Consider the following 57,671-nt stretch of genomic DNA (forward strand, 5'->3'; position numbering starts at 1 on the left):
GGAGGCGCAGTCTGTGTGGCATCTAGAAATACTGTACATGTAGTTATTGATATTGTTGGTTATTACGTATAATGTAGCATCTCAATGACTACTGCCCATTCGCTAAATACCCCGAATTATTACGGGGTAACAAGGCTGAGGGGCTTCTAGAGGTGAACCCACGCTGTGTAATCCCACAGCTTTGATATTTAGAGAGGCACATATATGGGGGTTGCATAACCCCCGAAACGTTGGCGCTCTTGTGAGTGTGGTTGTTCTTTGTTCATTACTTGCCTAAACCTTTTTTGCCTTTAGCAGAGGCTCTAACCTTTTTCTTAGAATTCTCGGCGTTAAAAGCGATCCTAAGATATAAACAATTCCAGCAAACTTTTTGATGGGGTTTTTATCTTCTTTTAGCGTTTTTTCCAATCGGTATAATTTTGAAGCTTTAAGATGTTCAATTTCAATTTCTCTAACCCAGACCTCATACTTTTTTTCTTCCCAGAGCGCATACATTTTCTGTTCAAATTCAAGTATGGTTCGCTTTTGTGAATCTATTCCTTTTCCGAGGTATTCTATATGCTCTTCATATAGTATAAGTGTCATGCCTTTTGTTGCAGCTTTGATACCGGGCATTTGCTCTACAGGCGGAAGTGGATATTGCCGATGTACTATTTTGGCTTCTTTGATTAATGCTTCCATTCGATTACCCATCTCTTCTAACCGGAAATGGGCGGCAACCCTCTCTCTACTTGCATTTCCCATTTGCCTACGAAGTTGAGGCTCTTTTATGAGCTTACTCAATATACCAGTATATTTTTCTATTTCGTCAGTCTCATTTCCCCGCTCTATTAAGAACCCGCACTCATCTGTCACGAGTTCACGCTGACCGCCAACGGCTGCTCCTACCGGAACTACCCCTGTTGCCATCGCTTCAAAAAATGCTAACGATATGCCTTCCATAGCCGAAGGTAGAAAGAATATATCTGCTGCATTTAATAGCTCTTTTACACGCTCATTGCTTACCGCGCCTAACAGAATAACTTGTTCTTTCAAATTATGCTTATCAACAAAGGCACGAAGCCATTCTAAGTCAGGACCATCGCCAGCTACCAACGCTTTAAATTCAAGACCGCCTTGAGCTAGTTGTAGCATAGTTTTGGCAAATACTTTAGGTTGCTTTTGTGCAGTAATCCGCCCAGCATACAATAGTACAGGCATTTCACTATCAATTTTAAGTTGTTCTCGGACAGTTATCTTTTTCTCAGGAAGGGGCTTCCACTTCTCTATGTCAATATTAGTATAGCAAACTCTTATTCGCTCTTCCGAGAGACCACGTTTTATCATCCAGCGCTTGAGATGTTCGGAACTAACAACATGCAAATCCAGCAAATCTTCTGCTTCCACCGACCATCCGGCACTACCACCGTTGCGCCAATATTCCTCTTCCATATGGCAATAATCTATTATTGGCAACTCTGGAAAAGAAGCTCTCAAAAAAGGTAGAAGATAGTAACCTAACTCGCTGTTGGAAATGAAAATTGTATCATACTGCCTTGAAGAAATTAAATAAGAAATATATCTTGGAAAATCAAAGGTACTTAGGAAATTTTTCAGGATAAAAATATCTGAAGTAAATCTACTGAATTGCGATAGCCAAGGATTCGTCCCCGCTCTTAAAGTAGTAACTATGCTAACTTCCCAACCTTTATTGGTAAGTTGTTCTAGCAAGTCTAGGCTAAATTTATCTGCACCTCCCATATCCAGCCAAGAAAGTATCATTAATAAACGTGGTTTTGTTTTGTGCAACAGATTTTTGCATGGTATAGCGGTGGGTATAGGCGCATAGAAATCATGTTGTGTGGGTTGAATTTTGGGGAATCCTTCTACCCAAAGTTTAGGGTATTTGCTTTTTAGGTTTCCTTGGAAAGCTTTTCTGTTTGCATCACTGATTTTTTCCCACCTGTCAGAGTGTATAATACGCCTTCGGTACCAATCTAGGTATTCCGGAACTGTTCCTCCCCAAAAACCATAATTACCGCATTTGCACCAAAAGTCCCAATCTTCTAAGCCTCCCCTAATATCTTCATCAAAGCCACCAACCGCTTCATGTACAGCCTTACGAACCATGCTAGTAACATCAACGCTGTTTTCTTCTAGAAAGGTGCTTCCGTCTTCGTAGCCACTTGACCACAAATACTCTTGTCCTTCGAATGCTACATTATATCCAGTTACAAAAGAGTATTCAGGATGGGTCTCTAGGAACCAGTACCACTTTTCAACAGCTGTAATTTCAAGCAAATCATCGCTATCAAGCAATACCACATAAGGCGTAGTTGCTTCTTTAAAGCCGGTATTTCGGGCTGCACTCAGACCTTTGTTTTCCTGATGATTAATAATTCGTATTCTGCTATCTGCTTGAGCAAGGTCGCTAAGCATAGCAATAGACTCCGGATTGGTAGAGCCATCATTAACAATCAGCCATTCCCATTGCTGAAAGGATTGCCCCATAACTGACTGAGCGGTTTCTTGAAAAACTGAACTTGTATTGTAAAAAGGCGTTACAATAGTTACAGCAGGAACTTGGGTTTTATCAGTTGGAGAATAGCTAAGTTTCGCTCTTTTTGTGGAAACAGGCGTATTTGTGAAATCCGGGTTTGAGGCATCAATCATTTTAATCTCTACTTGTATATAATAATTATATCTACAATAGATAAAATATAGTTCTTAAGAGCGTTTCGGAAGTAATCGTACTTTTTGTAATATACGAAACAAACGCTTTGCATGCAGATTAGTAGCAAACGCATCAAGGTCTTTTGCCCATTTGGAAAGTTTTTCCACCTCAATTCTTTGAGAAATTTGCCATTGCTCTGCTTGTTCATGAGCATCATGTAACTGTTGCCGCAATTCTTCGATTACTTCTTGTCGCTTTTCTGCTATTTCCATCCAGTTCTTATATTGGTTGTTAAGCCATATATTTCCTTGCTCGATATGTATCCACTCATATTCTCTAAGAATTTCTTGCGAGGCAAATCTCAGAACCAAGTCGGGCGCAGGAGGTTGCCTGGATTGCTCGCTATTTAGGTTTTTAGCTTCTAAAATTAAAGCCTCTAGCCTTTGAGTCATTAAGTTCAGTTGAAAATGAGTGATAATTCTCTCTCTTGAAGAAATCTTCATTTTCTGAAGTGTATCAGGTGCTTTGATTAGCCGAACTATTTCTTCAGAATAATGTTTTGCCTCTTCTTCTTCAGTAGCAGGTGAAATCAGCGTTCCACATTCTTTAGTAACTAATTCTCGCTGCCCTCCTACATCACTGCTAACCGGTACAACACCCATTGACATTGCTTCAAAAATTGCCAGTGAAATCCCCTCAATTTTTGAGGGTAGAAAATATATATCGGCTGCACAAAGAAGTTCTTTGACTCTACCGCTATTTACGGCACCAAGTAAAGTGATTGTTTCGTTAAGACAATTATGGCTGATAGATTCCTCCAGCCAATTATAATAAGGACCATTCCCTGCAACTAGAACCTTAAAAATTACTCCTGCTTTGGATAACTCCAGAACAGTTTTAGCAAACACTTGCGGCTGTTTCTGATCTACCAGACGTGCTGCGTATAGAATTAGAGGAGTATCCGTTGCAATACCAAGTTCCTGTCTGACCTTGATTCTTATTTCATTATTCGGTTTCCATTCGTCAGGATCGATATTGGTATAACAAGTCTGGACTCTATTCTCCTCTACTCCCTTAGCAACCATCCATTTCTTCAAATGGTTAGAGCTTACAATCTGTAAATCCAAAAAGCCCTTATATTGGATTGATAAATCGGGAAACCCATTTATAGACCAAGGTTCATATTCAATGTGACAATAATCCACTATCGGTAGGTCAGGATAATAAGAGCGAAGTAATGGCAATAAATAATAGCCAATCAGGCTGCACGAGATAAATATTGCATCAATTTGTCGCGATTCGATTAAATATCGTAAGAATCTTAAATAATCCGGCAATCTAAGGTGATTTTGCAGTAGGAAGATATCGGGTGTATATTTCGCAAACGAGGGTAGTAGCGGGTTATCTGTGCCTCTTGGGGTACATACAGCAGTAACTTCCCAATCCTTTTTAGTAAATTCTTTTAGAATATCTATGTTAAATTTTGATGCGCCACCTAAATCAGGGCGATTCAATAGCATTAGCAGCCGGGGTTTCTTTTTTTGCAGCAAATTTTGGCAAGATATTAACTCTGAAAGAGGGGTATAAAGTGGATGGGAGGGTAGCTTTATTTCAGGGAAGCCTTGCTCCCAAAGGCAAGGGTAGCGTTCCTTGAGCTTAGCTTGAAATATGGGTAGCCTATCCTCTTTGAGATTACCCCCATAATTGGTCGCTGGCATCCGGTACCAATCTAAATATTCAGGGATATTACCCCCCCAGTACCCAGCATTAGCGCAACGCAACCAGAACTCCCAATCCTCAAGCCCTTCCCAGCCACTCTCCTCATACCCTCCCACTTCCTCGTGTACCGCTCTACGTACCATACTGGTAGTGGTGAGTTGGTTTCTTTCCAGAAAAGCTTTTTTCGCTTCAAAAGAAGTTTCTTTAAGAAACTCAGAATCGCCAAAGCCTACGGTAAAGCCTTTAACAAAGGCGTACTCCGGGTGTGACTCCAGAAACCAGTACCACTTTTCTATAGCGGTAGGTTCAAGCAAATCATCGCTGTCCAATAGCGCAACATAGGGAGTAGCTGCTTCTCTAAAGCCAATATTTCGGGCTGCCCCCGGTCCCTTATTGCTCTCCAGATGGATAAGTCGTATGCGGGGGTCGGTACTTGCCACCTGCTCCAGCATTGCCAAGGTTTCAAGGTTGGTGGAGCCATCATTAACAATTATCCATTCCCATTGCTGAAAGGATTGGGAAAATACAGAACGCACCGTTTCCAGAAAAACTGCACCTGTGTTGTAAATAGCGGTAAGGATGGTAACAGCAGGAGGCGCAGACTTATCAGACGGTATATAATCAAAGACGGGGCGCAGGGCTGAAACTGGTGTATTGGCATAATTCGGATTAGTAGGGTCTATCAATTCTTGCCTCTTGTAAATTATTTGTAAATGTGAAAAGCCGAAATAAATACACTATCGCTTGAGCCTTTTTAGAGACGATTTGAGAAAATGCCCTAGTCCTGTTTGTAAACGATATAAGGGTCTAGACTTTAAAGCCACTAGGGTATTTTCCATTTCCCTAGCCCATGCTCCCTGTTCTTCTAGTTTCCTTTGTGCAGCTTGCACACGCTTTTCTTGTTTGTCAATCTCTTGCTGAAACGAATTTTTATCTTCAACCAAAATATCTACATAAGATTTCATTTCTAATAGCCAATTTTCCCTATCCAGCGCAAGCTTCATCCAGCTTTTCCATTGCTTCTCCAACCAAGTTTTATCTTTCAGATAATTATCATTAGGTTCATTTTTGCGAATACATTCGATCGCTATAACAACGCTAGCCGCTGCTGTCTTTGGAGTGATTGTCGGAAGAGGATAGAGGGTATGCCATTCAAGCGCTTCTCGTACATAAGCTTCCATTCGATTACCCATCTCTTCTAAACGAAAATGAGTGGCAACTCTCTCCCTACTTGCATTTCCCATTTGCCTACAAAGCGCTGGTTCTTTTATAAGCTTACTCAGTATATCAGTGTATTTTTCTATTTCGTCAGTCTCATTTCCCCGCTGAATTAAGAACCCGCACTCTTCTGTCACGAGTTCACGCTGACCGCCAACGGCTGCTCCTACCGGAACTACCCCTGTTGCCATCGCTTCAAAAAATGCTAACGATATGCCTTCCATAGCCGAAGGTAGAAAGAATATATCTGCTGCATTTAATAGCTCTTTTACACGCTCATTGCTTACCGCGCCTAACAGAATAACTTGTTCTTTCAAATTATGCTTATCAACAAAGGCACGAAGCCATTCTAAGTCAGGACCATCGCCAGCTACCAACGCTTTAAATTCAAGACCGCCTTGAGCTAGTTGTAGCATAGTTTTGGCAAATACTTTAGGTTGCTTTTGTGCAGTAATCCGCCCAGCATACAATAGTACAGGCATTTCACTATCAATTTTAAGTTGTTCTCGGACAGTTATCTTTTTCTCAGGAAGTGGCTTCCATTTCTCTGCATCAATATTGATATAGCAAACTCTAATTCGCTCTTCTGGAAGACCACGTTTTACCATCCAGTTCTTGAGGTGGTGGGAATTGACAATATGCAAATCCAGCAAATCCTCTGATTCCACCGACCACCGGGGATAGCCCCCGTTGTGCCAATACTCCTCTTCAATATGGCAATAGTCAATTATTGGCAATTCTGGAAAAGAAGCTCTCAAAAAAGGTAATAGGTGGTAGCCTAATTCGCTATGGGATAGGATGATTGCGTCCGGTTGCCGAGACGTTATAAGATAGCGCAAAAACCGTGGGTAATCTACAAGTTTCAAAAACAAAGGCAACATAAAAATATCAGGTGTATATTGGGAGAATTCAGATAACCAAGTAGATTTAGCTTCCATTATGGTAGCTACAAGTGTAATTTCCCAGCCTTTATTGACAAACTGCTCTATAAAATCTAGGTTAAATTTGTCTGCGCCACCCATATCAAACCAAGGAAGTAACATTAATAGTCGCGGCTTTTGTTTCTTTAGCAAATTATTGCAGGGTAAATCATTAGGAACAAGAGGATAAGGTTCTAGATTTTGAAGTTTTATTTCAGGGAAGCCTTGCTCCCAAAGGCGAGGGTAGCGTTCCTTGAGCTTGGCTCGGAATATTGGCAATATTTCCTCTTTGAAATTAGACCATCTGTCATAATTGGTCTCTCGCATCCGGTACCAATCTAAATACTCAGGGGTATTACCCCCCCAATATCCAGCATTAGCGCAACGCAACCAAAATTCCCAATCCTCAGCGCCGTCTCTAATTTCTTCATCAAATTCTCCCACTTCCTCGTGAACAGATTTTCTAATCATACTTGTAAAGTTAATCCGATTTCTTTCTAAAAAAACTTCCTTCGCCTCGAAAGAAATGTTTCTAAGAAATTCAGCACCCCCAAATCCTATAAAAAAGCCTTTAACAAAGGCGTACTCCGGGTGTGACTCCAGAAACCAGTACCACTTTTCTATAGCGGTAGGTTCAAGCAAATCATCGCTGTCCAATAGCGCAACATAGGGAGTAGCTGCTTCTCTAAAGCCAATATTTCGGGCTGCCCCCGGTCCCTTATTGCTCTCCAGATGGATAAGTCGTATGCGGGGGTCGGTACTTGCCACCTGCTCCAGCATTGCCAAGGTTTCAAGGTTGGTGGAGCCATCATTAACAATTATCCATTCCCATTGCTGAAAGGATTGGGAAAATACAGAACGCACCGTTTCCAGAAAAACTGCACCTGTGTTGTAAATAGCGGTAAGGATGGTAACAGCAGGAGGCGCAGACTTATCAGACGGTATATAATCAAAGACGGGGCGCAGGGCTGAAACTGGTGTATTGGCATAATTCGGATTAGTAGGGTCTATCAATTCTTGCCTCTTGTAAATTATTTGTAAATGTGAAAAGCCGAAATAAATACACTATCGCTTGAGCCTTTTTAGAGACGATTTGAGAAAATGCCCTAGTCCTGTTTGTAAACGATATAAGGGGCTAGACTTTAAAGCTGTCAAAGTATTTTCCATTTCTCTAGCCCATGCTCCCTGCTCCTGTAGCTGCCTTTGTGATTCTTGCACACGCTTTTGATAAAAAGAGGCATCCCGTTCTAGGTTATTAATTAGAGTGGCGTTCTCCTCTAACTGCTTTCCCCTATCCTCTGCAATTAGCATCCAGTTTTTCCATTGTTCCTCTAACCAAGCTTTGCCCTCCCAAAATTCATTTGAGTGGATGCCATCGGGGCGATGCTCTGAATTTGCATACAAAGTCTGAAAGGTTAGCTTATAATCGGTACGTATCTCCAAATCACCTTCACGTTTCTCCGGCAATAATAAGGCTAGAGCAAAACCGCCTATCATGAAACCATATATATCAGGTCGAGAAGTGAGTGTTCCCGGTACGAAATCCACCTCAACAAAATGAACAAATGGATTACTTGCCCAATCCGCGTCTTTTATACCCTTTCGGCAATCAGGCATAAAACCGTCATGCATTAGAACATAAAGAGGCTTTAATGGTTGTATCTTTAGCAAATTTTCAATATCACGTTTCACGCCATCATAGGAATGGTCGGCATCAATCAAGATAAATTCGGGACTAATACCTTCAGCTTGAAGACGCTCTAATAATAGAGGGAGGGTATTATTAGAGTCACCTGTAATAAATTCTACATTAGAGAATTTCTTGTCATTTGTATCAAATTGACTTGAGTCAAAATCAAGGCTATAGACTTTTTCAGAATATTGGGAAATGGCATATAAACTACCACCGAAAGCAGTACCAACTTCAATTGCACACGAAGGTTTTAAGCTGCTAACTAGGTTTATAAGTGTGCTACGTTCGGCATCATTCATTTGCCAACCAAGAGGATATTCCCCATACAGGGTTTTTTTGATATTTTCGGGAATATACGGATTTGCTTCAACGTATTCTTTAGTTAGTTCTATCATTTGTCCTATTTCTCTCAATTATCTATTTACAAATGCACTTTTGGAATTTTAAGCTGATTTTGAAAGGACTCACTACAATAGATAGTAGTCTGCCATTTCAAAACTATACCAGTAATAGAAAGTGCAACCATAGTGGCTTATACAAAATTTGCTACGCTACAGAAAAGGGTTCTAGAAAAGAGCGACGATTGCCGATATCGTAAACTTTCAAGCTACCGCTAAATAGAGTAGAAAGGTTTACTAATGAGTCGCAAACACCACCGTTATAATGCCATAAAAGCCGAAATGCTGCAATTTTTTGAAAAAGCTCGCCGCGGCAGACAAGCTCAATAGCTTAACGTTTTATTAGCAATTTATTATACGAGGATACCATTAGTTGCTATTTGTATTGTAGCGTAATATACTTTTTCTCTATATGTTTTGGTGTTATTGATTATGCGAGTCTGATTCTTATATAAATATGCGTACCATTGAACTGATTAATTTAAGCTCCAACGCTAACCCTGAACCCGTAACCTCACCGGGGATTATGGCGCAAATCGAAAAAAACCTCAGCCCCAATGATTTTAGACCACGTATCGCCTTCCTTACACTTGGTTGCAAGGTAAATTCTAGCGAGACTGAAGCCCTAGCCGAGAACTTTCAAAAAGCCGGATATGCGCTGGTTGAACCAAATAGGATATGTGAGCCAAATGTATTGGTAATAAACACCTGCACTGTAACGCATATAGCGGATCGCAAATCGCGCCAAACGCTGCGACGCGCCAAACGTGAAAACCCAAAAGCTTTGGTTATCGCCATTGGTTGCTATAGTAATACTAACCCAGAACAGGTAAAAGCGTTACCCGAAGTAGATCTAGTTCTGGGGAAGGCTGAGCAAGAACGCATGGTTGAGATGGTTTCCGAGCGGTTAAACTACGAACTGGATTTTCGACCGGGATTTTCCCGCCCTCTTTTTGATGATGGTGAGATTGGTAACGCTACCGATAATCGAAAGGTTGAAAAAAAACACCACACCCGCGCAATGGTAAAAATACAAGATGGCTGCAATGCGGGTTGCGCTTTTTGTATTGTGCCAACTGCTAGAGGCATACCGAAAAGCGTGGATATTTCGGATGTAATCGAGAGTGTGCGCTACAAACTGGAAGCCGGATACAAGGAAGTTGTGCTTACCGGCGTTCATCTCGGCAAATATCGAGCTTCTAATAGGGAAAATGAAGAACACCCGCTACGTCTTAAAGCCCTACTTGAGACTATCCTTGAAAAACTGGATATTCCACGCTTGCGAATTACTTCGCTAGAACCACAGGACTACGACCCAACCTTGCTTGAGTTGTGGCAACGTGATAAACGGCTGACACGTCATTTTCATCTTGCTTTACAATCGGGTAACGCTGCTACGCTTGCCAGAATGAGGCGTGGCTATACTCTGGAAAAATACCGCCAGATTGTTGAGCAAATTCACCGGGAATTGCCGGACGCTTCTATAACAACAGATATTATCGTGGGTTTTCCCGGTGAAACTGAACAGGAATTTTCCGAGACCTTGGCATTTGCGGCAGAAATGGGGTTTGCCAAAATTCATGTATTTCCCTATTCTCCTCGAATTGGTACGCTTGCTGCCAGTATGCCCGCTCAAATAGCTGACTCGGTTAAAAAGCAAAGAAGTGAACGCCTTCGACTTCTTTCTAACGAACTGAGTCAAAAATGGCGCAGTCGCTTTCTAGGTGAAATTCGAGAGACGCTTTGGGAAGCAAAAGCTCCAAATAGCTTGATACGAAGCGGTTTAACCGATAATTACCTGCGCGTATATATTCAATCAGACGATAACTTGCGTAATCAGATAACATCGGTAAGGCTGGTGCAACTGGTCGGAGATGGTGATGCTGACGGGTTGTCCGGCGAAATTGTGAGGTAATGTAATGAGTACGAACAATATTGAAGAATTGGATGAGGAAACTAGCAGAGAACGCGCCAGAACTTTTTTGTTGTTCCGTTTGCAGTGGCTTTTAAACATAGTAGTAGCAGTTTTATCGGCTATTGCCATCGGGTTGGCATATGCAGGACAACGCACGTTAGCGCAGATTATTTTCCTTTTTATTGCGCTTATTTTTATCGGTTCGGTTATTCTTACCGTTTATCGCTATCGCCGCAACCGTGAGCGTAGGCAGATTATCTTAGATAAACTTGATGCAGCACGCAATACTCGCCTACGAGAAGTATTCGATGAAGTCCGGCGCGAAAAACGTTTGCCTAATGACCGTGACTCAAAAGACGGTTTTGATAACTCTCTACGAGAAATCAGTGAGCTTGCCGAAGCCGAACGCCGCCGCAAAGCCAAACGCAACTCGCCACAAGAAGGCGGGAAAAGTGGCAGATAATCTCACGCCACAAGAAAATAAACTTTTAGAAGCAATCGGTAGCCCACCTACCGTAGAGCCTTTACCAAAGTTGAGTGATAATTTTGTCTGGCGCATAATTGAAAAGATTGGGCAATTTGCGCTATGGGGTGCGGCTTTGAGCGCAGCGATAGTATGGACACTTGGCTTGGTTGTCAATGAAGATTATAACTGGGTTGGTTTCTTTAACCTTATCCCAATAGCATTGATGTTGATTTATATCCCTTACTTGATTCGCCGTAACCGGAAAATAGAAATTGCTCGTATTCAACAGCACCGTCTAATACAGGAAAAGTTGCGAGCTGAAATCATCCATATGGTAATCGAAGAGAGTAAGCGCGATAATAATGCCGATTTCAGATAAGGCAATTTGCTTTTACGAGCAAGGCAAGGGAGGGGCTTTTTCATTCGCTAAAACTTTACGAACTGTTTTATTACCTTGAGGCTGAATCAGTTGTTAGCATTCTTCCAAACTTGTATTCTCGGCAACCACAAGCAGCAGATTATTAGCAAGACTCAGTAATTTATGGCATATTTTCTATGGAAATTACAAAATCCCAATACCTACCGTTAGCATATAACAGCTTACAATAAAAAGTAATATATTGAAAGCAGTTTTGAGAGTGCGATTCTTAAAGATAATTACCATCCGTGCGCCAATTTGAGCGCCGATTAAACCTCCACCCAGTAGAGCAGGTAATAGTTCCAATTGAAGTTGACCTACCCGCCATAGCGCAAATGAGCCAGAAATCGCTGGAGCTAGAACCGCTAATAATGAGGTTCCTACAGCGATTTTTAAGGGTACGCCCAGCACAACCACCATTAGAGGAACCATTATAAATCCGCCACCAACCCCAAACATACCGGATAAAAAGCCTACTGCCCCACCTATAATCAGAGCAATAAGTAGATTAATCCGGTATTTATATTCAAACCCGGCAACGGTTTTGAATCGTAGCAATAATAGCCTGTTACTGCTTTTAGCAAGGTCAATTTTCTGAGGGCTATCGCTTGGTTGAGAGGGTTTTGGGGTTTTTTGTACAGAATAGAAAATTGCTACACTTGCGGTAAGTAATCCAAATAGTAATTTCAACAATGAAGTTGATATGCCAACCGTTACCGCCGTTCCAAGTTGCGCGGTAATAATTGAACTTAAAGAGAGGGTAGCCGCCAGCACAATATCTGCGGTATTTTGCTTGAGATGCTGGAATATGCCTGAAAGGGCTGTACCGATTATATAAACCAAACTTAACGCAATTGCGGTTTTTATCGGAATCCCAGTAATTGTTAAAAGAGGCACGAGTATAAAGCCCCCGCCTACTCCAAATAACCCCGACAGATAGCCGGTAAAAAGTCCTATTATAAACAATTCGAGGAGCATCAGACTTTAGACTTTCTCACAAGTACAGATTACAGAAATTCTTTGAATTATATTTTCCAGCCTTATTATATACTAGGGTAAGCAACAATGACCGCCAAAGCTTGTATAATTCTATCCCGTTGCCGCTAATGTGGGTTGTAGCCCTGTTTAAACTGAGGGAACTTTAACCTATACTTTAACGTCTAATTATTGTGAACAAATAAACTGATTTGAGTCAGACTGATTTCTGCTGGGAATGACCTCTATCTACTCACAAGGGCGTGTTTCAATTCAGCTGAATACATAAAAACAGCAGGGATGCCTTATCCCGGCTATTTAATTTCCAACTTGGGAGGGTTCTCATTGATTGACGTAATTATTTGGTACTCCTTTACTTCTTTAATAGGGTTTCTGACCTTTCCAATTTCATTTAGGCTTTTTTCTTTTTTGCCGGATCGCGGTTACGCTTTTTCCCGACCACTTGGTTTGCTTATATCTGGACTATTAGCGTGGTGGGCAGGCTGCCTAGGTTTGATTCCATTCTTGCCGGGCTGGGTCTGGAGTGCGGTGGGTATTTTAGCGGGTATAAGCGGGTTAATACTGGCGCGTTCTCAGGTGCGTAGAGAAATGGTCACGTGGCTTAAGCAACGATATAACCTTAAATATATAGTTCTAGCTGAATTGGTTTTTCTAACCACTTTCGCTTTTATGTTAAATTTGCGTTCCTTCTTCCCCCAACTGAACCAATCAGAGAAGTTTTTTAATCTGGCTTTTATTAACGCAATCGCTACTTCTCCGGTTTTGCCTCCGGCTGACCCATGGTTTGGTGGGCAAACAATGAACTATTACTACGGTGGTCATTACCTAATAGGGTTTCTTTGCAAATTAACCGAAACTGGGGCGGCTACTGCCAATAATATAGCGCTTGGCTTGGTTTATGGTTTTCTGGCATTGGTAATTTTTGGATTTGTAGCTAATATGGTTGGTTTGGCGCGATATAAAGGTAAGGTTGCGCCCCTAGCAGGCTTGCTGGGTGTATTATTATTGGCGGTTCTGGGAAACTTATATCCCCTCCGGCAACTGCTAACCAGTGGGCTATTACCGCTTGGTGACTCGAATTTCCCTTTAAAAGTGGATTGGCCCGGTAGCGCCCGAATGATTTATGACCCAATGCCAGACGGTAGAAAGCTGGATATTCTGACCGAATACCCAATCTATAGCTATCTTAATGGCGACTTGCATGCACATTTAATGGGCGCACCTTATGTGATTATGGTGTTGGGCTTAATATTGCAACTTTTTGCCACTCCCGGTAAATGGGTTGTGTCGAAGTTATCGTGGCGCACTGTGCCACGCTATCTGGGGTTTGGGCTGCTGTTAGGGGCGCTTTATTTTATCAATCTAGCCGACTTTCCCACCTATCTTATGCTGACGCTGGTATCAATAATTTTTCTGGAATTGCAAGCGAGAGATAAATGGGGGCGCACCCTTCGTCGTATCGGGGTACAAGCAACCGCGTTACTTTCTACTATATATTTGATTTATATTTTTCAGTTTACCACCTTTAGCGGGATGCTCCGCGCAGAACCTATGTCGGATGTGGCTAATATACCGGTGGTCAATTTCTTGAGTCGTTATTTGGGATGGGTTTACTGGCACGGTACAAACTTGAGTGAATTTGTGGAAATGTTCGGACTTTTCCTGCTGCCAATTGCTACTTTCCTGACAATTAAGTATGTTCGGTTGGTACGACAAGAAAAAACTCCATATTACAGGTTGGGAGTAGAACTAATTACCGCTCTAACTTTCTGCATAGCAGGTTGGATGGTTAATTTCGAGTTACTTGGACCGGGGTTAGTTTTAATTTATGTGTCAGCGCGTATATTCCGTTTGGAGTGGAAGCTCCGGGAGAGAGATAATAAACCACTATCGGCACAAATGGATCTGTTGGTGTTACTGTTACTTTTTTCTGCCGGAGTTATAACACTTTTTTGCGAAGTTTTATACATTAGAGATATTTATTCCAATCGCTTTAATACTGTTTTCAAATATTGGTATCAGTTGTGGGTACTTTATGGGTTAACCGGAGCATATAGCATCGGGTGGGCGCTAAATTGGTTCAAAGCTAACTCACGGATGCCGAATATAAATCCCCGTCCTATTCGAGCTAAGGCACAACTTACAGGATTTAGCCGGTTTGCCCTTCGCCAAACAAACCCGCTACAAAGTTTGGTATCTGAAACCTCTTTTCCAGACGAAAAAACCAGCTTATTTTCCAATTTTAGTGATAAAGCTATTGCTTTCCCTGTTGTTCGGCAAAAGCTGAAAACCATTAACCTGACTTCAAGGAATCACTGGATATTTGGCTGGGTTAGCTTACTGATTTTATTAGCAATCTCAGCCTCAGCCGTTCCAATTTTATCTTACTGGCAAACCACTAACGGCTATACAAACCGGATAGGGCTAGATGGGGAAATCTGGTATGCTGAACAATTCCCGTCAGAATATAAAGCGATGGCTTGGTTACGCGATTATACCGCCAACCAAAGTGATAGGCGTGGGGTAGTGCTAGAAGCCAATGGTATGAACTATAGCTGGGCTACTCGAATCAGTACCTATACTGGCTTACCTACGGTTGTGGGCTGGCCGTTCCACGAACTACAGTGGCGGGGTAATCTAGCTGAAAAAGATATTTGGGAAAGTTGGCTGGATATGAACCGGATTTATGAAACTACCGATGTTAACCGGGCAATCGAGTTGTTAAACCAGCATAATGTTAAATATGTCTTTGTTGGGCAAATTGAGAACGGTGACGGCTCTTTCTATCCAGATGGGCATGAGCCTAAATATTATTCTGCCCAAGCATTGGACAAGTTTGGCTCTTTTATGAAAACTATTTATGCCGACCCTGCAAATAAGATATTCATCTATGCCTTTTAAAAATTCAAACCGCATTAGCTAAAAGGCAATGCCGGAAAAAAGGCTTAAAGCTGGAGGTTCTATTAATTTTTCCGGTGAAACAGTAATAAAGTTTTGACATAGCTGAAAGCGAAAGGTATCATGTGATAGATGCCTCTTGCCGCTATTATCCGGTCAAGAGGTTATAACGTGGCTTGTTTGAAACTTTTGTGGAAAGTTGTATCTACTCTTGATAGATAGTGAATTATTGGAACTGGTGCGCTGTCCTCACTGTATCGAAAAGGCGTTGGCGCAAGGAAAAACCGATGACCGCGAAACCGGGCAACTTACATTGCGTCATGGGCGAATTCAATGCCGAGATTGCAGCACAGAATATACTGCCCATAATGACAAACCCCCCTCAACCGACGGCATAGGTTGGGCAAACGCTGCAATTGCGCCGGATGACTTTGATTTTTTGCCGAAACACGGCTACTACTTGGATTTAATGCCCAGAAATAGTTTTGAACAAAATACTCGCTATCTTGAAGAAGAATTTGAGCATGAGATTGACCATGAATATATCAGCTTGCCATGGCTTGGGGCGGCGGTGCGGAACGATTTACTTCGCAAAATGCTCAAACCTTCTGAGGCGGATATTGCGCTGGAAGTAGGTTGCGGCAACGGTAAGTTCTGTTATTGGAATCGCGATAGATTCGGCACTGTGGTAGGTTTAGATGCCGCGCCTTTATTTGCAGAACAAGCATTGGACGACTTACCGCTAATCAGGGGCGATGTGCGTTTGCTGCCGTTTGCGCCGGAAAGCTTTAACAAGATTTTCAGTATTGATTTGCTAGAACATTTGCCCGCCGATGGTATCGCTCCTTACTTCGCCGAGTTGAATCGAGTGCTAAAGCCCGGCGGTCAAGTTTTTATCTTCTCAAATACCCGCGAAATGGGTAAGCTTACTCCGGTAATCAAGTTAGAGAAGAAGGTTGCAAACTATTTTGCTCGCAAGGGAATATTTGATTTCAAGCGCGATGAATTGCGTAAGAGTGACCATATAAAGGCAATCCGCACCTTTGATGAGTTGGAAGCCTCTATTAAAGAGGGCGGCTTCAAGCTCGAACGAACTATATTTTGGAATGGCGTGTTTCAAAGTCTGGTTGATAATGTAATTGTAAAAGCGGGCGAATACTTGTTGCGGAGACGTGTTAAAAGACGGCTTGAACAGCGTACCAAAGCAGCGGAAAATTCCAATAGTAGCCCTGCAACTCGTTTGGTGGCGGGTACAACCGGAATCAGCCCGGATTGGGCAGATGGCGGCAAACCGCGTATTCCGGAAGACAAGTTCATGCAAGATAAAAGTCAGGTGGAGCTTGAAGCTGAGAAAGTTGCCAGCGATACCGAACAGAATGCGGCAATTGACCTAGCTATTCGCAAAAGTTTAAAACGCTCTATGGATAAGCGCACTTCAAATACCTACATGCTGCTATTAAGAATCCTTACTTTTATGATGCGCTTGGATATTTGGCTGTTCGGGAAAATGCGTACTGGACCCTACTTTATTCTTATCCGCAAAGTAGGAACTCCACGTAGCCGATGAAAATCCTGTATGTTGCCAGCGCGATTGTAGCGCCGGGTAGCCATGGTGGGGCAACTCATGTGGTAGAGGTTTCTCGTGAACTGGCAAAGCTTGGTCACGAAATACACGTAATCTGCGCCCGCCCTAACCGTAAAGAACCGGCACGCCTCACCTTGGCGGTAGAAGGCGGTACTCCGATTGAGTTTTATCGCCATTCCCTGCCAAAATTTACGGCAATCGCCCTTTACCCGCTTGTTAAAAAGCTGGCTAAAGCGCTTAAGCCCGACCTTATAATGGAGCGTTACTATAATTTTGCTGGTTCGGGCATGTTATTTGCTTCTCGCCACCATTTACCCTCGTTGTTGGAAGTAAATGCCCTAATCCTCGACCCGCTTTCCAGCCCTAAGCGTCGCCTTGACCGTACCCTACTGTTCAACCGCCTGAAATGGTGGTCGGAGAAACAATGCTGCTGGGCTACACGCATTATCACTCCTTTACATACAACCATACCGGCGGCAATCCCACGCGAAAAAATAATCGAGCTTCCGTGGGGCGCAAATGTTGATATGTTTGACCCGACCCGAATTGAGCCAACCGAGCAAATGCGGCTGAGACAAGAGCTTGGTATTCCAGAAAAGGCAAATGTGCTTGCTTTTGCGGGTAGTTTCCGGCATTGGCATGGGGTGGAAGTGTTGGTAGAAGCGGCGAAACTGGCAATTCCACAAGATAACAACTTATATATTTTGATGCTAGGCGGTGGTCCACTTTTTGAACAGATTCAAAATGAAGTAGTTGATAGCGGTCTTACAGAAAGAGTAATACTAACTGGAGCAATACCCTATCAGAAAATGCCGCTATATTTATCTCTCGCGCATGCCGGAGTAGCCCCTTTTGATACCTCAAAACATGCCCCTTTACGGGAAGCCGGTTTTTACTGGTCGCCTCTTAAAATATTTGAATATATGGCTTTAGCTTTACCCTCAATCGTACCAGATTTCCGCCCACTAAATGAAATCATTCGTCAAGGGCAGGAAGGCTTACTATTTCGAGAGGGTGATGCAAATGACCTCGCTCGCGCTATTCTGGAATTGTTATCCCCTAATAATATAATAGAACGTGAGTGTATGGGCGCATCCGCCAGAATCCGGGTGGTTGAAAGCTTTAGTTGGCGCTCTCACTGTGCATCCCTTGATGCAGTAATGGTAGCCTCAAACCGAGTGTTTTTTGATAATATAGCCGCCTTTTGCTAGGTAATAGGCTGCAATTGTCCCCTCGCCTAACCCCCTTGCTACTACCACTTGCGAATCGCCCGGCAGCAAGTCTAGGAAATTATCGCTCCATTGCACATCAACATCCGCGCTCAAAAGCAAACCTTTTACGGGCTTCTTTACTTCCAGCAACAATGCCTCACCCTCCAGACGGGTTATTTTCAAACGTGGGTCTTGGAGAGCAAGATATTTGAAAGGTTCTTGCCAGAGCGTGGCGCGGCGCACAATTTCGCCGTTGTCGAGCAATGTGGCTACTATTACGAGTGGTTCAACGGCTTCAAATTCCAGTTCATCTAGCTCAGTAGCGCAATTGACAGGTATTATTACTTCGCTCCGGTTGCTTGCTAACTCTTTTCCCTCTAGGGAAATAACCTTTAGCTCTAGCGTGAGATTACGCTCCCGTGAGTCTGTATTTACAGCCCAATAGGTGGCTTTATTCTTGCTTGCCCAATCCAGCCCAATAGTTAGATGATTAAAAGCGCGTTTTAGAGTGTAGAAAGCCGCTTTGGGTTTGCCAAGATAATCGGCTATTGCCCAACTTATGGCAGGATAACAATCGTTTAATTGCCAAACTAAAGCACCGGAGACATATTCTTTCCCCTTGCCCCGCCAACGCCGTTTCCAATCCATAACCGCGTATTTGAGAGCTTCTGCTTGGATAAATTGGGTGGCATAGATGTATTCTTCCAGCTTAGCGGGTGTAGGCAAATTATCACTGAGATACACTGCCAAGCGTCTGTAACCGTCAGGGGCTTTGTTGTGGAACTCGTAAGTGCGGCTCTGCTGATGCAGTTCACAGGGTGGCAAAAAACTTACTAGAGTCTCTAAGGTGGGGCTGCCCTGCATACCAAACTCGGACACGAAACGCCCCTCAAATTTCCGATAATCTTGATATATAGCCATTTGTTTATGCCAAATTTCCCACGTATGGCGGTCTCCCTGCGTGGGGTCGTCTGCATCCGCTCCGGCGTAAGGACTACCGCGCCAATAAGGGCGGGTAGGGTCTAACTGGGCGCAGATTTCGGGCAATAACCGCTCGTAGATTTCTCGCGCCGGGAAAGCTGTGGCGATAAAATCATCCTTGAAATTAGCATCGTAAGCGCCTAGCGATTGGGCAATAGAATAATCCTCGTTATTGCCGTTCCACAGCACAATACAAGGATGATTTCGCAAGCGGCGCAGATTTGCTACTGCCTCTGCTTTCACGCTTTCAAGAAATTCGGGATGTGCCGGATAGATACCGCAAGCAAACATGAAATCTTGCCATACCATAATACCCATTTCATCGCACAAATCGTAAAAAGCGTCTTCTTCATAAATACCGCCGCCCCAGACCCGCAGCATATTCATATTGGCAGCAACCGCCAATTGCACCCAGCTTTCATAATTTTCACGGGTAACGCGGGTTGTGAAAGAATCTGCCGGAATCCAATTTGCGCCCCGACAAAATAGCGGCATGTTGTTTACCTCAAAGGTAAAGCTACTCCCCGCTTCTCCTTCCAGCGGGTTCTGGAGCAAACACAATCGCCGTATTCCGAATTTGCAATCCTTGTGGTCGAGTTCTTTCTCACCGTTCAGCAAACTAGCTTCTACCCTATATTGCGGTTGCGCCCCTAACCTACCGGAAGGCTCCCACAAAAGCGGGTCAATAATTTCAAAAGTGTGTTGTATTTTAGAGTCATCAATAGGAATAGTTGCTTCTGAAGTTGTGATGCCGTAATGGTCAAATAGTACCAGTTTGAGATAGAGGGGCAAAGAGGAGTGATTATCTATTTCTACACTTACCGGAACGATTGCCTTTTTCAAATCCTCGCCGATTTCAGCAGGGCAAAAAATGGTATCAATACGAGCGGTGTATGCTTCCAGACGCACTTCTCGCCAGATTCCGGCTGTTATAAGGGTTGGTCCCCAATCCCAGCCGTAATGATACTGTGCCTTACGCACATACACGCGCGAGGCATCGGTATTCCAAGCAGCGCGTTTTCCATACTGCTTTTCCAATTCCTTGCCTCGTCTTAACGCCGATTCAAACAGGATACGCAACTCGTTGTGACCTGACCTAGCAATGCCCCGAATCGAAACACGATAGGGTACAAACATATTCGCAGCAGTTAAAATTTCTTTCCCGTTTAGCCAGACAGTAGCAAAGGTATCCAAACCATCAAAGCACAAATCTAACGCAGGTCGTTTCTCAAATTCATTAGGTAGGGTGAAGAAATAGCGGTATAGCCAATCGCTTTCTCCGACCCATTGTACTTCCTGTTCATTCATACCATAAAAGGGGTCGGGTATAAGCCCAGCGTCTAACAAATCGGTGTGAATGCAACCCGGTACGATGGTATGGTTCCAACCCTCGAGTAGGTTGAAATTTTCCTCCAACTGTATTGAAGGGTTTCTTTGCTTGAATTGCCAGCCTGCCGACAGCGTTAGGAATTCTTTCATTGCGCCACCACCTTTTCGCTTCATTGACTCAAGGTACTAAATAAAATTTTAGCGCTAAAATCAGCTTTTTCCATAGCAAATAAAAAAACTACCGAAACGATTTTCCGGTAGCCCAATCTTATTTATTTGACTAACGTTGCGGAAAGTGTTTTTTGAGCCAGTTAAGCCCATCTTCGGCTACTTCGCGCCAATTGACTTCGAGCATCATATTGTGAGCAGTGCCATAATATACGCGGCGTTCTGCGCCGTAGAGCTTGGCGAATTTATCATCAGGCATAAATTTTCGCATCGTATCGGTAGCGTTAACCTGAAAAAATAGCGGAACTTGCCTTGCCGAAGCAGCTTTTGGTGGCTTCTCCCAGAGCAGCCCCATAAAGCCAAGCATAGAACCGTCACACATTTGGCTGGTATAGTGCTGCAACTGTTCTTCCGGCAATTGCTGCGAAAAAAACATGCGCCGCACTGTTTCTGTATTTTTAGGAGCAGGCACTTTACGGTTTTTTATGAAAGGATAAGCGGGCTTGCCCAAAATGACTCCGGGAATACGCATGTAAAGCGGAAAAGAAAAGGTGGGCGACACCATTATTGCGCCTTTTATCGGATATTTCTCTATATATTTTAATATCAAAAATGCGCCCAACGAATGTGCAACCATAATTGGAGGTTCTGGCAGTTGCTCTGCTACTTGCCGAATATCTTCCAAATAATCCCGCAGGGTTGTACCCTCAATTTGACCTTCGCTGTTGCCATGTCCGCGAAAGCTCAAAGCGTAAGACGGATAGCCTGCTTGTGCAAAAAAAGGCACGAAATATTCTGACCAGCACCATGCGCCATGCATCGCCCCATGTATAAAGAGGAGCGGCGGACTCTTGGGGTTTTCAGGAATTTGCGAGATAATTTCCAGTTTCATGGCATTTTGTCCTCTGTATAGTATTCATTGCGTAGAATTATATAACATTCTGCCATAGATTACACGAAACTATACCATCTCTTACAGTACAAATCTGCTATAATTAGCCGTGTTTTTGAGTTAATTTAAAGGAAGATATAATTGACTGACCAACGTTTAATCCGAAATTTTTGCATAATTGCCCATATTGATCATGGCAAATCCACGCTGGCAGACCGATTGCTGGAAATAACCGGCACGGTTACGCAACGTGAGATGAAAGAACAATTGCTTGATAGTATGGATCTTGAGCGTGAGAAGGGTATCACCATCAAGGCGCGTGCTGTACAGATGCACTACAAGGCACATGATGGGCAGGAGTTTGAACTGAACCTGATTGATACTCCCGGTCATGTGGACTTTAGCTATGAAGTGAGCCGTAGCCTCAGTGCCTGTGAAGGGGCTTTGTTGGTGGTGGATGCCTCGCAGGGTATTGAGGCTCAAACACTGGCGAACCTGTATCTGGCAGTTGAACATGGGCTTGAAATTATTCCGGTGGTCAACAAAATTGACCTGCCTGCCGCGCAACCTGAAGTAGTAATCGCCGAAATCGAAAAAGTTATCGGCATTCGAGGAGATGAATGTATTCGCGCTTCCGCCAAAACTGGACTCGGCGTGGCTGAAATCCTCGAAGCAATTGTACATCGCATCCCAGCCCCTAAAGGTGAGTTTGATAAGCCTTTACGCGCCCTGATTTTTGATAGCCATTTTGACTCCTATAAAGGGGTGATTGCTTACGTCCGGTTGATGGATGGCGTTTTGAAATCGCGGGACGTTATCAAAATGATGTCGAATGGCAAAACCGCCGAAGTGCTTGAAATCGGGGTTTTCCGCCCGGTGATGACCCCACTGCCTGAAATTACCGCAGGCGAAACCGGGTATATTGCCACCGGTTTGAAAGTAGTGGGAGACTGCCAAGTAGGCGATACCATAACGCTTTACGCAAACCCTGCCGAAAATGCTTTGCCGGGTTATCGCCCTGCCAAGCCGATGGTTTTTGCCGGGATTTATCCTATAAGCTCGGATGATTACACCAACTTGCGAGAAGCTCTGGACAAATTACAACTGAATGATGCTTCGTTGATTTTCCAGCCTGAAACCTCTGCCGCGTTAGGTTTCGGTTTTCGCGTGGGCTTCTTAGGCTTGCTTCATATGGAAATCATTAAAGAACGCTTGGAGCGGGAATATAACCTAGAATTGCTTATCACTGCGCCAAGCGTAGAATACCACGTTAAGAAGAATAACGGTGAAGTGTTGCTGGTGGATAATCCAAGCGATTTCCCCAATGCGGGTGAGATTATGGAAATCGAAGAACCTTGGATGACTATCCACATAATTACGCCAACGCGCTATATCGGGCAGATTATGGAACTAGTTACTAATCGGCGCGGTGAGTACAAAAAGATGGATTATCTGGACGAAACCAGAGTGCTACTGGATTATGATATGCCGTTGGGCGAACTCATCGTGGATTTTTACGACCAACTGAAATCGCGCACTAAAGGTTATGCTTCGCTTGATTACATCTTTGGTACCTACAAGGTGGCTGACCTCGTCAAGTTGGATATTCTGGTAAACGGCACCCCAGTTGATGCACTTTCGCTTATTACCCACCGGGACAAAGCATTCTCACAGGGGCGTGTTCTCACGCAAAAGTTGCGAGGGTTAATTCCACGCCAATTATTTGAAGTGCCGATTCAGGCGGCGATTGGCTCAAAAGTTGTGGCACGCGAAACTATCAGCGCGAATCGTAAGAACGTACTGGCTAAATGCTACGGCGGTGATATAACCCGCAAGCGCAAACTGCTGGAAAAACAAAAAGAAGGTAAAGCCCGCATGAAAATGGTGGGCAATGTAGAAATACCACAGGAAGCTTTTATGGCAGTATTGAGCCTTGAAGATGACGAAAGAAAATAACTAACACAAATTGCCGGAGGATAAAATGGCTGTAATTCGCACTTATACCGCGTATTACCAAATGGATGGCGGGGAGATACCTGCTTTTGTAGCTCGAATAGATGATGAAGAAGCTCGCCCCGGAGTGGTATTGATTCAGGAGTGGTGGGGCATCGAGCCACACATCAAAGACTTGGCGCAAAAGCTGGCAGTAGAAGGCTTTGTTGTGGCTGTACCCGATCTTTATCACGGGCAGGTTGCCACAGAACCTGACGATGCAACCAAACTCATGATGGCGTTGGATGTTGAACGCGCCATTTACGAAATTCAAGCAACTATAAATGGCTTGAAAAACATGCAGGGAGTCGAGCCGAAAAAAGTAGGGGTAATCGGCTTCTGCATGGGTGGCATGCTTACTTTTAAAATGGTGGAACGCAGCCATGATTTGGCGGTTGCAATTCCCTTCTACGGCGTTATGCACGAACCCACTTATGAATCGGTGGCAAATGTGCAAGCTCCGGTGATGGCTTTCTTTGGAGCGTTGGATAATTATACTCCGCCGGAATACATCCAGCGTATTTATGATACTTATACAAATGCTGGAAAAGATTACCAGCAGTATGTTTACCAAAATGCCGGACATGCTTTTTTGAACCCTACGCATGGCGCTGGGGTTGAGGATGCAGCGCGTGATGCTTGGCATAAAGCATTGGATTTCCTGAAAACCAAATTAACAAACAACTAGATTTGTTGGGCAGAAATATTTTGCCCGATTCAAATGTTAAAGTACGCCCCCTCTCCGAATTGGGAGAAGGGAGCAATTAGTGGAGAAAATAAATTCGGTGCAACACAAACTTCGTGAAGACATTCGGAATGTAGCCATTATCGCCCACGTAGATCATGGTAAAACTACCCTAGTGGATGGAATGCTCAAGCAGAGCAATATCTTCCGCAAAAATGAGACGGTGGGCAACCTGATAATGGACTCGAATGAGTTGGAGCGGGAAAAAGGCATTACCATTCTTGCCAAAAATACCGCTATTATCTATAAGAATGTAAAAATTAACATTATTGACACTCCCGGTCACGCCGATTTCGGCGGTGAGGTAGAGCGGGTACTCAATATGGCAGATGGCTGTTTGCTGCTGGTAGATGCGGTTGATGGACCAATGCCCCAGACTCGTTTTGTTTTGAGCAAAGCCTTTGAAATTGGCTTGAAACCAATTGTAGTTATTAACAAGCTCGACCGCCCTAACGCACGCCCTGCCGTAATTCTCGAAATGACTCAAGACCTTTTTCTTGACCTTGCTACCGATGCCGAGCAATTGGACTTCCCGGTGGTTTACGCAATCGCCCGTGAAGGCAAAGCGGCGCTTGACCCTGAAAAAGTAGCAAGTTCCCTAGACATTTCACCCCTCTTCGATACAATATTAAAGTATGTGCCTGCGCCGATGGTTCAGGAAGATGCCCATTTCCAAATGCTTGTAACCAGCCTCGATTACAACAATCACCTTGGTCGCATCGGAGTAGGACGTATTATGCGGGGTCAGGTGAAATCTGGCGAAACTGTCAGCCGTATAGACCGAGAAGGGGTTATTTCACGCGCAAAAATATCCAGTTTGTTCACCTTCCAAGGGTTGGGTAAAATCGAAATAGAGGAAGCCAGCGCCGGAGATTTGATTGCCTTCAGTGGTATCAGCGACATCAGTATTGGTGAAACTATTGCAGATGCCGAAAACCCTGACGCGCTGCCTCCTATCGCGGTAGAAGAACCGACCCTCCAACTAACCTTTGGTGTAAATACTTCGCCCTTTGGTGGGCGCGAAGGAACTTACAGCACCAGTCGTCAGTTGCGTGACCGTCTCTATCGCGAGTTGCAAACCAATATCGCCTTGCGGGTACAGGATACCGATAGCGCGGATGTATTTCTCGTATCGGGTCGTGGTGAATTGCACCTTTCGATTCTGATTGAAATGATGCGCCGCGAGGGTTACGAGTTTCAAGTATCACGTCCCGAAGTAATTTCCAAAGAAATCAACGGACATAAGATGGAACCTGTAGAGCATCTTATCCTCGATGTGGAAGAAGAATACGAAGGACCTGTAATCGAGCAATTGGGGCGAAGACGCGCCCAAATGATGAAATACAATCCTGACGGTAAAGGTCGTGTCAGAATTGAATTTAGTATCCCTACACGCGGTTTGATAGGTTTCCGCAATCTCTTTCTAACCTTGACTCGCGGTGGTGGCGTTATAGCAAGCCTCTTTACCGGTTACGAGCCTTGGTATGGTGACATCGGGCAGGTGCGTAACGGTGTTTTGGTTGCCAGCGAAGATGGCATGGCTACTTCCTACGGATTGGCAAATGCACAAGAACGCGGTCAAACTTTTGTTGAACCGGGTACTCCAGTTTATGAAGGAATGATTATCGGCTTGTATAGTCGCGAGTCGGATTTGCCGGTGAACATAGCAAAAGAGAAGAAGCTAACCAACATTCGTAGTTCAACTTCGGATATTGGGGTAAGGCTGACTCCTCCGATAATACTCAGTTTAGAGCAATCGCTAGACTTCATTGAGAGTGATGAACTGGTGGAAATAACTCCCAAGAATATCCGATTACGCAAACGTGTGTTAAATCATGGTGAGCGTGTCAAGAAATTGAAAAACAACTAGCAAGAGAACTGAGTCACAAGCGGAAGTATTGGTATTGGTCATCAAGGGCGCGACACTACGCCCTGATGACTTACTACCGCCTAAACTGGATTTCCTGACACCTTCGATTATTTCAGTTTCTATCTATCTCAGTCTAGAACTGTTTTCCCACTTTCTGGGTGGAAGTCCTAATAAAATAGCAGCAAGCGTGTTTCCTGTGGCTTTTTTTATTTATTCTTTGCTACCAGCCTCTTCTTCGAGAGCCATCAGCCGGATTATGTCAGAGCGGCTTACTATACCGCTTAGCTCCCCATTTGCGTTAACCACTGGTACTGGGTTTATATCTTTCTTCATCATCAAGGTGGCTAAGTCTTGCACCGTAGCAGTTTCATCAATAGTCAACACATGAGCGGTCATCAACTCACTAGCGTTAGTTGCCAATACACTGGTTAACTCTTTCTCGAATTCTTTTTTCTTGCCGAAATAAAATACCGAGTCAAACAGGCTAAAGACATGCGGTGTGTCTATAATTGCGGTGCGAATGATTAAATCTTCTTCGGTAACAATACCGAGAATTTTACCATTATCTACTACCGGAACACCGCTGATTTTGTACTTATTTAAGAGACTCGCTATATCGGGAACTTGTGTATCTGGAGTAACAAAAATAACATCTTGGGTCATTATATCCTTAACTAAAATCTGTCTTTGCATTTTCGCCCGCTTTCCCCTAAAACCTATTCAAGGCTCTCGCCTTGTTTTATTGCCTCGATTGAGAGTGGGAGGAGAGGTAATAAATCTCCCGCCAGTACCCCCATAGCCCCTTTATCGCGTTTCGCCAGTTCTCCCGCCATTGCATGAAGGTAAACCCCGCAACAAGCAATTTTAAAAGTGTCAAAATCAGCAAACCGGACAGCCTGCGCCAACAACCCGCCGCAGATACCTGCCAGCACATCTCCGCTTCCTGCAGTAGCCAGCGCAGAATTAGCTGCCGGATTCACTGCAATACGACCATCCGGCGCTGCAATTACAGTATATGCCCCTTTTAATACAACCACCTGACCGAATTTTTGCGCTGCCTTCTGTGCCGATTCTAACCTGTTTGCTTCTATTTCGCCAATTGTACTTCCGGTGAGCCTTGATAATTCCGCCGGGTGAGGTGTAAGGATATTGCCTTTGCTCATACTAGCCCACCATTCCGGCGTGTGTGCCAAATAGTTTAAACCGTCCGCATCAATCACCAAAGGAAGTTTCTTGATGGAATCAATTGCCAGCAATTGCGCTAATAGATTGCTATTCTCTCCAAGACCCGGTCCGATTAGAGCGGCGCGATAGTCCACCAATTTTGCTGCAAAACTACTGAGCGTTGCTTCTGTCAGTTCAAAATAGGTGTTTTCGCTGCTGCGGGCTGCCATAACCGCAATTACGTTGCGTGACGCTGCCAGCGTAACAAGTCCTGCCCCCGCTCGCATCGCCGCAACAACGCTGAGATAAGGCGCTCCTAAAAATTCGTCAGAACCGCTGACCACCATCAAGCGCCCAAACGTACCCTTATGTCCGCTGGAAGGGCGAGATGGCAACCAGCGTTTGATATTGTCTGACAGAACAAAAAGCGGCGCATCCGAGTTTTCAAATTCTTCCACCACTTTGGGAGGCAAACCAATATCGCCGAGCGTAAGCACTCCCGTATATTCAAGGGCTTCATAGCTTATCAACCCCTGTTTTGGCATGCCCAAAGTAACGGTCAAATCAGCTTTCAAAGCAATACCCATTGCTTGCCCGGTATCGCTGTTAATACCGCTCGGAACATCAATCGCTACAACCGAAAGAGGGTATGGGTCAAAACTACGCGCTTCTTTTACCTCGTTTACTTGCCGAATGATGTTGGCGAGTTTTCCGGTAACATCGCGAGTTAAGCCTGCCCCCAATAAACCATCAACAACCAGATGAGCTTGTTCAAGATCGGCGCAAAAATCTGCCCAATCATTTTCATCATTGATAGATTGCCCGGTCTGATTTTCAGCTTCAGTGTAGGTCAATTTGTTGTTAAAGCCATTTTTAGGACGAGGACGATTATAAAAGTAGATTCTAACCTGCAAGTCAGGCAATTCTTGTTTGAGCAAACTTGCGACAACCATAGCATCGCCGCCATTATTGCCCGCACCTGCCAGAATTAGCGCCATAGTATTTTCTTGGTAGTAAGCATCGCCATCACGGTCAATTAACTCTGCTAGGTAAATTGCCTCAGCAACGCTAGAACCGGCATTGAGCATTAACTCCGATTCTGGTACCGCAAGTTGCGTAGCACGAAGCTCAATCTCTTTCATCTGAGCAGATGTTACAAGTTTCATGTCTTCCCCTTTAGTTACCCATAGCAACCACAAAAGCAATGGCATCGCCACGCGAATGAGAGAGGCTTATACTCCACTCTACAAGCCCAAGCTTTTCGGCGCGATTGGCGGCTTCCCCGCTTAAATTAAGGTGGGGCTTGCCCTCCGAATCGTTTACTACCTCAATCTGATGCCAGCTAACCCCATGCCTCCACAACCCGGTGCCTAAAATCTTTGCGGTTGCCTCTTTGGCGGCAAAACGGGCTGCCAGTTGGGGAGCGCGTCCTCGGCAATACTCACGTTCTCTTTCAGTATATATCCTGTTCAGAAAACGCTCACCTAGACGCGCTACCGCTTGCTCAATCCGCGTTATTTCGACCAAATCAACGCCACATTCGAGCATGTCAACCTGCTAAAATGGGCGACCTACACCCCGATACTCGAAACCGAGTTTTTGTATTTCAAGCGGGTCGTAAAGATTACGCCCATCGAAAAGGAAATGCTGCTTCATCAACTTTTTAACCTTTTCAAAATCCACCTGCTTGAACTCATTCCACTCAGTCAAAAGCAATATCGCATCAGCATCTTTGACCACACTATAAGGGTCATTGCAGAACTCAACCGCATGTGGTAGATAGCGTTCTGCCTGTTTCATTGCTACCGGGTCGTAGACATACACCTCTGCACCCTTGCGAACCAACGCATTTATAATATCTAGCGAAGGGGCTTCGCGCATATCGTCCGTATTCGGCTTAAAAGCTAAACCCCAAACCCCAATGCGACGATGCGTAACCGAACCCAATGTTCGCTCAATTTTCTGGACAAACACGCGGCGAGAATCTTGGTTAATATCCATAACTGCCAACAACAATTGAGGATGGCAATTGCTCTTTTCAGCCATATGTGCCAGCGCCTTTACATCTTTCGGGAAACAGCTACCGCCATAGCCAATCCCAGCCTGAAGGAATTGAGGTCCGATACGTTTATCGTATCCCATACCCTCTGCTACTACCTTAACATCGGCGCCTAAAGCATCACAAACTTGTGAGATTTCGTTTATAAAGCTGATACGAGTTGCCAGAATAGCATTTGAAGCGTATTTAATCATCTCCGCGCTACGCAAATCGGTAATAATGATAGGCGCTTTTAAGGGAGCGTATAGCTCCGCCACCTTATCCGCGCTTGACCTTTCCATACTGCCGAGTACAATCCGGTCAGGAGTCATAAAATCGAAAATAGCAGAGCCTTCACGTAAAAATTCAGGGTTGCTGACCACTGCAAAGGTAGCATTCTTTGGGTTTCCGATCTTGTCGAGCGCATCCTGCACAATATTGGATACCCAATCGCCGGTTCCAATCGGAACGGTACTCTTGTTAATTATAATCGAATGACCTTCTAACACCTGCGCTATAGATTGTGCCGCAGTTTCCACATAGTTTAAATCTGCTCCGCCATCTTCGCCTTGAGGAGTGCCAACCGCGATAAAAATAAAATCTGCGCCGGGTACAGCATCTGCATAATTGGTGGTAAACTTCAAACGCCCTGCTTTGACATTATTCTTAACCATCTCTTCCAAACCGGGTTCATAGATGGGCATTTCGCCTCTTTTAAGGCTGAGTATTTTTTCTTCTATAATATCCAGACAGGTAACATTATTTCCCAAATCAGAAAAACAAGTTCCCGTTACTAGACCAACATAGCCTGTTCCAATTACACAAATATTGCTCACTTAATTATCCCTCCTGCTTAGCCTTTACCCACCAGCGAAAGGTCGGTAAAATAAGCTTCATAATCATGACCTGCCGAACCGATAGTGATAGATAAAATCTTTTGTGGTTTGTTGCGCCGCTGCATTAAATCCTCACTTACAAATTCAATCCACTCACCTTGCTTGACTTGCTCTGATACTATATATTTTGCCACACGGGTATTATCTTTCGGGTCAAAGGGGGTAATATAAAATCCGGCAAAATATTCATTATATGGATTACCTTGCATATCCATATAATTAATTCTAACAAATAATGGGAATTCGATTCCTTGCTCACCACCACCGCTCAAGCTTTGAGTTTGAATCTTGAGTTTGAAAGTAAAAACGAGGCTTTGATAACTTGAGACATCGGTGTTAAGCTCCTGTATAACACTACACTCATGGGAGTCTTTAGTACCCTGCCCCCTATAGGTGTGTGTTCGGTAAATAGTCCCATCATCTACTTTTTCACTATCAATAAATAAACTGCAAAATATATTATCTAGGCTACCGCTATCTTTTTGCTGCACTTCCCAGCCATCTAACCCATTGATAAAAGCGCGGTTATTCCGAATAAGCTCATCCTGTAATCCGTTTGTTTCCACCGGAGGTTGTCCGTTAGCCACAAATACACGCCTGCCCGGTTCTAGCAATTGAGTTTTACCGACCGCGCTAATCTGTAAATTACCTGTATTAGTCACTGGTGAAGTTATCATTGTGCGACTAGAGCCATCAGTGGAATGTATCAGGTCAATCGAGTAATTATCTTTACCTTGATTGCCTTCAAATATGAGGGATGCGCCATCAGAACAAGTAATTACTAGAGGCTTTCCGCTGTATTCTTGGGCATCCTTATTACCGGGTTGTACTGATATTTTTCCAACCCCGGTTCTATCATCATCGCTTGAGTTCAGGCTTATTTCTAAAGCAAGCTGTTTTTCACGGCGGACAAAGTTAGTAGTTACGATACGCGACTGACTTAATCTTACTTTACTTGAGGAATATATATCTAGTTTTGTGCCGTCAAATAACTCAAGCGTAACTTGGCTCTGATTATCTGTAAGAATAGTATCACCGGGTTGGATGGTATCGAGGGGATTTGCTACCAATAAACTGCCTTGCCCAGTCCGAGCAATATAAACTGGCCCACGAGTTACAGTTACAGTTGCGCTTCGATTCTGGATAGAGTGGCTCAAGTAATCACTTGCCAAATTAACCGCCAGATTAACCAGCAAACAAAAAACGGCAAAAGCTATAAATATTACCAGCCATGCTATTATTTGTGGCTTGATTTTAGGTTTGCGATTGCCTTTTTCTACATTTGCCGACACTGTTTTTAAACTCATGCTTTTATTAAGCTAATGAAACTCAGTTTTATGCACATTGTTATACTATTTCTGGTAAACCGTGTAGCTGTGTACATTTTATCTTCCAGCCGTGCACCCGTCAATGTGCCTACACTATTCTCTTATTTCACCGTCAGGTAAGCTTTCTTTACCGCGCTTACGCGCCTGCCGTTGTGTTGAAGAAGTAGCCTCGTTGGTGCCTCGCTTCTCAGTATCTGGTTTACTTGCAGAAGAGTCGCTTGAATCAAATTTTGAGCTTAGAAAACCCATCAACTCAATCGGAAGCGGGAAAATAATAGTTGAATTCTTCTCGACCGAGATTTCACTAAGGGTTTGCAAATAACGCAATTGGATGGCTTGCTTTTCCTGTCCCATTATATGGGCAGCTTGCGCCAATTTTTCACTTGCCATCAATTCGCCCTCTGCGCTAATTATTTTCGCCCGTTTCTCACGCTCGGCTTCTGCTTGTCGTGCCATTGCCCGTTGCATAGACTGTGGTAATTCTACATCTTTTACTTCAACACTAGAAACCTTTATGCCCCATGGTTCGGTTTGCGAGTCGATTATCTGTTGCAAAGACTCATTAATTTTATCACGGCGGGAGAGCAAATCATCCAAATCTGACTGCCCGATTACGCTGCGGAGAGTGGTTTGAGAAATTTGCAGAGTCGCTCGGATAAAATCTATGACATTTACCACCGATTTAGTAGGGTCTGCTACCCGGAAATACAATACCGCATTTACTTTAACCGATACGTTATCACGTGTGATAGTTTCCTGAGTAGGGACTTCCATTGTTACTGTGCGTAAATCTACCTTAACATAGCGATCAATTCCGAAAGGTATTATAAAGAACCAACCCGGTCCTTTTACGCCAAGCAAACGTCCTAACCGGAAAATAACGCCCCTCTCGTACTCCTGAACAATTTTTAGGGAACTGAAAAAGATTGAAATAGCGACTATCAAAATTACCAGAAGGATAAGCGGAGTTTCCATTATAACCTTAAGCTCCTATAATTCATTTTAGTAAGCAGAGTACAAAACCACTATTTTACAAATACTTGATTACCAGATTTCGGAAGGGTAATTTAATTGTTTGTAATCTTTTCTTATCTTCAGGGTCAAAACCACCCAACATTTTGAAAACCGCCACAAATGTTATCATTCCTGCCGCTACAACCCCAAATGTTACAAACCAGTTTACCGGAAGCAGTAAGACTATTATTTGTAAAGGGAAAGCAAAAGCAAGGCTGGCTTTTAGCACTTTCATGAAAAAACCTGCCGGGTAACGTAACCCAAACTGGCGTTTCACTATATACATTTGGATTGCTCTTGATATTACTGCCAACCCTCCCATAACCAATACCGCTACGATTGCACCTAATTTAAAGAGCGCAACTAGCACAAGTAACGGACCCGTAAAGTATGGCAATAGCTGAGTAAATATTACAATCCTATATTTTTCATATACCATCAATACAATAGATGGTATCGCCAGCAAGGATTCCCCAAAGGTCATAATTACGGTAATTATCACCGACCAAGTAGCAGGAGTAAGCATATCAGGTGTTAGCACTGCCTCGCCACTCTGACGCAGCATTAATAATTGTAGCAGGTTACGCGCCAATACAATAAACCCTAACGCGCTTGGCACCAGTAAGAAAATCTGTATTCTTGTCAGGGTGGCATAAGCTACCTGAAGGTCTTTATGCCGTTCTTCCGCATAAATTGAAGAGAACAGGGGCATTTGCACCCCATTTAAAGGAGTCATTAGGTTTTTAAGCAACGTTCTTATAAAAGTATAAGCGATACGAACAATTGTAGCAGCTACCGCTTCGCGGAAATATACCAATACCACTACGGCAAAAGAGTAATCCGAAAGTGAGTAGGATACATTCAGGAAGTACATAAGGGTTGAATACTTTATAAAACGCCAGCGCAGCTTAACCTTTTCAGCAAGATTCTGTTCCTCGCTAATGCCTCCTCCGCTTACAACACTTTTCTTACCAATCTCTCGTGCCTCCTGAGAAGCAGTCCACGCTTGCCATGTAGCAATTACCACACTTACAATAGTAGTTAATAGCAACGCGACTATAACCCCAAATACTTCCCATTTGAATACTAGGATGAAGATAAGTGTCAGTGAAGTATTGACAATAGTAACAGTTATGTCAAGTATATTGGTAACTTTTTGTTTGAAAAAGCTATATAGAATCTGAGTAGCTATATCATAAAATGCGCCCAGCACCAGTAGCAACAAGATAAGCGAAAGATAGACTCTGGCATATTGGGTTAAATCCAGCCAGTGTGTCACCGTATCGGCGAATATCCCAAAAAAGAGGCTTAAAACCGCAAGAATTGCCAGTTTTATTATGATTATATTAAAGATAAAGCGGCGCAGGTAAGTTCTGCCAAATTTGACCTCAATTTCGCTCACAAAACGAGGCAACGCCCTTTCAATACCCAAATCGGTCAGGACTCCGAGCAACGCAAGCGAACCGCTAATTGCCGCCAAGTTTATATACGCGCCTCTGCTAAAATCCTTAATAATTACCAAAGAGACAACCAGCCCAAGCAGCGCTTTAGCTGGAAGAAAAATTATATTCCAGAAAAGCGCCCAACCAGCCCTTTTTTGCAATGATGGCGGTTTTTGAGTTTTAGAGGATGCAGTTTTTTGCTCAAACGGTTCTTTAAGGTCTGTTTGCATATTATTCAGGCTGCTTCTATCAAGCTGTGCAAGCAGGCGAGGTTTTGAATATCTTCCAGCCCTTCCGCTCCTTTGGGGGTTTCTAGTACCTTTGGAATTTCGGTTAGACGCGCATCATTCATTATAAAGCGAAAGGGTTCTAGCCCCATTGCCCCCTGCCCGATATGCTCATGACGGTCAACCCGACTGCCCAGACCTTTTTTGCTATCGTTCATATGGAAGGCTTTTAACTTTTCTAAGCCTATATAGCGTTGAAATTGCGCCATTGTGGCTTCATAACCCTCTGGAGTTGTCAGGTCGTAGCCGGAGGCAAAAACGTGGCAAGTATCGAAGCACACCCCAACGCGCTCAGGTCTTTTGAGCTTTTCAAAAATAGCTCCCCAATGCTCGAAACGATAGCCTATTGCCGAACCTTGTCCGGCGGTGGTTTCAAGCAAAACCGTAACCTGTTCAATTCCGGGAATACCGGATTCATCGAATTCATCTATTACCCGATTGAGGGCATCTGCCACACGTTGCAGCGCGAATTCTTCTCCGCTACCGATATGCGAACCAGCATGTGTAACCAGATACGGAATCTCTAGGATTGAACAACGCTGCATCTCATCTTTAAAGGCATTCAGCGATTTTTCCCAGCCTTCTTCCTGTGGGGATGCAAGGTTAATCAGATAGCTATCATGGCTTAAAATCGTCCCAACCTGACTGGTACTGCGAGCTTTTTGCCACAATTCAACCTCCGCCTCATTCAAAGGGCGGGATTGCCATTGTCGTTCATTTCTGGTGAAAATCTGCATGGCGCTGCAACCAACTTTTGCCGCTCTTTCAAAGGCAAGGTGCAGACCGCCCGCCACCGACATATGCGCCCCTATTAGCACGCTGAATCCTTTCAAGTTTTTATATGAACATCCTCATTATAGCATAGCCAATTCTGAACAGTTTGCTTTTAAAATGAGACCGCCACTAGAGTAAGTAAGACAAATACTCCAATGGCGGTTAGGTAAATGCTATGAGTTAATAGTTATTTGAAAAGGTCTGGATAAAGGGCAAGCGCAATCTGTTCCACACCCTCAGCAGCGCGAGGACCGGGGCGGTTGGTAAGGTCGGCGATTACAGTCCGAATATTCTTGTTTTTTACCGCCGTAAGTTTATCCCATCCGGCGCGAGCGGAAACAGCGCTAATTGCAGCAGCATCATCTTTCACGAATCCGCCATCGCCAGAACTAAGAATAATAACCTGTGGGTCGGCAGCAATTATGGCTTCATTTGTCAATTGAGGATATGGGTTAGTCCCGGCTGGCGCAATATTTAGCCCACCCGCTTTTTCAATCATATCGTTCAGGAATGAGCCGGATGCAACCGTATAAAGGTCTCCAAGGTCAAAGAAAACGCTTGCCTTTTTGCTGGCATTTTTGACTTTGGCAGCTACAGTATCAAGGCGATTCTGGAAATTCTTTGCCTCAGCCGCGCCCTTTTCCGGCACTCCGGCAGCTTTACCCACAAGCTTGATATTATCCACCACGCCTAACAAATCCTTTGGAGCAAATACCACCACATTAATGTTTCGTTGCTCAAGAGTCGGCACTACTGTTTTAAGATGAAGGCTAGTAGCAAAAACCAAATCGGGGCTAAGGCTGATAACTTTCTCAAGATTAATATCGGAAAAGCTACCGACCTGCTCCTTTTTAGAGGCTTCGGGCGGGAAGTTGGAAAACTGGTCAACACCAACCACGCTATCACCCAATCCCAACGCATATAGTATTTCGGTGCTGCTAGGCGCAAGTGAAACTATTTTCGTGGCAGCTTTAGCAAGCTTAACGGTACGTCCGGCATCGTCTTTCAACTCCAGCGGAAAGATTGCAGCAGTAGCAGCAGCGGTGGTCACAGAGTTTGTGGTTACAACTTTGGTAGTGGCAGTAACAGGAATCGCGGTATTGTCCCCGCAGGCGGCGAATAACACCGATAGAAGTAACAAAACAGTGCCAAACCAGCGGGGCAAATGGGATTTTTTCAAGTCTCTTCCTCTTTCTAGCTCTTGGCGTATTACACGCCCGGTTCAAACATCCAGAACTCATTGCCCTGAAAAAAGAGGAGATGCTGCCTAGCAACAACACTTGCCGGAATTAAAAAAGCCCTGCAAATGTTGCGCGGGGCTTGAAGAATGATTCTGAGTTTACTTCTATAATAATAAATAGAAATATCACCCGTGCGTCCTCTCTCTCGAAGGCGTTCGCAACGGCACGATTAAGGACAGGCATTCTGGCTTTCGGTATGAACCGATTTACAGTAGCGGGACTGCGCCGGAATTTCACCGGACTTTCCCTGTGTCAATCTTCTGCTTGGCGGATTTGCACCGCGCCCCTTTTACTTAAAAGGCGAGAAGATATTCCCTAATTGTATCTATATGCAATTTTAAATGAGCGTTCAGAAAACTTGACTAATAATATCACCGGGCTTTGGCGCTGTCAAACGGAAATTGCAAGACACCCCACACTGCGCCGCTGACTATTCCCATACATACTAACGCCAATGCCAACGCCCAGAATTCAGGGCTAAACCATAGCAAAAAGCCTTCCCACCCACGCGCCAACACGGTAAGCAATAAACTCTCACCTAATGCGCCCAAAGCAACATAAATTGCTGACATTCGTATTCTGCCAAAACCTTTTGTGCTTCGTAACCTGTGCAAACTTAGAATTGCGACCACCGCGCCCCAATATATAGAGGTAAAGGGTAAAAACCCTACTTCTGGCGGGTAACTGCGCCCCTCTTTAGCAGGAAGGCTTTCAACTAGCGTTTGAGCAAGAACAAGCGCGGGCAAGTAAAGTAAAGCTGCGCCACCCATAGTCAAGCTGAAAATTGAAAATAATTGTTTCCCGTTCATCAATATCAAACCTCTACCGACAGATTTTGCCCTATTTCCAGTGGTATTGCAAATTCCTATTTTATAATGATTGCAAAGCCATTTTCAAGGCGCTATAATACTTATAGCCCTATTGAATACGTGATGCCAGTAATGTTTCAACTTCAACATCAACGATTTAGGGAGTCGATTTTACAGGCTGTATGTCTGCGCTAGTTGGATAAACTTGGGCGCGTTAGGCTGAAAACCAGTAATAGACACCCACCTTGCAAAAGCAGGGGTCGGAAACATGAGGCACACGTTCCAGTAGGGCATTAATTTTCCCCATTTAACTATGATATATTTATTCTACGGCGAAGATACTTTCAGCCTTCAGAAAAAAATTGATACACTCCGCAAAGAAACCTTGCCATTAGAAGCATGGGATTTTAGTTTCTCCCGCTTTGATGCCTCCCACAATAGCTTTAATCTGGATGAGTTGATAAATACTGCCGAATCTTACCCTTTTATGAGCGAAAAACGCTTGGTTGTGGTATCTGATTTACTTGCCAAATTCGGCAAAAGTAGCGAACCAAAAGTGCCAAAACCAACCTCACGGGGCAAAAAAAAATCAGAGCAAGTTGCCAACACTGCGTTAACACCAAAAGAACGGTTCGTCAATTTTTTGGGAAATATGCCCGAAACTACCGTGCTGGTGATAGTCGAAAGGAAAATCGGTAAGACCGATGAGATTTTCAAAGAGATTGAGAAACTGGTAACACCTGTAGAGTGCATGCCGCCTATCGGATTAAATCTGGAAAAATGGATTAACGAACATGCCAAAGCGGACAAAATAAAAATACATCCGGCTGCGGTAACTTTGCTCGCGCAATATATGGGTAACGACCTTTGTCGAATTGACAACGAACTTCAGAAACTGGCAGCTTACGCCGGAGAAAGCCAAACTGTCACCGCCGAAATGATAGAAAAACTGAGCGTGGCTACGACTGATACTCCGGTTTACAAGCTCACCGAAGCGTTAGGAAAGAAGAATCTGAAGGATGCGCTCACCCAGTTGAACCGAATGCGGAGCGAAACTACCTTGCCGCGGGTTGATTTCACAAGATATGTTTTCAGTAGTATTTGTAAGCAAGTATTTGAATTGGTACAAGCCCGTGAAATGGGAACGCAGCGCCGAAGCGCAGCCGAACTTGCTACCCATCTAAAAATGCACCCCTACAGAGCAAAAATTGCCCTCGAATTGAGCCGCAATTTTACCCCTGCACACCTCGATGCCCTCTATAATCGCTTGACCGAGTTGGATTATGCCGATAAAAAGGGTCGCGCCGACCTATCCGCCCAATTAGATTTGCTATTAAGCGAGTTTTGCGCCCGCTAAATCTTCTCGTATTGCATTTATGTAAAATTATCGCGGAACAACTTCTATTATTTTGTTAGCATGTTAAAATAACAGCACGTATTACAAATTTCCTGATTTTTGAGGAAGAGGCGCAGGATGGATTTAAAATCCCTCGAAGGATTCCCCCCTGAAATTCAAATGACCATCAGGCTGGTTATAGCATATCTGCTATCCGCTTTTATAGGTTGGGAACGTGAACAAACCCATGTTCCTGCCGGATTACGTACCCACATCTTGGTGGGTCTTGGTTCAACCGCCTTCATGTTAGTATCAATATACGGTTTCGATAATCTTGGGACTGTGCGTGACCCTGCCCGTGTAGCCGCCCAAATTATCACGGGAATTGGTTTTCTGGGCGCAGGAACTATCTGGCGGAATGAAAGCCGGGATGAAAGCAAGGTAGGAGGATTAACCACCGCTGCCAGCATCTGGGTAACTGCTTCAGTTGGCATGTTGGCGGGCGTGGGAATGTTAGTCATAGCGACTGTCGTTGCTTTTATGGGCTGGTTCACACTACGAGTATTAAGACCAGTCGAACACAAAGGACAAGACGGTAAAAAATCAAATAGCATTCCCACTAAATCAAAGGAAGATAAGGAACTATAATTCTAGTTTAACTCGAAATTGTATTTCGCACTTAGGGCAAAGAGGTGAAAATGAGCGAACTTAAAGGAGATTTTTACTATCTGCCGATGGAGCATGTTATCTTTGGGGCAGGTAGCGCACACCGCTTGTCAGAAGAAGTTATACGGCTTGGCGGAAAGCGTGTATTGGTTGTCACGGGGCAAACACTGGCTACCCAAACCGATGTAATCAAGAAGATTGAAGCATATCTTGGCGAATATCATATTGCTACATTTTCGGAAATTCGGCAGCATACGCCAAAAAGCGATTTGGAACGCGCTCTGGCAATCGCCCGGCACAATGAAATTGATACACTGGTGAGCGTAGGGGGCGGTAGCCCGATAGATGGTACTAAAGCTATTGCGCTTGAGCTTTTTAAAGAACATGGCAAGATGCCCCCGCATGTGGCAATACCGACCACCCTTTCTGCTGCCGAGTTTACGCATATTGTAGGCGTTACGGACGAAGCCCTCAAGATGAAAACGGGTTTCGTTAATCCTAGGGCTGTGCCACATACTGTAATTCTTGACCCTGAGCTAACGCTCTCAACGCCGCTGGTTTTGTGGCTTTCCACCGGAATCAGAGCGCTCGACCATGCGGTTGAGACTCTATATGCGCCCGGCGCACACCCCATCAATGATGCGCTTGCGCTTGAGGCAATCCGCAAACTTTTCGCCTATCTACCGGCATGTAAAGCTAATCCTAAAGATACAACTGCCCGCGGCGAATTACAGATTGCCGCTTGGATGAGCTTCTTTAATTCGATGAGCGCGGCAATGGGTCTGAGCCATAACTTGGGAAGGCGTATCGGGGCGAGCTTTGATGTGCCACACGGTATAACTTCGTGCATAACGCTTGCTCCGGTAATGCACCTTATGGTTGAGAAACATTCCCCCGCGCTGGCAAGAATAGCACGGGTACTTGAACTGGAACGTTCTGGAATTAATGATGAATTTGGTCTGGCAAAAGCAGCCGCAGAAGCAGTGTACAAGCTAGTACAGGATTTGGGATTACCGCAGCATCTGAAGGATGTAGGTTTAACTGAAATGAATCTGGAAGAAATAGCCGCAACTTCTGGTCCATTCCCGCTATTACCGCCGGATCAATTAGAAAAACTGCTCAAGCTTTTGTGGTAAAACCGGGTCTATCTATGGCAAAAAGCGCCGTTAAAAATAATGCTACTCGTATTCTCGAAGCGGCTAATATTCTCTACGAGGTTTTTACCTATTCCGCCGATTTCCATACCGCCGAAGAGGTGGCAGAAATTATCGGGGCTGCGCCCGAAACGGTCTTCAAAACGCTGGTAGTATTACCTGAAAGCGGTAAGGGCAAGCCAGTTCTAGTCTTGATACCTTCTATCCAAGAGCTTAACTTGAAAAAGTTGGGTCTGGCAATCGGCGAGAAAAAAGTACGGATGGCTACTAAAAAAGAAGCGGAAAGCCTTACAGGTCTGCTAATCGGTGGAATCTCGCCACTGGCGTTGATGCAAAAAGGCTGGAAAGTTTACATTGATGAAATTGCCTTGATTATGGAATATATTTATGTCAGTGGTGGACAACGCGGAATAAATATACAAGTGCCACCAGAACCCTTCATTGCTTTGGTCGCAGCAACTCCAATTAGTCTTTAGGATTCGGCTTCAGACACTACCAAACCTCATCTGTCTCCAGAAAGAAAAACAGGCTCGGGACAAATCAATTGCCCGAACCTGCATCATTTAAGCAGATACTTCTTTAACGAGTTGAGTAAGGATTTAGGGGAACAAATTAATTGTCCGAGCCTGTTTCGATTAAAGTCTCGTCCGGTATATCCGGCAAATCCAGCCGCGCCAGATCGTCTTTGGTTACCGGCTTGTTTGCATTGAAAAGACGGTTAGCATGTCGAAGTTTTAGCAAATCGAGCAAGTTTCGGATTGTGCGAGCATTAGAAAAATGTTCGTGTTCCATCTGAGATGCAACCAACTTCTGATAAGGCTCAATTGACGCAGTATCAAGGTAATACATTTGCTGCTTGAGCATTAAATCAGAGATTTGCATCAATTCGTCAAGGTTGTAATCAGGAAAATCAATATGATGAGCTATACGGGAGCGTACCCCCGGATTTGAAGAGAAAAACTCATCCATGCGGTCTTTGTAACCAGCCATAATAACTACCAAATCATCACGCTGGTTTTCCATCACCTGCAATAAAACTTCGATGGCTTCCTGACCGTAATCTCTTTCGTTTTCCCGGCGATAAAGATAATAAGCCTCATCAATAAATAATACACCACCCATTGCTTTTTTCAGAACTTCTTTAGTTTTGGGCGCTGTATGTCCAACGTATTGACCTACCAAATCATCGCGAGTAACTACCACTACATGATTTCGCCTGATATAACCCAACTCATAAAGAATACTTGCCATTTTCATAGCAACAGTGGTTTTCCCGGTGCCGGGTCTGCCTGTAAAGCACATATGAAGCACCGGGCGTTCTGCATTTAAACCAACCTGTTCGCGCATCCGGTCTATTAACAGGAATGCAGCAATCTCACGTATTCTGGTTTTTACAGCTTGTAGCCCTATCATCCCCTTATCAAAATCTTCCAATATCCGATGAATCTGACGGTCACGGTTGGATTGTGGAAGATCTATCATAACTTGTGCCGGTGGCTGGTTGGTTTCGTCGTTTTGCAGAAGCGTTGAATCCACTATTTACTACCCCTTGTTTGGTATATAAACAACAAAACTAATCGCTTGAGCCTGTGTCACCGGGTCAAAGCCATTAATCTTGATATAGCTATTTTCGTTGGCTTTCTGGCAAGCCTTAAGCTCATAAACTACCGCTGCCGCATCCCGTACCTCGAACATCGGTAAACCCCACATGCTCCAATAGCTGTTATATGTATTGACAGTATCGCAATACTCGATAGCAGGAGCATAGCCCTTATCAATCATATTCTGGATCTGACTTCTTAATAACGCCTCGTTCATAGGAGGTAGGTAAGAGAAAGTTTCAAGCTTCATAAGCTCACAGTATCCTTTCAAAATTATGTTATTGCCGTAAATAGAATTTATCATAATTATTGTATAAATACAAAGAGTAGATTATAATAATTCCCATAAACTAATATCTATAGTATCAGGAATTATGATGGAAAGAGTAAATTACCCTACCCTGCACCAATTATTTATATTTATAACTGTTGTAGAGCAGCGCAGCTTTTCCAAAGCAGCAGATGTATTATACCTTAGTCAGCCAAGTGTATCTATGCAGGTGCAAAAACTTGAGGATACTTTAAGGGGGGTATCCCTCTTTGAGCAGACCGGGCGAAAGTTCAGCCTGACAGAAGCCGGCGAAGAGCTATATCGCTATGCCCGCCGGATACTTAATCAGATGGACGAAGCAATGCTGGTGATTGAAGAGTTGCAGGGGATGGATCGGGGCAGGCTAAGAATCGCGGCGGATACAACCGCAGGTGTTTATGTAGTACCTGCCATTCTAGGCGAATTTAAACGCCGTTATCCCCAAATTAAAATTAGCTTGCAAGTGGTTAACCGTGCATCGGTGCAAGAGCAACTATTCTCGCACCAAGCTGATTTAGCAGTTATGGGTCATACTTTAGAAACCCCCGAACTGACTGCCCTACCTTTACGCTCGAATAAGTTAGTAGTCATTGCCGATCCATCTCATCGCTTAGCAGGTCGCAAAGCTATTCCTGTGGAAGAACTCGGCAAGGAAACATTTATCGTTCGAGAATCCGGCTCAGGTACCCGCGCTTCCACTGAAAAAATTTTTGCTCAACACGGGGTAGAAATACAAATAGTAATGGAGCTAAGTAATAACGGCGCGATAAAACAGGCAGTAGCCGCCGGAATAGGGGTCGCGGTTATTTCTTTAGCAACTCTTGAGCTAGAATTGGCAAGCAGCAAACTAATTACCCTTGATGTGCAAGGTTTTCCGGTAGAAAGACAATGGTATTTGGCACATCTTGAACGAAAACGATTATCCCCACCGTCACGAGCTTTTCTGGATTTGGCTTTATCTATGAGAGGATAAAGATGGAATTCAATCTTCATCATCTACGCATGTTCCTGATTGTAGCAAAATACGAAAATTATTCACGCGCTGCTGCCGAGTTATTTATCTCGCAACCTGCGCTATCCGCTCAAATTGCCAGCTTGGAGAAAAATCTTGGCTTCAGTCTTTTTACCCGCTATGGGCGTGGGGTTATTCTAACTCCAGAAGGACAGGTCTTGTACGAGCAGGTGCGTGTATTCCTCGAAAAATACGACACTATCAACCAAGTAGTCACAGATATTAAAGCTATGAAAGTTGGCTCGGTACATTTAGCTGCCACCACCACCGCCGGAATTTATATTGTACCCGCACTATTAGGCGAATACCATCGCCGCTACCCAAATATAGAACTCTTTCTAGAAATCAATAACCGGCATCAGGTAGAGCGACAGCTATTGAACAATCAAGCTGATTTAGCAGTAATGGGGATTGTAGAGCATCCAGACGAGCTTTGTATAGAACCATTTTTGCCAAATGAATTAGTAGTAGTAGCCTCTCCAGCCTATCATTTGCTTAAAGAGCAACGTCAATACAAGCTGAATGAGCTTACTAAAGAGCCGCTTTTGATAAGGGAAAGTGGGTCTGGTACGCGCCTTGATGTGGAAAATGTACTTAAGGAATTGGGTGTAGAATTCAAGACCCTAGTAGAATTGGGTAGTATTGAAGCTATAAAGCGTGGTGTTGCTGTAGAAATGGGTATTACTGTGCTTCCCAAGCAAGCTATCGAAATTGAGGTAGCGGCGGGTACTCTTAAAGCTTTGCAAGTTGAGGGCTTCCCAATAAGACGGCGCTGGTCTATTGCGTACCGGGAAGGGCGCAAGCTTTCTCTGGCGGCAACTGTACTTAAAGATTACCTGCTAGATTGGGGTAGAATTTTCAATTCTACTTTAAATTAGGTTGGTAATTTTTTAGAAATTGCCTGAACTCGCGGGTAGCCGGAGAAACCAATTTTCCCGGCGGCGACACAACGTGCCAGCGGCGAATAATGGGCAAACCTTCTAGGTCGAGATTTGTCATCAGACCAAGTTTGAGTTCCTGTTCAAGCACATTCCGAGACATTAACGCAATTCCGAGATCGGCAATCACAGCTTGCTTAATTGCCTCATTATGGCTTAGCACCATAGCAATTTTAGGTTTAATACCTGAAGCCTCAAGTAATTCTATCAGAGCCGTTCTAGTTCCAGAACCGCTCTCCCGCACCAGAAAACGCTCCTCAGAAATTGCGCTGAGCGGTAATTTAAGCTGATATGCCAAACGATGCCGCACCGAAGCCACCATAAGGAGTTCGTTCGGTAAAAAGATTTCCACTTCCAAACCTCTTAGGTCAGGGGGTCGTCCCATAACCGCCAAATCTACCTTGCCTTCCTCAAGTCTTTCAATGACCTTTGCCCGGTTTACTACTTCGAGAATAATCTGAATACTAGAATGTAAGCGTTGAAACTTGCTGATAACATCGGGTATCGCGCTTGTTCCAACAGTTGTATCTGCACAAACCCGTACAGTTCCGGCGCTTTGACCGCGTAGCTGTTCTACAACCCGCCCTAAATCATCCGATACACCCAAAACTTGTTGCACCGACTGGTATAAAACCTTTCCGGCATCAGTAAGACGCAACCCGCCATGTATCCGCTCGATTAAATCAAGACCGAAGGTTTTTTCGAGTGTGCTAACCTGCTCAGAAACGGTAGGCTGCTGTAAACCTAATTGTTGCGCCGCTTTGGTATAGCTACCACAATTAGAGACAGTGTAGAAAACTTTTAACTGGTGTAAAGTATAACTCATATAGATTTACCTATGAATGTAATAATGTATATGTATTGGACATTATGCTTAAGAATTGTTATCCTATTAACAATCCTAAATCACTGCTGAAAACAGCATATCTTTCACCACACAAACTGTCAAATCATATATGTATTTGTCAATTTCATTTACCAGTATATATATATTATAGTTCGCAGGACAAGGAGAATAGTTGATGAGTATAAGCGCAACCTACATCGGGAAAATTCGCGGGATGCAGCAAATGGCTAATGAAAAAGGCATCATTACCGTAACTGCAATTGACCATCGCGGCTCGTTGAAAAAATCACTTCAGGCTGCTATGCCGAATATCAAAGTAGGTTACACTGAAGTAGTGACCGAAAAGCTTCGAATGACCCGTGTTTTTGCCCCTCATTCCAGCGCCATTCTCGTTGACCCTGTGTATGGAGCCAGTCAGATAGTTGCATCTGGGGCGCTTCCCGGAAACACCGGGTTGCTTGTATCATTGGAAGAATCGGGCTATGATGGCACTGACGAGGCACGTATCACCCCAATTACCGAAGGTTGGAGCATACCAAAAATCAAGAGCATGGGTGCGGCAGCAGTAAAGCTATTGCTTTATTATCACCCAAATTCCGCAGTAGCCGCCCAACAAGAAGAACTGGTGGTTAGAGTAGCCGAAGAATGTCGCCAACACGACATCGCGCTCTTGCTTGAGCCAATGTCTTATCCAATAATTAAAGGGCAGAAAAAGGAATCGGCTGAATTTGCCGCTGACAAACCGCAAGTTGTACTCGAATCAGCCCGCCGCTTGTCCGGTTTGGGTATTGATTTGTTGAAAGCCGAGTTTCCGTCTGACCCACATTTTGAAAAAGATGAAAACAAGATGCGGGCGTATTGCCGCGAATTGACTGCAATATCCCCGGTTCCTTGGGTAATTCTGAGCGCGGCTGAAAACTTCGACACCTTCCAAGGTCTGGTCGAAATTGCTTGTGAAGAGGGAGCGAGCGGATTTTTGGTAGGACGCGCCATCTGGCAGGAAGGTATGACTCTTGGAACGGCTGAAGAACGACAGAACTTCCTAGAAACTACCGCCATAAGCCGGTTAGGAATTTTAAGTTCTATTGCTAATTACCGCGCCACCCCTTGGAATGCACGCTACACCAACCTGTCTATTGAGGAAGGCTGGCATAAAACATATAGTGCAGAAGCAGTTGCAATATGACATACGCTTACGAGGCAACCACTCGAATTAACCACCTAGGTTTGGAGTTGGTAAAGGTTACCGAAATGGCTGCACTTGAAGCGTCTAGGTGGTTTGGAAAAGGAAACGCAGAAGCGGCTTATCAGGCGGCAACCGAAGAAATGCTTCGTTCCCTCGAAAAGCTGGCGATAGAAAATATGGTGGTGCTAACCCCCGAAAATAACAGCTATTTGAATAATACTCGGAAAATTGGAGTAGCAAGTAGCGCCGAAAAAGAGCTAATTATACAGCCACTCGAAAATGTGGAAGCTCTAGCAAAAGGTATGCCCAATGCAATCTCAGTAGCAGCGTTGGCAGGAAAAAACAGCTTTTTCTCTACTAATCCTGTACAACACATAGAACGGATAGCAGTGGGCGCTACTGCCAAAGGCGCAATTAATCTTAATGCTCCTTTGGCAACAAATCTCAATAAGGTTGCGGAGAAACTTGGTAAGGATATTTCAGCATTAAACGTAGCCATCCTTAACAAACATTTCAATCAGACTACGATTGAAACCGTAAGAACTCAGGGTGCCAGAGTAATCCTTTTTGACGAAGGCGAAATCAAGTTCGGCTTACTAGCCGGATTACGTGGTCATGGTGTTGATATGCTGGCAGGAATTGCCAGTTCTACCGGAACTCTCATCAGCGCCTGCGCTCTCAAAGCGATGGGCGGAGAAATGCTGGGGCGGCTGGCTCCTCAAAATCCGATAGAATACACTCGCGCACTTGATGCCAACATTGATCTCGAAAGCATTCTGGATATAGATACTCTGGTAAAAGGTCAGGAATTATATTTTGCTGCTACAGGTATAACCGACAGTGTGCTACTTGCAGGAGTAAAATATAGAGGTAGTGGCGCATTCACTCATTCGTTAATGCTTAATTCCGGCGCTGATGTGAATTTGAAGCACATCAAAACCGAGCATAGCTGGAACAAATTATGGCAATTAGTTTCAGGCAATAAAATAAGAGAGATAGAAGACCCATTCGGGTTTATAATTGGATAAGGAAAGGGGTAGAAAGAATGGAATTGGATGTTTCAGCGAAAAGACCGGTAATGTTAGGGGTCGTAGGGGATAGCGCAACAGGCAAAACTACTCTTACTCAGGGCATTGAGCAACTGTTAGGACCAGAGCGAGTAACGGTTATCTGCGTGGATGACTACCACAAATACAATCGCCAGCAGCGCAAGGTTGTGGATTTAACTCCATTACACCCCGAGTGCAATTATATGGATATTATGGAGCAGCATTTGAAACTGCTCAAAGAAGGCAAGCCAATCCTTAAGCCGGTTTATAACCACAGTCGGGGCGATTTTGACCCACCTGTGTATATACAACCCGCTGAATACGTCATTATTGACGGTTTGCTGGCTTATCACACCAAAGAAATGCGCGAAGTGTTTGATATTCGCCTATTCTTAGACCCCTCTGAAGATTTGAGACGGCGATGGAAAATAACCCGTGATACTACCAAACGCGGTTATACCGAAGAGGCAGTGCTGGCAGATTTAGATAAACGTGAGCCAGATTCACAAGCGTTTATTCGCCCACAAAGAGCTTTTGCCGATACCATAGTGCGCTTTTACTCTGACCCGAATAACGAGGGTGGCTCGGATTCCTTCCTAAATGTGAAGCTAACTATGACGGGTAATTTGCAGCATCCCGACTTTAGCAAGGTTGTAACTCGCCCTGATGGTTCGGGTGGTGTGCGCCTGTCTATGGGACGTGAAAGCGGAAAAGTTGCCGAATTTGTTGATATTTTTGGCTATATCACAGAAGAAAAAGCTCTGAAACTAGAGCGCTATATCATTGAGGAACTCCATCTGACCGGACATAACTTGGAAGAGGAGTTAGGTCAATATACCGCTGGTCTTGTTACCAGACGCAGCCACCCGCTCGCCTTGACTCAGTTGTTCCTAGTTTATCACTTATTGCGAGCACGCAAACCGGCAACCAAGCCTTCAACTGGTACTATAGCAGCCGAAGGTTTCGCCAGATGAACGTATCCGAACAGATAGGCAAGGTAACAGAAAACAGCGCTTTTGAAAATCTGTGTGTAAACGCAATCAGGGCGCTGGCTATTGATGGAGTACAAAAGGCAAATTCCGGTCATCCCGGTGCGCCTTTAGGTATGGCGCCAATGGCATATGTGCTTTGGACCAGACACATGCGCTTCAATCCTACAGACCCTCAATGGGCTAATCGGGATAGGTTTGTACTATCGGCTGGGCATGCTTCTATGTTATTATATAGCTTGCTATACCTGAACGGCTTCGATTTACCGTTGGAACAGCTAAAAACCTTCCGGCAATGGGGAAGCCTTACTCCCGGTCACCCGGAGTATGGGCTTACTGCCGGGGTTGAAACCACCACCGGGCCGCTTGGTCAGGGTTTAGCAACTGCCGTTGGTATGGCTATGGCAGAACGGTGGAAAGCCGCCCGTTTCAACCGGGATGGAAATACACTGGTAAATCACTACACTTATGTGATTTGCTCCGATGGCGACCTGATGGAAGGCATCTCACACGAAGCCGGCGCGCTTGCAGGGCATCTGAAATTGGGCAAGTTGATTTGCTTATGGGATGATAACCATATTACAATTGAAGGGGATATTGAAGTTGCCAGCAGTGAGGATGTGCTGGCACGCTTCGAGAGCTACGGTTGGCATGTGAGTCGTGTTTCAGATGGTAACAACCTAGAGGCAATTGATCGTGCTGTTACTGAAGCACAATCAATTGAAAATCGCCCTTCGTTAATCGCTGTACGAACCGAAATCGGATACGGTAGCCCGAACAAACATGGTAGCCACGAATCGCATGGCGCACCGCTTGGCGAGGAAGAAGTTAAACTAACCAAACAAGCGTTAGGCTATCCTTCTACTGAGCCATTCTTTGTACCTGATGAAGCTCTGGCGTTTTTCAGGCAAGCAATCGGGAAAGGCGCACAATTGCAATCCGAATGGCTGGCAAAGCTGGATAAATATTCGCAAGAATATCCTACGCTTGCCGCCGAATGGAACGCGCTATTATCAGGCGCTCTACCGGATGGTTGGGATGAGAATTTGCCTGAGTTTGCTGTCGGAACCGAAGTTGCTACCCGCGTAGCATCCGGCAAAGCTTTGAACGCCTTAGCGCCGAAACTGCCCAGTTTGCTGGGTGGCTCAGCCGACCTTGCTCCTTCCAATAACACGGAAATAAAAGGTTTTGGTGATTTTAGCGCTAGCGATTACAGCGGGCGAAATTTACACTTTGGTATTCGTGAGCATGCGATGGGTGCAGCATTGAATGGAATGTCTTTACATGGAGGATTACGTCCTTATGGCGCAACCTTCCTGATATTCTCAGACTATGTTCGCCCAGCGATAAGGCTTTCCGCCCTGATGCACCAGCCCGTAGTATATATTTTCACTCACGATAGCATCGGGTTGGGTGAAGATGGACCTACCCACCAACCGATTGAACAGATAGCCGCGTTACGGGCAATACCCAATCTGGTGGTTTTGCGTCCGGCAGATGCAAACGAAACAATCGAAGCATGGCGCATTGCCTTGAAACGAAAGAACGGACCATCTACAATAATACTCAGTCGCCAGAACCTTCCGGTAGCAGCAAAAGCAACCGGACCGGGAACGGCAGAACAGGGCGCATATGTAGTGGCGGATGCCAGCAGCGGTAATCCCGAACTAATCCTGCTAGGAAGCGGTTCGGAAGTCTCATTGTGTCTTGAGGCACGACTCTTGTTGGAAGCACAGGGTATTAGGACGCGAGTGGTATCAATGCTCAGTATGGAATTGTTTTTGGCACAAAGCAAAGAATATCGCGAAACTATTTTGCCTTCTGCGGTTAGAGCGCGTCTAGCAGTTGAAACAGCTATCGCGCAAGGTTGGGAACGCTTCACCGGGATTGATGGGGAAGTTATCAGCCTAGAACATTTTGGGGCTTCCGCTCCATACAAAGTGCTGCTGCGTGAGTTCGGTTTCACTTCGAACAATGTTGTAGCAAAAGCTCTCGAATTGGTAAAAAAATAAGTAGCATTTTATTTTCGGAGTAATAAGAATGCGAATAGGAATTAACGGCTTTGGACGGATCGGCAGACTAATCATACGATCCGCTATCTCTCGCGGTATAGACCTTGATATAGTAGCAATTAATGATCGAGGCGAAGCAGATATTAATGCTCACATGCTTCAATATGACTCGACTTACGGGCCATTCACCGGAAGTGTGGAAGTATTAAATAACAAAATTGTTGTCAACGGACATCCAATCGAAATTAGCTCTCATACCAACCCTCTCGAAATCCCTTGGAAGGATTATGGAGTTGACCTCGTAATCGAGTCAACTGGCGTTTTTACCAACGCCGATAAAGCTGCCGCTCACATCCAAGCAGGGGCTGAAAGAGTCTTGATAACTGCACCCAGCAATGGAGCAGATATTACGATTGTAATGGGCGTTAACGAAACCGATTACCACCCGGATAGTCACGAAATCGTTTCGGCGGCATCCTGCACCACCAACGCACTCGCGCCTGTAGCTAATGTCTTGCATCGCGAATTCGGTATCAGAAGCGGAATGATGTCCACCATCCATTCCTATACCAACGACCAGCGTATCCTTGACCGTAGCCACAAAGACCCGCGACGTGCCAGAGCAGGGGCAGCTAACATCATCCCTACTTCTACCGGCGCTACCAAAGCGTTAGGCACAGTAATACCGGCTCTAGCAGGGCGTTTGAACGGTATGTCGTATCGCGTCCCAACCCTGACGGTTTCGTTGGTGGATTTAGCAGTCAATCTGGAACGCAAAACTAATGTTAAAGAGATTAACAAAGTGCTGCAGGAAGCTGCTGAAGGCGAGTTAAAGGGTATTATGGGCTTTACCAACCTTGCGCTTGTTTCCAGCGATTTTAGAGGCGATAGCCATTCTGGAGTGGTGGACGGAGCCAGCACCGCAATTATGGAGAGTGAAAATCTCGCCAGAATAGTGGTTTGGTACGACAACGAATGGGGCTATGCCAGCCGTATCGTAGATTTGGCTGCCTATATCCAAGCACATGAAGGAGATGCCGAAGCACCGCATCGTACCTATTCAGTCGAAAAAGAAGGGCTGGATAGAGCGTTGGTAATGGGTGGGTTCGCGCCCGAAAGCCCGCCGCTATAATATCGCCACGAAGTATTAAAAGGCATCAAACAGTTATATTCTGAGGTGAAGCTGGAAATTATTGTGCTGGCTCACCTCAGAATAATTCACAGATTAGCTTCCGCGAGATAAAAGATTCAGTCTGAACCTCATTCGGTTTATCTAAAATATAAAATAGCCCGGCAACAGCTATGACGCTGGCTTTACCTGATTAATTCGAGAGGTGCTTACTATGCCCAATAGTTTCAAGTTAGCTCCTTCAATTCTTTCTGCCGATTTCGCCCGACTTGGCAGTCAGGTTGCGGAAGTAATACAAGCAGGCGCAGATTATATTCACATTGATGTTATGGATGGACATTTCGTCCCTAATATTACAATTGGACCGCTGATTGTAGAGGCAATAAGAGGTGTCACCGCCGCAACCTTCGACACCCATTTGATGATAGAAAAGCCAGAACGCTACATCGAAAGCTTTGCAAAAGCCGGTTCCAATATCATTACTGTGCATGCGGAAACTTGCCCCCATCTGCATCGCACCGTCCAGCAAATACATGCAAGCGGAGCCAAAGCAGGTGTTTCGCTCAATCCTTCCACTCCTCTTTCGGTACTGGAAGAAATTTTACCCTACATTGATTTGGTTTTAATCATGAGCGTTAACCCGGGTTTTGGCGGTCAAGCGTTTATAAAAACCTCTGTTGATAAAATCAGGCGCTGTTGGGAGTTAATCCAAAGAGTAAAGCCCGGCGTAGAGCTTGAAGTTGATGGTGGCATTAACGCCTCTAATATTCGTGAGGTAGTAGAAGCAGGCGCTAATGTGATTGTGGCAGGTTCGGCTGTTTTTAACAAGCAGCGTGGAGTTAATGAAACGGTTGCCGAATTACGGGCAGCCTGCAATGCAGCACTACTAGCTTGATATTTCTTTATATAGAGAATAATCTATAGAAAATATCAATTTCTAGGTCTAGTAACTATAAGTAGTTTATGTTATAGTTTTCCTATACAAATAAAGTGCTGCGACGATAATTTTTGGAAATTTATACCGGCTGGCAAACATATGCCCGCTGACACATTATTGAAGGAGTAATAACAGGATGGCTGTGCAAGATGGAAAAAGTACTCAGAACCAGTTGTTCAGCGCGGGAGTGCGCGAGTATCGCACTATGGGCTACCTCAATCTTAGCTATGTTCCAAAAGATAGCGATGTGCTTGCCGCCTTCCGCGTAACTCCGCAGCCCGGTGTGCCGATTGAAGAAGCTGCTGCTGCTGTTGCGGGCGAAAGCTCAACCGCTACTTGGACGGTAGTTTGGACTGACAGACTGACCAACCTTGAGCGGTATCAGGCAAAATGCTACAATATTGAGCCTGTACCGGGAAATGATAACCAATTCATTGCTTACATTGCTTATGACTTGGCTCTTTTCGAAGAAGGTTCGATTGCCAACCTGTCATCTTCTATTGTCGGCAACGTTTTCGGTTTCAAACCCCTGCAAGCCCTACGCCTAGAAGACATGCGTATCCCAACCCAATACATTAAGACTTTCCAGGGTTCTCCGCATGGTATTCAGGTAGAACGCGATAAGCTAAACAAATATGGTCGTCCTTTACTGGGCGCAACCGTAAAACCTAAGCTTGGTCTTTCCGGCAGAAACTACGGGCGTGTAGTTTATGAAGGTTTACGCGGCGGTTTGGACTTCACCAAAGACGATGAGAACATCGGTAGCCAGCCTTTTATGCGCTGGAGAGAGCGTTTCCTGTTTTGCCAGGAAGCCACTGCTAAAGCGGAAGCGGAAACCGGAGAGCAGAAAGGTCACTATATGAACGTGACCGCTGGTACTATCGAGGAAATGTACAAAAGAGCCGAATTTGCCAAAGAAATCGGCGCTAAAGTAATTATGTCAGACTTCCTGACAATGGGCTGGTCGGCTCACACCTCGTTGTCAATTTGGGCGCGTGAAAACGGAATGCTGCTGCACTGCCACCGCGCAATGCACGCCGTAATGGATCGCCAGAAGAATCACGGCATCAGCTTCAAGGTGCTGGCTAAATGGCTCCGCTTGGCTGGTGGCGATCACCTCCACACCGGTACCGTTTTTGGTAAATTGGAAGGCGACCGAACTCTAGTATCAGGCGTATCTGACCTTTTGCGCGAAAACCATATAGAGCAAGACCCTACTCGCGGTCTCTACTTCACCCAAGATTGGGCAGATATTGCGACCGTAATGCCGGTAGCCTCTGGTGGTATCCACGTAGGTCACGTTGCTCGCCTATTGGATTTGTATGGAGATGATGTTATCATGCAGTTCGGTGGTGGCACTTTCGGACATCCTCTAGGTATTGCGGCGGGCGCTACTGCTAACCGCGTTGCTTTGGAAGCGATGGTACAGGCTCGCAACTCAGGTCGGGATTACTTGGCAGACGACAAAGACATCCTTGAAGAAGCAGCTCGAAATTCACCCGAATTGGCGGCAGCTATGGATGTTTGGAAAGATATAGAGTTTAATTACACCTCAACTGATACTCCAGATGCGGTGGTAACTCCAACTAACCAGTAATTTTAACGGGAAAGGTAAATATGCCAGACGCAGCTTTGATTAAACAGTTGCAGAATTACAGGGAGGAAATAATTTCCAAACAGGTAGAGGTGCTGCTTAATCAACGGCAAAAGATAGAGAGTGAAACGGTACTTTCAGAAAGAGCCGAAATAACTTTATCGGGAGTGCTGGCATATATCCAGAATCGAGACAGAAAAGAAGTGGCGCGGTTGATAGATTCAATCCGATGCCACTTCTCCACTTATAACTCCGACCTTGCTAATTCCAGCTTTGAATTTACTGCACAAGTTTTAATCGAACTCACCAGCTTGAGCGAAATTCTTAAGCAAATTATGACGAGAGAGCTAAGCGCCAAACATCGCATGGTTAAGAAATTAGAAGTCAGGATGGAGAGTGTAATACTACTGGTGCAACTGATTTCTAATAGTTCTATTTTCTTCCAGCCTAAATACTCCTAAAATTCTTCTTGGATAATTAAATTTAGACCTCCGGGGCAATTGCAAGGTCGAGAAAATGAAAAAGACAAACCCATTTAATCTCGTAATTTGAGGCAGAAATTTCCCTTTGGAAATGCTGCTTTGGCTACCTTAACTGTTTCTTGCACACTCTATTCTTTCTTTTTCACTCCAGCTATTTTAGCAAAGAATGCCCTCTTTAGTTCCCCAAAGGTATCAGCCCTGTGATAATGGGTGTAAAAGTTGTACAAAGCGGGTAGGCTCTGGTAAGATGTAAACTCCACAGATACAGTAGTAGTACCGGAAACAGAAAAGGGTGGCGAAAAGATGAAGCTGATGCTTAAAGGCGTAATGCGTAGTGCAGTGCTAAACACCATGAAAATTGCAGCACGCCCAACTCTTCTTTACCGCTCAACTCATCCCGATTTGACAAAACCTCCCCGTAAATTGCTGGTGATACGCCCAGACCATCTTGGGGATGTCCTGCTTACCACCCCTGCCCTGCGCCTTTTGCGGCAAACGCTACCGGATACCGAAATAACAGCGTTGGTGGGACCTTGGGGTGCGCCTTCGCTGGTGGGCAATCCAGATATTGACAAACTGGTTCGACTCTCTTTTCCGGGCTTCAGCCGTCAACCAACTGCCAACCCTTTAGCCCCTTATTTACTTGCGCTCCAGCAATCACGTATTTTGCGTCGGGAAGGTTATGATGCCGTTCTGAATATGCGCTATGATTTCTGGTGGGGCGCATTACTGGCGTATCTCTCAGATATTCCAGCACGCTTTGGCTTCGATTGGGACGAATCACGCGCTTTCCTGAATTGCCGCCTCTCTTTGCGCCGCGCAGAATTGCCTAAATTGCTCTCTCCATTTGGACAACCACCGCAACATTTCTCTGCCCTTAGTCTTTCGCTGGCTCAATTTATGCTCAACACTTGCGGAGTAAAAACACCTTCAGAAGGTTTCGATGCAAGCCTCAAATTTTGCCCTTCTCCTGAAGAAAAGCGTTATGTAAACTTGATACTCTCTGAAATGGGACTTGAGCGTAATGACAAACTGGTAGCTATCCACCCAGGCACTGGGGCAAATCTCAAGTTGTGGACGGTGGAAGGATTTGCAGGGGTAGCAGACGCAATCAGCCACAAATACAACGCAAAGGTTGTGTTGGTAGGTGGGGAAAAAGAGGCTATATTGGTAAAAAATATTCTGCGCCACTGTCAGAACACACCCATTCGCTTGGATTCAGGCGATAATTGGGGTAAGCTCGCTGCTTTATTTGAGCGCAGCCAACTTGTAATTGGGCTGGATAGCGGCCCAATGCATTTGGCGGTAGCAATGGGAGCGCCAACTCTCCACCTGTTCGGTCCCACCGATCCTCAGATATTCGGACCATGGGGCGATCCGCAAAAACACCGGCTGGTGCGTACCGAAATAGACCTTCCCTGCTGTCCATGCGGTGTGCTTGACCCGAACCGCATCTGTTGGAAGGGCGGTTACTGCATGCGTACCATCAAAGTTACACAGGTGCTAGGCGAAGTAGCTAGATTTTTATAGAATTGCTCCTTCCCGTTTGAAAAAGAGCAATTCTATTTGTTAATGTGTAATTTTGTCCTGTGCGCCCGCAATAACGGCGGCACGTACTCGTTCGGGGACAGCAGGAATTTCGTTTATCCGCACTCCGGTTGCAGCATAAATGGCATTACAGATGGTCGCGCCACCCGGTACTATAGGCGGTTCACCCACGCCCTTTGCCCCAAAGGGACCATCCGGCGAAGGAATCTCCACTAATTGCACCTCGATATTGGGTACTTGCGGCGCACTTTGAAGCGCGTAATCCATCAAGCTACCGTTTATCAAAGTTCCTTCTTCATCATAGACCATTTGCTCATAAAGCGCCCAGCCTAATCCCTGAGTTACGCCACCATGAATCTGCCCGTGTACTTCCGCCGGATTAATCGCTTTACCTACATCCTGCACCGCCACATACTCTAGTACCTCAACCTCGCCCGTATCACTATCAACCCGAACTTTTGCCAAATGTGCGGTGAAACCGGGCGCATTACGTACAATCGCGCTGTTGCCTCGCCCGAAAACAGGCTCAAAGCGCCCACCAAAACTCATACTTTTAGCGGCTATTTCTTTTAGAGTCACCGATTTGCTGCTGACGCCTTTTACCAACACCTTGCCATCTTGCAATTCGAGGTCTTGCGGGTTTGCTTCCAGTAGTGAAGAAGCGATATTGAGAACCTGCTCTTTGGCATCTTGCGCTGCTTTCAGCACTGCCGCACCTACCGTGTAGAGGGTTTTGCTGCCGCCGCTCGCTCCGGCGTAAGGTGCGCTGCTGGTATCGGCGTTTTCCACCGTCACTTGCGCTATCTGCAAACCTAGCGTCTCAGCCACAATCAGCCCCAAACTGGTTGTAACCCCACTAATATCCGATACGCCGGTAGTAACAGTAATATTGCCATCATGGTCAAGGCGGCAGGTACTACTTGCAGGCTCAAGCCCACCGGGCCAACCGCCAATCGCAACTCCGATACCCTCACCGGGCGCAACTTTATCACGGTTTAGCCAGAGCGGGTGTTTGGCTAGTTGTTCGATACATTCTTTCAGCCCGATTCGGGGCATAGCTTTGCCGTTCACCATAATATCGCCTTCTACAATGCAGTTCTGAAGCCGAAATTCAAGCAAGTCACGATTCATGGCGCGAGCCAACGCATCTATCGCGGATTCCAGCGCGAAGGTAGTTTGAGGCGAACCGGGGGCGCGATATGCTCCCACTCCCGTTTTATGGGTAAGCACTTCAAAGCATTCAATATCAAAACTAGCTACCCGATAATAACCCGCCAGTACAATCCCTGCTATACCAAGAGCAGTACCGGGGTAAGCCCCTGTTTCAAAATATACTTTTGCTTTGAGGGCGCATAGTGTACCATCGGCACGCGCTCCGATTTTAAGCTCGATTTTACCGTTAAAAGATGGGTTTCCGGCGGTGAGGTCTTCCATCCGATAGAATACCAGACGTACCGGGCGGCGTGCTACTTTTGCCAATGCCGCCACAAAGGGTTCAATCAGTACAAACTTCCCACCGAACGCACCTCCGCTGGGAGTGGCAATAATTTTTACTTTGTTTAGTGGTATATTGAGCGCGGCGGAGACTTCTTGGCGGGCGATGAAAGACGCTTGCGTGCTGGTATAGAGCGTGACTCCGCCGCCGATAGTTGGTTCGGCAAGACACGATTGTGGCTCAATATAGCTTTGATGTATCATCGGTACGGTATAAGTATTCTCTACAAGCGCGGCGGCTTCCGAAAACCCGCCTTCAATATCGCCTCGTTTGAAATGAATATGGTTGCTGACGTTGTGGGGTAGCTTGAAGCCTACATCCTGATC

General features: G+C 44.9%; 45 protein-coding genes and 1 riboswitch (1 of these 46 running past the window's edge). Of the genes, 24 read left to right on the forward strand and 21 right to left on the reverse strand.

The genetic code is table 11. The features are described 5' to 3' along the window. Positions 1-273: 273 nt before the first annotated feature. Genes WCK19_RS11410 through WCK19_RS11425 form a run of 4 tightly spaced genes read right to left on the reverse strand, consistent with a single transcriptional unit; the run spans position 274 to position 8,598 of the window. Positions 274-2,652: a glycosyltransferase gene (locus WCK19_RS11410; protein WP_342397508.1), complete on the reverse strand. Its 2,379-nt coding sequence runs from the start codon at positions 2,650-2,652 to the stop codon at positions 274-276. A 54-nt stretch (positions 2,653-2,706) separates the two neighbouring features. Continuing rightward, on the reverse strand, positions 2,707-5,058 hold the full coding sequence (locus WCK19_RS11415) for a glycosyltransferase (RefSeq protein WP_342397509.1): 2,352 nt from the start codon (positions 5,056-5,058) through the stop codon (positions 2,707-2,709). Between the two features lie 51 nt (positions 5,059-5,109). After that, on the reverse strand, positions 5,110-7,524 hold the full coding sequence (locus WCK19_RS11420) for a glycosyltransferase (RefSeq protein WP_342397510.1): 2,415 nt from the start codon (positions 7,522-7,524) through the stop codon (positions 5,110-5,112). 51 nt (positions 7,525-7,575) lie between these two features. Next, positions 7,576-8,598, reverse strand: coding sequence for a class I SAM-dependent methyltransferase (locus WCK19_RS11425; protein WP_342397511.1), 1,023 nt, complete (start codon positions 8,596-8,598; stop codon positions 7,576-7,578). Positions 8,599-9,058: 460 nt separating this feature from the next. On the opposite strand from WCK19_RS11425, the gene mtaB reads away from it, so the two are divergent. The 3 genes from mtaB to WCK19_RS11440 are packed head-to-tail and all read left to right on the forward strand — an operon-like array spanning position 9,059 to position 11,361. Next, on the forward strand, positions 9,059-10,516 hold the full coding sequence (gene mtaB / locus WCK19_RS11430; RefSeq protein WP_342397512.1) for a tRNA (N(6)-L-threonylcarbamoyladenosine(37)-C(2))-methylthiotransferase MtaB: 1,458 nt from the start codon (positions 9,059-9,061) through the stop codon (positions 10,514-10,516). Between the two features lie 4 nt (positions 10,517-10,520). Further along, positions 10,521-10,979: a hypothetical protein gene (locus WCK19_RS11435; protein ID WP_342397513.1), complete on the forward strand. Its 459-nt coding sequence runs from the start codon at positions 10,521-10,523 to the stop codon at positions 10,977-10,979. After that, positions 10,969-11,361, forward strand: a complete 393-nt coding sequence (locus WCK19_RS11440) for a hypothetical protein (protein ID WP_342397514.1) — start codon at positions 10,969-10,971, stop codon at positions 11,359-11,361. Before WCK19_RS11435 ends, WCK19_RS11440 begins: the two co-directional genes overlap by 11 nt. Before the next feature lie 183 nt (positions 11,362-11,544). Here WCK19_RS11440 and WCK19_RS11445 read toward each other — a convergent pair whose 3' ends face one another. Then, on the reverse strand, positions 11,545-12,378 hold the full coding sequence (locus tag WCK19_RS11445) for a sulfite exporter TauE/SafE family protein (protein ID WP_342397515.1): 834 nt from the start codon (positions 12,376-12,378) through the stop codon (positions 11,545-11,547). 342 nt (positions 12,379-12,720) lie between these two features. On the opposite strand from WCK19_RS11445, the gene WCK19_RS11450 reads away from it, so the two are divergent. The 3 genes from WCK19_RS11450 to WCK19_RS11460 all read left to right on the forward strand — a co-directional run bounded on the left by WCK19_RS11450 (position 12,721) and on the right by WCK19_RS11460 (position 18,090). Further along, entirely contained in the window at positions 12,721-15,297 is a 2,577-nt protein-coding gene (locus WCK19_RS11450; RefSeq protein WP_342397516.1) for a DUF2298 domain-containing protein, read from the forward strand. 208 nt (positions 15,298-15,505) lie between these two features. Further along, positions 15,506-16,861 carry a methyltransferase domain-containing protein gene (locus WCK19_RS11455; protein WP_342397517.1) on the forward strand — a complete coding sequence of 452 codons (1,356 nt, stop codon included), beginning with the start codon at positions 15,506-15,508 and terminating at the stop codon, positions 16,859-16,861. After that, the gene (locus WCK19_RS11460; protein WP_342397518.1) at positions 16,858-18,090 is read left to right on the forward strand and encodes a glycosyltransferase family 4 protein; all 1,233 of its coding nucleotides are present in this window, start codon (positions 16,858-16,860) and stop codon (positions 18,088-18,090) included. The genes WCK19_RS11455 and WCK19_RS11460 overlap by 4 nt, the downstream gene beginning before the upstream one ends. Here the strand turns inward: WCK19_RS11460 and WCK19_RS11465 are convergent. Together WCK19_RS11465 and WCK19_RS11470 are read right to left on the reverse strand one after the other, a co-directional pair. Beyond that, the gene (locus tag WCK19_RS11465; RefSeq protein ID WP_342397519.1) at positions 18,049-20,550 is read right to left on the reverse strand and encodes a glycoside hydrolase family 2 TIM barrel-domain containing protein; all 2,502 of its coding nucleotides are present in this window, start codon (positions 20,548-20,550) and stop codon (positions 18,049-18,051) included. The two genes, WCK19_RS11460 and WCK19_RS11465, sit on opposite strands and share 42 nt — an antisense overlap. A gap of 130 nt (positions 20,551-20,680) precedes the next feature. Continuing rightward, a complete protein-coding gene (locus tag WCK19_RS11470; RefSeq protein ID WP_342397520.1) occupies positions 20,681-21,460 on the reverse strand; it encodes an alpha/beta fold hydrolase in 780 nt (259 codons plus the stop codon). A 141-nt stretch (positions 21,461-21,601) separates the two neighbouring features. On the opposite strand from WCK19_RS11470, the gene lepA reads away from it, so the two are divergent. The 3 genes from lepA (at position 21,602) to typA (ending at position 26,067) form a co-directional block, all read left to right on the forward strand. Beyond that, on the forward strand, positions 21,602-23,416 hold the full coding sequence (lepA, locus tag WCK19_RS11475; protein WP_342397521.1) for a translation elongation factor 4: 1,815 nt from the start codon (positions 21,602-21,604) through the stop codon (positions 23,414-23,416). A gap of 25 nt (positions 23,417-23,441) precedes the next feature. Beyond that, positions 23,442-24,140 carry a dienelactone hydrolase family protein gene (locus tag WCK19_RS11480; RefSeq protein ID WP_342397522.1) on the forward strand — a complete coding sequence of 233 codons (699 nt, stop codon included), beginning with the start codon at positions 23,442-23,444 and terminating at the stop codon, positions 24,138-24,140. A 97-nt stretch (positions 24,141-24,237) separates the two neighbouring features. After that, positions 24,238-26,067: a translational GTPase TypA gene (gene typA, locus WCK19_RS11485; protein WP_342397523.1), complete on the forward strand. Its 1,830-nt coding sequence runs from the start codon at positions 24,238-24,240 to the stop codon at positions 26,065-26,067. 210 nt (positions 26,068-26,277) lie between these two features. Here the strand turns inward: typA and WCK19_RS11490 are convergent, their stop codons facing one another. The 10 genes from WCK19_RS11490 to WCK19_RS11535 all read right to left on the reverse strand — a co-directional run bounded on the left by WCK19_RS11490 (position 26,278) and on the right by WCK19_RS11535 (position 37,060). Then, entirely contained in the window at positions 26,278-26,760 is a 483-nt protein-coding gene (locus WCK19_RS11490) for a CBS domain-containing protein (RefSeq protein ID WP_342397524.1), read from the reverse strand. 23 nt (positions 26,761-26,783) lie between these two features. Continuing rightward, positions 26,784-28,397, reverse strand: coding sequence for an NAD(P)H-hydrate dehydratase (locus tag WCK19_RS11495; protein ID WP_342397525.1), 1,614 nt, complete (start codon positions 28,395-28,397; stop codon positions 26,784-26,786). A 10-nt stretch (positions 28,398-28,407) separates the two neighbouring features. Beyond that, positions 28,408-28,779: a holo-ACP synthase gene (acpS, locus tag WCK19_RS11500; protein WP_342397526.1), complete on the reverse strand. Its 372-nt coding sequence runs from the start codon at positions 28,777-28,779 to the stop codon at positions 28,408-28,410. A gap of 9 nt (positions 28,780-28,788) precedes the next feature. Next, a complete protein-coding gene (locus WCK19_RS11505; RefSeq protein ID WP_342397527.1) occupies positions 28,789-30,105 on the reverse strand; it encodes a UDP-glucose/GDP-mannose dehydrogenase family protein in 1,317 nt (438 codons plus the stop codon). Between the two features lie 17 nt (positions 30,106-30,122). After that, the gene (locus WCK19_RS11510) at positions 30,123-31,457 is read right to left on the reverse strand and encodes a hypothetical protein (protein ID WP_342397528.1); all 1,335 of its coding nucleotides are present in this window, start codon (positions 31,455-31,457) and stop codon (positions 30,123-30,125) included. Positions 31,458-31,586: 129 nt separating this feature from the next. Continuing rightward, positions 31,587-32,468 (reverse strand): slipin family protein, encoded by an 882-nt coding sequence (locus tag WCK19_RS11515; protein ID WP_342397529.1) that lies wholly within the window; start codon positions 32,466-32,468, stop codon positions 31,587-31,589. 55 nt (positions 32,469-32,523) lie between these two features. Continuing rightward, on the reverse strand, positions 32,524-34,179 hold the full coding sequence (locus WCK19_RS11520; RefSeq protein ID WP_342397530.1) for a hypothetical protein: 1,656 nt from the start codon (positions 34,177-34,179) through the stop codon (positions 32,524-32,526). A 5-nt stretch (positions 34,180-34,184) separates the two neighbouring features. Further along, a complete protein-coding gene (locus tag WCK19_RS11525; RefSeq protein ID WP_342397531.1) occupies positions 34,185-35,069 on the reverse strand; it encodes a deoxyribonuclease IV in 885 nt (294 codons plus the stop codon). 128 nt (positions 35,070-35,197) lie between these two features. Next, positions 35,198-36,190, reverse strand: a complete 993-nt coding sequence (locus tag WCK19_RS11530) for an ABC transporter substrate-binding protein (RefSeq protein WP_342397532.1) — start codon at positions 36,188-36,190, stop codon at positions 35,198-35,200. Positions 36,191-36,407: 217 nt separating this feature from the next. Beyond that, positions 36,408-36,549: riboswitch (cobalamin riboswitch) on the reverse strand. A gap of 73 nt (positions 36,550-36,622) precedes the next feature. Beyond that, a complete protein-coding gene (locus WCK19_RS11535) occupies positions 36,623-37,060 on the reverse strand; it encodes a hypothetical protein (protein WP_342397533.1) in 438 nt (145 codons plus the stop codon). A gap of 313 nt (positions 37,061-37,373) precedes the next feature. Between WCK19_RS11535 and holA the strand changes: the two genes are divergently transcribed. The 4 genes from holA (at position 37,374) to WCK19_RS11555 (ending at position 40,692) form a co-directional block, all read left to right on the forward strand. Beyond that, positions 37,374-38,417, forward strand: coding sequence for a DNA polymerase III subunit delta (gene holA, locus WCK19_RS11540; protein WP_342397534.1), 1,044 nt, complete (start codon positions 37,374-37,376; stop codon positions 38,415-38,417). A 117-nt stretch (positions 38,418-38,534) separates the two neighbouring features. Beyond that, the gene (locus WCK19_RS11545) at positions 38,535-39,044 is read left to right on the forward strand and encodes an MgtC/SapB family protein (RefSeq protein WP_342397535.1); all 510 of its coding nucleotides are present in this window, start codon (positions 38,535-38,537) and stop codon (positions 39,042-39,044) included. Positions 39,045-39,094: 50 nt separating this feature from the next. After that, positions 39,095-40,198 (forward strand): iron-containing alcohol dehydrogenase, encoded by a 1,104-nt coding sequence (locus tag WCK19_RS11550; protein ID WP_342397536.1) that lies wholly within the window; start codon positions 39,095-39,097, stop codon positions 40,196-40,198. A 14-nt stretch (positions 40,199-40,212) separates the two neighbouring features. Then, positions 40,213-40,692 carry a YbaK/EbsC family protein gene (locus WCK19_RS11555; protein ID WP_342397537.1) on the forward strand — a complete coding sequence of 160 codons (480 nt, stop codon included), beginning with the start codon at positions 40,213-40,215 and terminating at the stop codon, positions 40,690-40,692. Positions 40,693-40,828: 136 nt separating this feature from the next. Here the strand turns inward: WCK19_RS11555 and WCK19_RS11560 are convergent, their stop codons facing one another. Next, positions 40,829-41,752 carry an AAA family ATPase gene (locus WCK19_RS11560; protein WP_342397538.1) on the reverse strand — a complete coding sequence of 308 codons (924 nt, stop codon included), beginning with the start codon at positions 41,750-41,752 and terminating at the stop codon, positions 40,829-40,831. A 6-nt stretch (positions 41,753-41,758) separates the two neighbouring features. Then, positions 41,759-42,067, reverse strand: a complete 309-nt coding sequence (locus WCK19_RS11565; protein ID WP_342397539.1) for a ribulose bisphosphate carboxylase small subunit — start codon at positions 42,065-42,067, stop codon at positions 41,759-41,761. Positions 42,068-42,191: 124 nt separating this feature from the next. Between WCK19_RS11565 and WCK19_RS11570 the strand changes: the two genes are divergently transcribed. Both WCK19_RS11570 and WCK19_RS11575 read left to right on the forward strand, forming a co-directional pair. Beyond that, positions 42,192-43,100 (forward strand): LysR family transcriptional regulator, encoded by a 909-nt coding sequence (locus WCK19_RS11570; RefSeq protein ID WP_342397540.1) that lies wholly within the window; start codon positions 42,192-42,194, stop codon positions 43,098-43,100. A 2-nt stretch (positions 43,101-43,102) separates the two neighbouring features. Next, complete coding sequence (locus WCK19_RS11575) at positions 43,103-44,017, forward strand: LysR substrate-binding domain-containing protein (RefSeq protein WP_342397541.1); 915 nt, start codon at positions 43,103-43,105, stop codon at positions 44,015-44,017. On the opposite strand, the gene WCK19_RS11580 is transcribed toward WCK19_RS11575, so the two are convergent. Continuing rightward, positions 44,004-44,903, reverse strand: a complete 900-nt coding sequence (locus tag WCK19_RS11580; RefSeq protein ID WP_342397542.1) for a LysR family transcriptional regulator — start codon at positions 44,901-44,903, stop codon at positions 44,004-44,006. The genes WCK19_RS11575 and WCK19_RS11580 overlap by 14 nt on opposite strands. Before the next feature lie 196 nt (positions 44,904-45,099). Here WCK19_RS11580 and WCK19_RS11585 point away from each other — a divergent pair, with 196 nt between their 5' ends. From WCK19_RS11585 to WCK19_RS11625, 9 genes are all read left to right on the forward strand, one after another. Continuing rightward, on the forward strand, positions 45,100-46,110 hold the full coding sequence (locus WCK19_RS11585; RefSeq protein ID WP_342397543.1) for a tagatose 1,6-diphosphate aldolase: 1,011 nt from the start codon (positions 45,100-45,102) through the stop codon (positions 46,108-46,110). After that, entirely contained in the window at positions 46,107-47,138 is a 1,032-nt protein-coding gene (locus tag WCK19_RS11590; protein WP_342397544.1) for a fructose-bisphosphatase class II, read from the forward strand. The genes WCK19_RS11585 and WCK19_RS11590 overlap by 4 nt, the downstream gene beginning before the upstream one ends. A 17-nt stretch (positions 47,139-47,155) precedes the next feature. Beyond that, a complete protein-coding gene (locus WCK19_RS11595) occupies positions 47,156-48,133 on the forward strand; it encodes a phosphoribulokinase (RefSeq protein ID WP_342397545.1) in 978 nt (325 codons plus the stop codon). Then, positions 48,130-50,160 carry a transketolase gene (tkt, locus tag WCK19_RS11600; protein ID WP_342397546.1) on the forward strand — a complete coding sequence of 677 codons (2,031 nt, stop codon included), beginning with the start codon at positions 48,130-48,132 and terminating at the stop codon, positions 50,158-50,160. Before WCK19_RS11595 ends, tkt begins: the two co-directional genes overlap by 4 nt. A gap of 28 nt (positions 50,161-50,188) precedes the next feature. Then, complete coding sequence (gap, locus tag WCK19_RS11605; protein WP_342397547.1) at positions 50,189-51,292, forward strand: type I glyceraldehyde-3-phosphate dehydrogenase; 1,104 nt, start codon at positions 50,189-50,191, stop codon at positions 51,290-51,292. A gap of 211 nt (positions 51,293-51,503) precedes the next feature. Further along, positions 51,504-52,184, forward strand: a complete 681-nt coding sequence (gene rpe / locus WCK19_RS11610) for a ribulose-phosphate 3-epimerase (RefSeq protein ID WP_342397548.1) — start codon at positions 51,504-51,506, stop codon at positions 52,182-52,184. 178 nt (positions 52,185-52,362) lie between these two features. After that, positions 52,363-53,823, forward strand: coding sequence for a ribulose-bisphosphate carboxylase large subunit (locus WCK19_RS11615; protein WP_342397549.1), 1,461 nt, complete (start codon positions 52,363-52,365; stop codon positions 53,821-53,823). A 20-nt stretch (positions 53,824-53,843) separates the two neighbouring features. After that, positions 53,844-54,281, forward strand: coding sequence for a hypothetical protein (locus WCK19_RS11620; protein ID WP_342397550.1), 438 nt, complete (start codon positions 53,844-53,846; stop codon positions 54,279-54,281). Positions 54,282-54,605: 324 nt separating this feature from the next. Beyond that, on the forward strand, positions 54,606-55,832 hold the full coding sequence (locus WCK19_RS11625; protein ID WP_342397551.1) for a glycosyltransferase family 9 protein: 1,227 nt from the start codon (positions 54,606-54,608) through the stop codon (positions 55,830-55,832). A gap of 39 nt (positions 55,833-55,871) precedes the next feature. On the opposite strand, the gene WCK19_RS11630 is transcribed toward WCK19_RS11625, so the two are convergent. Further along, positions 55,872-57,671: the 3' portion of a xanthine dehydrogenase family protein molybdopterin-binding subunit gene (locus WCK19_RS11630; protein ID WP_342397552.1), read on the reverse strand. It continues 507 nt past the right edge of the window; only the last 1,800 of its 2,307 coding nucleotides appear in the window; its start codon lies beyond the right edge, outside the window — the gene reads right to left on this strand; it ends in the stop codon at positions 55,872-55,874.

The sequence above is a fragment of the Candidatus Chlorohelix sp. genome (assembly GCF_037138995.1).
Taxonomy (GTDB): domain Bacteria; phylum Chloroflexota; class Chloroflexia; order Chloroheliales; family Chloroheliaceae; genus Chlorohelix.

Excerpts from the sequence above, each read along its gene's own strand:
- WCK19_RS11410 (WP_342397508.1), bottom strand. The coding sequence starts at position 2,652 with ATGATTGATGCCTCAAACCCGGATTTCACAAATACGCCTGTTTCCACA.
- WCK19_RS11425 (WP_342397511.1), bottom strand. The coding sequence starts at position 8,598 with ATGATAGAACTAACTAAAGAATACGTTGAAGCAAATCCGTATATTCCC.
- mtaB (WP_342397512.1), top strand. The coding sequence starts at position 9,059 with ATGCGTACCATTGAACTGATTAATTTAAGCTCCAACGCTAACCCTGAA.
- WCK19_RS11435 (WP_342397513.1), top strand. The coding sequence starts at position 10,521 with ATGAGTACGAACAATATTGAAGAATTGGATGAGGAAACTAGCAGAGAA.
- WCK19_RS11445 (WP_342397515.1), bottom strand. The coding sequence starts at position 12,378 with ATGCTCCTCGAATTGTTTATAATAGGACTTTTTACCGGCTATCTGTCG.
- WCK19_RS11460 (WP_342397518.1), top strand. The coding sequence starts at position 16,858 with ATGAAAATCCTGTATGTTGCCAGCGCGATTGTAGCGCCGGGTAGCCAT.
- WCK19_RS11465 (WP_342397519.1), bottom strand. The coding sequence starts at position 20,550 with ATGAAAGAATTCCTAACGCTGTCGGCAGGCTGGCAATTCAAGCAAAGA.
- WCK19_RS11470 (WP_342397520.1), bottom strand. The coding sequence starts at position 21,460 with ATGAAACTGGAAATTATCTCGCAAATTCCTGAAAACCCCAAGAGTCCG.
- WCK19_RS11480 (WP_342397522.1), top strand. The coding sequence starts at position 23,442 with ATGGCTGTAATTCGCACTTATACCGCGTATTACCAAATGGATGGCGGG.
- WCK19_RS11490 (WP_342397524.1), bottom strand. The coding sequence starts at position 26,760 with ATGCAAAGACAGATTTTAGTTAAGGATATAATGACCCAAGATGTTATT.
- WCK19_RS11495 (WP_342397525.1), bottom strand. The coding sequence starts at position 28,397 with ATGAAACTTGTAACATCTGCTCAGATGAAAGAGATTGAGCTTCGTGCT.
- acpS (WP_342397526.1), bottom strand. The coding sequence starts at position 28,779 with ATGCTCGAATGTGGCGTTGATTTGGTCGAAATAACGCGGATTGAGCAA.
- WCK19_RS11515 (WP_342397529.1), bottom strand. The coding sequence starts at position 32,468 with ATGGAAACTCCGCTTATCCTTCTGGTAATTTTGATAGTCGCTATTTCA.
- WCK19_RS11520 (WP_342397530.1), bottom strand. The coding sequence starts at position 34,179 with ATGCAAACAGACCTTAAAGAACCGTTTGAGCAAAAAACTGCATCCTCT.
- WCK19_RS11535 (WP_342397533.1), bottom strand. The coding sequence starts at position 37,060 with ATGAACGGGAAACAATTATTTTCAATTTTCAGCTTGACTATGGGTGGC.
- holA (WP_342397534.1), top strand. The coding sequence starts at position 37,374 with ATGATATATTTATTCTACGGCGAAGATACTTTCAGCCTTCAGAAAAAA.
- WCK19_RS11545 (WP_342397535.1), top strand. The coding sequence starts at position 38,535 with ATGGATTTAAAATCCCTCGAAGGATTCCCCCCTGAAATTCAAATGACC.
- WCK19_RS11550 (WP_342397536.1), top strand. The coding sequence starts at position 39,095 with ATGAGCGAACTTAAAGGAGATTTTTACTATCTGCCGATGGAGCATGTT.
- WCK19_RS11555 (WP_342397537.1), top strand. The coding sequence starts at position 40,213 with ATGGCAAAAAGCGCCGTTAAAAATAATGCTACTCGTATTCTCGAAGCG.
- WCK19_RS11565 (WP_342397539.1), bottom strand. The coding sequence starts at position 42,067 with ATGAAGCTTGAAACTTTCTCTTACCTACCTCCTATGAACGAGGCGTTA.
- WCK19_RS11570 (WP_342397540.1), top strand. The coding sequence starts at position 42,192 with ATGATGGAAAGAGTAAATTACCCTACCCTGCACCAATTATTTATATTT.
- WCK19_RS11575 (WP_342397541.1), top strand. The coding sequence starts at position 43,103 with ATGGAATTCAATCTTCATCATCTACGCATGTTCCTGATTGTAGCAAAA.
- WCK19_RS11580 (WP_342397542.1), bottom strand. The coding sequence starts at position 44,903 with ATGAGTTATACTTTACACCAGTTAAAAGTTTTCTACACTGTCTCTAAT.
- WCK19_RS11585 (WP_342397543.1), top strand. The coding sequence starts at position 45,100 with ATGAGTATAAGCGCAACCTACATCGGGAAAATTCGCGGGATGCAGCAA.
- WCK19_RS11590 (WP_342397544.1), top strand. The coding sequence starts at position 46,107 with ATGACATACGCTTACGAGGCAACCACTCGAATTAACCACCTAGGTTTG.
- WCK19_RS11595 (WP_342397545.1), top strand. The coding sequence starts at position 47,156 with ATGGAATTGGATGTTTCAGCGAAAAGACCGGTAATGTTAGGGGTCGTA.
- tkt (WP_342397546.1), top strand. The coding sequence starts at position 48,130 with ATGAACGTATCCGAACAGATAGGCAAGGTAACAGAAAACAGCGCTTTT.
- gap (WP_342397547.1), top strand. The coding sequence starts at position 50,189 with ATGCGAATAGGAATTAACGGCTTTGGACGGATCGGCAGACTAATCATA.
- rpe (WP_342397548.1), top strand. The coding sequence starts at position 51,504 with ATGCCCAATAGTTTCAAGTTAGCTCCTTCAATTCTTTCTGCCGATTTC.
- WCK19_RS11615 (WP_342397549.1), top strand. The coding sequence starts at position 52,363 with ATGGCTGTGCAAGATGGAAAAAGTACTCAGAACCAGTTGTTCAGCGCG.
- WCK19_RS11620 (WP_342397550.1), top strand. The coding sequence starts at position 53,844 with ATGCCAGACGCAGCTTTGATTAAACAGTTGCAGAATTACAGGGAGGAA.
- WCK19_RS11625 (WP_342397551.1), top strand. The coding sequence starts at position 54,606 with ATGAAGCTGATGCTTAAAGGCGTAATGCGTAGTGCAGTGCTAAACACC.